Here is a 53454-nt window from a genome sequence, read left to right on the forward strand (position 1 = left end):
CTACCACGGCTGCGATTTGAATTTTCTCCTGAGCGTCTGCCTCATTCCCCTCATCTGGCTCTCCACAGCCGCCTTGCAGGCGCCGCTGCACCTCAAGCTCATGCGAGGTTTCGATGCCGACCGGTGCCGGCGATTGAATATGACCAACTGGGTTCGCACCATCGCCTGGACTGCACGCGGCGTCCTGGTCAGCCTGTCAGTGCTTCAAACACCCGCCGCCTAGCCAGCGCTGACGAAGCTGTTGAAGACAGATTGATCCTGCGGCTGTGTAGAAATTACCCATGAAAATCCATCTGGCACTCGCCCTCCAACTTTGCGGCATCCTCCACGCCGCTCCGGCACTCCAACTCGAAGCGCCCGCCATCAAACGCGATGACAAGGGCGTGGTCACACTCACCAGCGCCTCCCCGGACACCACGATTCTCTACACCCTCGACGGTGCCGATCCCATCGCGAAATCAAATCCCTACCTCGCTCCCATCGATCTCTCATCCGGTGGCACGTTGAAAACACGCACCTTCGCCAAAGACCGCAAAACGATGAGCGAGGCCGCGCAGTCCACCTTTGAGCCGCTCGCCGGCCACTCCCCGCAGCCCAGCACCGTCGTCCCCGTCACGCAGGATCGCAGCTGGCCCAGCTACGACTGGGAAAAGCGCCACGCCCTCACCAGCGCCGCTGTCAAAAAATCCAAGCCGCAGATCCTCTTCATCGGTGACTCCATCACCCACTTCTTCGGCGGCGAGCAGTTCGATGGCTACGCCCTTCGCGGCCCGCAGACCTGGGGCGAATTCTACACCCCGCGCAATCCCGGCAATCTCGGCTTCGGCTGGGACAAAACCGAAAACGTCCTCTGGCGTCTTCAACACGGCGCCATCGACGACATCGCCCCCAAACTCGTCGTCATGATGATCGGCACCAACAACACCGGCAACTGCTCCGCGCCCGACATCGCCGCCGGTATCGAAGCCATCGTGCAGGAACTCAACAAGCGTCTGCCTCAGTCAAAAATCCTCCTCCTCGGCATTTTCCCCCGTGGAGAAAAGCCCAACCCGCAGCGCGAGAAAATCGCCGAGATCAACCGCACCATCGCCAAGCTCGACGGCACGCACAGCGTCACCTACCTCGACATCGGCCCCAAGTTCCTCACCCCCGAAGGCCTGATCACCAAGGACATCATGCCCGACTTCCTCCACCCCAATGAAAAAGGCTATCGCATCTGGGCAGAGGCCATTGAGCCCACCGTGAAGAAACTCATGGGCGAAACCAAATAGCTCGCAGACAAAAAAAGCCGGGGATCAAAAATCCCCGGCTTCTTCAAACAAACAGCTTACTTCGCCGCTGGCTTCCAGTTCCGCACGAAGGTCAGGCACTCCGTGATCTCTGGCACGCTGGTCTCCCAGTGGTACTCATACTCGCAATGCAGCGGGCCGGGATACCCCTGTGCCGCGTATTCCGTCAGGATGGCCGGGATGTCGCTCTTGCCGGTGCCAAAGGGCAGGTCATGGGCCTTCACATCGCCGAACTCATTGAGGTCCTTCATGTGACTGTCAAAGATACGTCCCTTGAGAATCTTGATGCAGTCCACAGGATTCAGTCCGCTGCGCACCCAGTGGCCCACATCAGCGCAGGCGCCCATGCGCGGATCACGATCCTTCACCAAGCCGAGGACGTAGTTCGGATCCCAGAACATATACGCGCGATCCAGCGGGCGCTTCGGATGGTTGTGAATGGCCATCTTGATATCAAACTCCTTCACCAGCGCTTCGATCTTATCGAGAGCGGTCACGTCCGGCTCGGTCACCACCACGCCAATGCCCATCGTTTTGCAGAACTCAAAAATCTTGCGGTTCTCCGCATCATTTTGCCCCAGCCCTACCACTCCATACGCCACGGCAGTCAGCCCCTTGGCTTCCAGATGCTTCTTCACCTGGGCGATCATTTCCGGCGTGGCCTTGTGATCCCACTTGGCTTTGTCGTCAAACTTCTGCCCGGGATAAAACTCGATGGTCTTGCCGCCGCACTCGGCGGTCTTGTCCATGGCTTCAAACACGTTGTAGCGGTTGAAGCTGTAGGCCTGGCAGCCCGCAAAGAACTGGCCGACCTTGGCGGTTTCAGGAATCGTGGCCGCCACAGAGGCGGTCGCGAAGAGGAGTGAGAGAAGAAGATGCTTCATGATTGGGACACGAAGTCTGGCAAGTTCTTCGTGAAATGGAAGCAGCAAACAGCGTTTGGGATGCATGATGAAATGCCCGCTCCTGCTGCTGCTCTCCGCCACCGCCGCCCTGGCGCAACTTCCCTCCGCCAAGCCCATCCCGCGCCTGCAGGCCGTTCCACTTCCGCATCACATCACCTCCTTCCAGCTTGATGGCCGTGAACTCACCGCCATGCATTTCGATCCCCTGGACATGCGCCCCTTCTGCTATCCCATCCGCGCGTCCAAAGACGTCAGCCTCACCCGCATGGGCCACCCGCATGATCCTCTCACGCATTCCCACCACAACAGCGTCTGGGTCACCCACAACATGGTCAATGACCTCGACTTCTGGGGCGACTACGCAAAAAAGCAGGGCCGCATCATCAATGTGGAGGTCTCACGCGATGGCTACGAAGACACCGATGAATTCACCTCCATGCGCATGGTCAACCGTTGGATCAGCGAGGCCGACAAATCCATTCAGCTCACCGAAATCCGCCGCACGGAGATCCGCCCCATCGACGGTGCCAAAAGCTGGTTCATGATCATCGATCTCGAATTCACCCCTCCCAAAGGCAAGACCACCACCTTTGGCGCCACCGGCTTCGGCCTCGTCGCCGTGCGCATGGCCAGAAGCATCGGCGTGCACGACGGCGGCGGCCGCATCCTTAATTCTGAAGGCCAGGTCAATGAAGAAGCCATCTTCCGCAAACCCGCCCGCTGGTGCGACTACAGCGGCCGCATCACCAATGATGCCGACGGCTTCGGCGGCATCACTTTGATGAACCATCCCATGAACCCGCACAATCCCACCGCCTTCCACGTGCGCAATGACGGCTGGATGGGCTGCTGCCTCAGCCTCGACACGCCAGTGGAAGTCACCGAAGAGAAAAACCTGCGCGTCCGCTACGCCCTCTGGGTGCACGACGGTGTCGCCACCCAGGCCGAGAGCGAAGCCCAGTGGCAGAAATTCATCGCCATGCCCGTGGTGGATTTGGCGCTCAAACCGGCCAAGAAGTGAGCATGGCCCAATACCCCGCCGCCTTGGGCGAACTCATCACCTTCTTCGAATCGCTCCCCGAAGGCGAGCGCCGCGAAAACTTGATCGATCTGGCCGCGGCCTCCGCAGGCCACGCCCCCAAACCCGGCGAAACCTTCGCCCTCGAAGACGTCCGCCATGATGCCGAGTGCACCGACACCGTCGGCATCCACCTCCGGCTGGAAAACGGCGATCACGCCCACTTTGCCGTCAGTCTCGGCCCCAAGGTGCAAACCCTCACCAAAGCCCTCACCACCATCCTCTGCCGCGGCCTCAATGGCAGCACGCTCGCGGAAGTCCTCGCCGTCCCGCAGGATTTCGTGCCGCGCATCGTGGGCGCGGACCTCGTGCGTCTGCGCAGCCAGACTGTTTATTATGTCCTTGGCCGCATGAAGCAGGCGGCCCGGACCCTTCTCGAAAAGAAGGCCTGACTAGGCCAGCCGTGTGGTCTGTCCCGTGCGCAGAGCTTCCGGAATCTGGCCCACAAACCGGGGCTGCAGGTCGATTGCGTCGAAAATCTGGTGGATCTCCATCTGGCTGATGTCCCCGGGCTTGTCGATCTCGAAATAGACCAGGTCATGGCGTGCGTCCACCTTGTAGCGGACCTTCGGAAAGTGGTCCATCTGGTTGCGGAGCTGCATGACATTGGATTCGGAGCGGAGGCCGGGCGCGTAAATTTCGACTTCGATCATGATTGTGAAAAGCGTTCTATCGGAATTGCCCGGCGGAGCCAAGCAAAACCTGCCGCTTGTTCACACGCAGGATTCCAGATTGACAGATGGGAGGAGTGGTCCTATCCTCGCCGCCCTTTCCCCCCGCCCCTTTTATGGCCAACATCCGCTCCGCAGAAAAAGACATCCGCAAAACGACGGCTCGCACCGCTCACAACCAGACGGTGAAAAGCCGCATCCGCACCCTGCGCAAGAAGGTGATCGCCGCCATCGACAAGAAGGACGCCGCTGCCGCTGCCGCCAGCCTGAGCGAGTTCGCCTCCGCCACCGACAAGGCCGCCAAGACCAACGTCCTCAAGAAGAACACTTCCTCCCGCCTCAAGAGCCGCCTCGCCGTCAAGGTGAGCGCCCTGACGAAGTAAGCTCTTCCTCTGAAAATCAGTTTTCTAAACGGCATCTCGCAAGGGATGCCGTTTTTTGTTTGTCGCGCGGGGCAAGTCCGGCAAAGATCGGCCACCCACCATGATCACCCGCCACAAAATCGCTCCCAACGGCCCTGAGTTCTCCCGTCTTGTCTATGGCACCTGGCGCATTCTCGACGAGGCAGACCCGGCCAACTGCTCCCCGCAGGCGCTCCTGAGCCGTTTTAAGGCCTGTGCGGATATGGGCATCACCACCCTCGACACCGCCGAAATCTACGGTGTTTACAAGGTCGAGGAAGCCATCGGCGGCGCCCTGAAGCTTGACCCCTCGTTCCGTAGCAAGATCGAGATCGTCACCAAATGCGGCATCTACATCCCCTGCGAGTTCCACCCCGACCGCAAAGTCGCCCACTACAACGTCACCGCCGCCCGCATCATCAAAAGCGCTGAAAAATCCCTCCGCTTCATGGGCATCGATGAAATCGACCTCCTCCTCGTCCACCGCCCGGACTGGCTCACCAGCGCCGACGAAACCGCCGAAGGCCTCAACAAGCTCCTCAAAGACGGCAAAATTCGCAGCGCCGGCGTCTCCAATTACAACGTGCATCAGTTCGACCTGCTGAACTCCCGCATGGACCAGCCCCTCGTCACCAACCAGATCGAGTTCAGCCTGCTGCACATGGACCCCATTTACGACGGCACCGCCGACCAGTGCCAGCGCCAGCGCATCCTGCCCATGGCCTGGTCCCCTCTGGCCAAAGGCGCCCTGATGGACAAAACCACCCCCGCCGCCATCCGCCTCCACGCCAAGGCCGAGGAGCTTTCCGCCAAATACGGCGGCGCCACCCTCGACCAGCTCGCTTACGCCTGGATCATGGCCCACCCCTCCTGCCCGCTGCCCATCATCGGCACCAACAAGCTCGAGCGCATCCAGGCAGTGGTGAAAGCCGCCGATATCAAGCTCGATCGAGAAGACTGGTACGGCCTCTGGGAAGCCGCCAAAGGTCACGGCGTGCCGTAAGAGGCCGCCGCAGCTGTCGCGCCGCGCAGCTGGTCGTTGTGGATCAGGTTCACCTGCCACTCCCACGGCCAGCTCCCGGGGTTGTTCCAGTGGAATTCCCAGGGCTGATCCAGTCCGTTCACATACCCCAGGATCGCCTGGCTGGCGCCCACGCCATTCCCTTCCATCCGGAGCACCGTGGTCACCATCCCCTGCCCTTTCACGGCCTTGATCGTCGTCTTGTCCGTCTTCAGGCTCAGCGTGAAAAAGCCGCTCAGATACTTCCGCCCGTCTGCGATCGCCGAGTCGCGGTTGTGCCCCAGCGCATCCGTGTAGCCCGGACCCAGCAGCTTCTCCAGCGCCTTCCAGTCTCGGTCCTCCACGGCCTTGATCAGCTTTTCCTGCGCCGCGCGCACTTGGGTCTCCGGTGACCGCCCAAACACCCACCAGGCCAGGTACAAGCCCTCGACGACAGACAGCACCAGCAAGGTGCGGAGAATGATCCGTTTCATATTTAAAAGAGCGCCAGTTGCCCGGTGGAATCCGCCGAGGCCGCCACACAAAAGCTCACCGTGCCACTGCTCCGCCGCCGCACCACCTCAATGGTCGCCGTCGGCTTGTGCCGCTCGGCACACATCACCCGCGCCTCCGTGGCTCCCGCAGCATCCAGCGCCTGCCGGATGTAGCGGCACGCCGTGTCAGGGTCATTGCAGTCATCGCTCAGATGCCCCAGCACCACGTGGCTCAGCCCCGGGTGCGCCACCTCCCGCACCAGCTCCGCCGCCTGCTCATTGGACAAATGCCCATGCCTTGAGCTGATGCGCTGCTTCGTGGACCACGGCCGTTTCGTGTCGTTTTCCAGCAGCTGCGTGTCGTAATTGGCCTCAATAAACAGACTGTCCGAATTCCTCAGCCGGTCCTTGATCAGATTGGTCACAAATCCCACATCACTCAGCACACCCAGCCGGGATTCCTCATCGGCGATCACAAACCCCACTGGGTCCACCGCGTCATGCGGCACCGGAAAGGACTCGATCCGCAGGTCCTGAAACTCAAACGCCGCCCCGGTGGTCATCAGCCTCCAAGTCGGCGGCTGGCGGAAACCCAGGCTGCCGATCAGCGTCTCCTGCGTCAGCGCGGTGCAGAACAGGGGCACCTGCCGCTTGCGGCTCAGCACCTCGATCCCCCCCGTGTGGTCCTGATGCTCGTGCGTCAGCAAAATCCCGTCCAGCATGTCCAGCGAGAAGCCGCAGGCGTCCAGGCGCAGGCAGATCTGCTTGGCGCTCAGGCCGGCGTCCAGCAACAGGGTCGTGCGTTCCGTCGAAATGACGGCGCAATTCCCCGAACTGCCGCTGCCGAGAATCGTGAGACGAACCATGCCTGTTTTCTAACGGCTGCCCCCTGCGGATGCAAGGCAGATGACCACCAAGCACCCCCGATTGTGTCGGAGACGTCAAAATAAGCTCCAACTTGGCCGATGGAATGCTAGTTGCTTTCTCCCTAGCTTGGTCTTAGATGCCGCCCCCCTTTTGACGCAAAAATGAGAAATCCAGGACTCCCACCCAAACAAGGACTGTATGACCCGCAATTTGAGCACGACGCTTGCGGCGTCGGCTTCATTTGTCAGATGAAGGGAAAACGTTCTCACGACATCGTACAGCAGGGTCTCACCATCCTGATCAATCTCGACCACCGCGGCGCCGTGGGCAGCGAAAAAAACACCGGAGACGGTGCGGGCATCCTCATGCAGGTGCCGGACAAGTTCATGCGCAAGGTCACCGCCCCTCTGGGCATCACCCTGCCTGCAGAAGGCCACTACGGCGTGGCCATGTCCTACTGCTCACCTGACAAGGCTCAGCGCGAGGCCGCTGCCCGGATCTTTGAAAAAGTCGCCGAAGAAGAAGGCCAGAAAGTGCTCGGCTGGCGCGACGTGCCGGTGGACAATTCCATGATCGGTCTCTCGGCCAAGGCCAGTGAGCCCTTCATGCGCATGGGCTTCATCCAGCGTGGTGAAAACTGCCCCGATCAGCAGACCTTTGAGCGCAAGCTCTACATCATCCGCAAGCGCGCGGTGACCGCCATCCGCACGGCGGATGCGGACAGCTTCTGGTACTGCTCCAGCCTCTCCTCCCGCACACTGGTGTACAAAGGCATGCTCATGCCCGAGCAGGTGGGCCAGTACTTCAAGGATCTCAACGACCCGGACATGGAGTCCGCCCTCGCGCTGGTCCACTCCCGTTTCTCCACCAACACCTTCCCGAGTTGGGAGCGTTCCCACCCGTATCGCTATATCGCCCACAACGGCGAAATCAACACGCTGCGTGGCAACATCAGCTGGATGAAGGCCCGTCAGTCCCTGCTCGGCAGCCCACTCTTCCCGGATGTGAAGAAGCTCTTCCCCATCGTCAACGAAAGCGGCTCCGACTCCGCCATGTTTGACAACGTGCTCGAACTCCTCGTCATGGGCGGCCGCTCGCTGCCGCATGCCATGATGATGATGATCCCCGAGCCATGGAGCGGCCATGAGTCCATGGACGACCAGCGCAAGGCCTTCTATGAGTACCACTCCTGCCTCATGGAGCCCTGGGACGGCCCCGCCTCCGTGGCCTTTACGGACGGCACCATGATGGGCGCCACTCTGGACCGCAACGGCCTGCGCCCCTCCCGCTACTACGTCACCAAAGACGACCTCGTCATCATGGCTTCCGAAGCCGGCGTCCTGCCGATCGCTCCTGAAAACGTGAAGCTCAAAGGCCGCTTGCAGCCCGGCAAAATGTTCATCGTGAACATGGAAGAAGGCCGCATCGTCCCCGACGATGAGATCAAAGCCAAGATCGCCGCCGAACAGCCCTACCGCACCTGGCTCGACAAGCACCTCGTGAAGCTCGCCGACATCAAGGACGGCGAACCCACCTCCCCGCCCGACCACGAAACCATGCTGCAGCGTCAGCAGGCCTTCGGTTACAGCTTTGAAGACCTCCGCAAGCTCATGGTTCCCATGGGTCGCGAAGGCGTGGAAGCCATCGGCTCCATGGGAACAGATATTCCTCTGGCCGTTCTCTCCAACAAATCGAAGCTCCTTTACGACTACTTCAAGCAGCTCTTCGCCCAGGTCACCAATCCGCCGATCGACTGTATCCGCGAAGAAATCGTCACCTCCCCGATCACCACCATCGGTGCGGAAGGCAATCTGCTCGATCCAAAGCCCGAGAGCTGCCACCTGATCGAACTCAAGACCCCGATCCTCAGCAATGAAGATCTGGCCAAGCTCAAGAACGTGGCCCACGGCCAGTTCAAAGCCGCCACCATCAACATCCTCTTCGATCCAAAAGAAGGCGCTGTCGGCCTCGAAAAAGCCATGGCCCAAATCTGCCTCAAGGCGGACGAATTGATCACCCAGGGCTGGAACATCCTCATCCTTTCGGACCGTGGCGTCTGCGCTGACAAGGCGGCCATCCCGGCGCTGCTCGCCGTCGGCGGCCTGCATCATCACCTCATCCGCAAAGGCACCCGCACCCAGTGCGACCTCGTGCTTGAGTCCGGCGAACCGCGTGAAGTGCACCACTTCTGCACCCTCATCGGCTACGGCTGCGGCGCCATCAATCCTTACCTCGCCTTCGAAACCCTCGACGACATGATCCGCCAGGGTCTCCTCGTCAAAGTGGACCACAAGACCGCGGTGTACAATTTCATCAAGGCCGCCACCAAGGGCGTCATCAAGGTCGCTTCCAAGATCGGCATCTCCACGATGCAGAGCTATCGCGGCGCACAGATCTTTGAAGCCGTCGGTCTCAGCCAGAGCGTGGTGGACAAATACTTCACCTGGACCGCCACCCGCATTGAAGGTAGCGACATCCGCGTCATCGCCGAAGAAGCCATCCAGCGCCACCTGCGCGGCTTCCCCGAGCGCGATTCCCAAGTCCACGCCCTCGACGTCGGCGGCGACTACCAGTGGCGCAAGGAAGGTGAGGCTCACCTTTTCAATCCGCTCACCATCCACACCCTGCAGAAAGCCGTCCGCACGGGCAACTACGACACCTTCAAGCAGTACACCGCCCTGGTGAACACGCAGATCAAGCAGTTCTACACCCTGCGTGGCCTGCTTGAGTTCAAGACGCGCAAATCCGTGCCGATTGACGAAGTCGAATCCGTCGATTCCATCATGAAGCGCTTCAAGACGGGCGCCATGAGCTACGGCTCCATCTCCAAGGAGGCGCACGAATCTCTCGCCATCGCCATGAACCGCATCGGCGGCAAGTCGAACACCGGTGAAGGTGGCGAAGACCCCGAGCGTTACACCTGGACCAACGAGAAAGGCGACTCCAAAAACAGCGCCATCAAGCAGGTGGCTTCCGGTCGTTTCGGCGTCACCAGCCTTTACCTCTCCCAGGCCCGCGAAATCCAGATCAAGATGGCCCAGGGCGCCAAGCCCGGTGAAGGCGGCCAGCTTCCTGGCACGAAGGTGTATCCTTGGATCGCCAAGGTGCGTGGTTCCACGCCGGGCGTCGGCCTCATCTCCCCGCCTCCGCATCACGACATCTACTCCATTGAGGACCTTGCCCAGCTTATTCACGACCTGAAGAACGCCAACCGCGAAGCCCGCGTCAGCGTCAAGCTCGTCTCCGAAGTCGGCGTCGGCACCATCGCCGCCGGTGTGGCCAAAGCCCACTCCGACGTCGTGCTCATCTCCGGTTTCGACGGCGGCACCGGTGCCTCCCCGCAGACCTCCGTGAAGCACGCCGGCCTGCCATGGGAACTCGGCCTTGCCGAAACCCACCAGACCCTCGTTCTCAACAACCTTCGCAGCCGCATCGTCGTCGAAGCAGACGGCCAAATGAAGACCGGCCGCGACGTCGTCATCGCCGCCCTCCTCGGTGCGGAAGAGTTCGGTTTCGCCACCGCTCCTCTCGTTACCTTGGGTTGCATCATGATGCGCGTCTGCCATCTGAACACCTGCCCCGTCGGCGTCGCCACCCAGGATCCTCAGCTCCGCGCCAAGTTCAGCGGCGATCCCGAGCACGCCGCCAACTTCATGCGCTTCATCGCCCAGGAAGTGCGCGAACTCATGGCCCAGCTTGGTTTCCGCACCATTCAGGAAATGGTCGGCCGTACCGAAGTCCTCGAATCCCGCGCTGCCGTCGATCATTGGAAAGCACGCGGCATCGATCTTTCGAACCTGCTGTATCAGCCGGACGTCGGCCCAGAAGTCGGCCGCTTCTGCACCGAAGTTCAGGATCACGGCATCGACCGCTCGCTCGACATCACCACGCTCCTCGACCTGTGCAAACCGGCCATCGAGAAGGGTGAAAAAGTCGTCGCCAACGTCAAGATTCGCAACGTCAACCGCACCGTCGGCACGATCCTCGGCAACGAGATCACCAAGCGCCACTGGCACGGTCTGCCGGACGACACCGTCCACATCAACTTCAAAGGCACCGCCGGCCAGAGCTTCGGCGCCTTCGTTCCAAAGGGCGTCACGCTTGAGCTGGAAGGCGACGGCAATGACTACATTGGCAAGGGCCTCAGCGGCGGCCGCATCGTCATCTATCCGCCGGAAGGCTCCGACTTTGCCGCCGAAGAAAACATCATCGCTGGCAACACCGCGCTCTATGGTGCGACCAGCGGCGAACTCTTCCTCCGCGGCCGTGCCGGTGAACGCTTCGCCGTTCGCAACTCGGGCGTGGACACCGTCGTCGAAGGCGTGGGTGACCACGGCTGCGAATACATGACCGGTGGTCGTGTGGTCGTGCTCGGCACCACCGGACGCAACTTCGCCGCAGGCATGAGCGGTGGCGAGGCTTACATCCTGGATGAAACCGGCGATGCCGCCACCCGCTGCAACACGCAGATGGCCGGACTCGAAAAACTCGAGGACAAGGAGGAGATCGACTCCCTCTATGAACTCATCAAGAAGCACGCCGACCTCACCAAGAGCCAGAAAGCCTTCAAGGTTCTCGCCCTCTGGGAGCAGATGGTGCCCAAGTTTGTCAAAGTGATGCCCAAGGATTACAAGCGCGTGCTCCAGGCCATCAAGAAGGCCAAGGAAGACGGTCTCACCGGCGACGACGCCCTCAGCGCCGCCTTTGAAGCCAACGCCCGTGACGTCGCCCGTATCGGCGGCAGCTAGCATCGACATCCACGCAAAAATCCCAACAGACACCACCTTTTCACAGACAAGAGACCATGGGCAAACCAACCGGCTTCATCGAATTCGAACGCGAAATCCCCGCCGACCGCGATCCGCTTGAGCGCATCAAGGACTGGAAGGAATTCCACCTGCACCTGCCAGAAGACCGCCTCAAAAACCAGGGCGCCCGCTGCATGGACTGCGGCATTCCGTTCTGCCACAGCGGCACCCTCATCAGCGGCATGGCCAGCGGCTGCCCCATCAACAACATCATCCCCGAGTGGAATGATCTCGTCTTCCGCGGCCTGTGGAAGGAAGCCCTGGACCGTCTGCACAAGACCAACAACTTCCCCGAGTTTACCGGCCGCGTCTGCCCCGCCCCCTGCGAAGGCTCCTGCGTGCTCGGCATTCACGAGCCGCCGGTAACGATCAAGAACATCGAGGTCAGCATCATCGACAAAGGCTGGGAAGAAGGCTGGGTGAAACCCGACCTGCCTGAAAAGCGCACCGGCAAGAAAGTCGCCGTCATCGGCTCCGGCCCCGCCGGACTCAGCGCTGCCGCCCAGCTCAACAAAGCCGGCCACACCGTCACCGTTTTCGAACGCGCCGACCGCCCCGGCGGCCTGCTCATGTATGGCATCCCCAACATGAAGCTCGACAAGAACGAAGTCGTCCTTCGCCGCGTGAAGCTGCTCGAAGACAGCGGCGTCATCTTCAAGTGCAACGTCAACGTGGGTGCCGACATCACAGCGGAGGCCCTCATGAAGGACTTCGACGCCGTCGTCATCTGCACCGGTGCCACCAAGCCACGCGATCTCCCGATCCCCGGCCGTGAACTGAAGGGCATCCACTTCGCCATGGACTTCCTCACCGCCAACACCAAGGCCGTGCTCGATCCTTCCGGCAAATACATCACCGCAGACGGCAAGGACGTCGTCATCATCGGTGGTGGTGACACCGGCACAGACTGCGTGGGCACCAGCGTCCGCCACGGCTGCACCACCGTCACCCAGCTTGAGATCATGGCCAAGCCGCCGCTCACCCGTGCGGTGAACAATCCATGGCCCGAGTGGCCCAAGACCTACAAGATGGACTACGGCCAGGAAGAAGCCGCCGCCAAGTTCGGCGACGATCCCCGCGTCTATCTCACCACCGCCACCCACTTCGAGGGCGATGCCGACGGCAACGTCAAAGCCGTCCACGTCGTCAATGTTGAGTGGAAGAAGGACGACAAAGGCAACTTCGGCCCCCAGAAAATCCCCGGCACCGAGAAAGTCCTCCCTGCCAAGCTCGTCCTGCTGGCCATGGGCTTCCTCGGCCCTGAGCAGCCCCTCCTCGACGCTCTGAAAATCGAGCGCGATGCCCGCACCAACGTCAAAGCCGAGCACGAGAAATACACCACCAGCATCCCCGGCGTCTTCGCCGCCGGCGACTGCCGCCGTGGCCAGTCCCTCGTCGTCTGGGCCTTCAACGAAGGGCGCGGCGCCGCCCGCGAATGCGACCGCTTCCTCATGGGCGAAACCGCGCTGCCGTAATCTTACGCATCTCTCAAACCCGGGGCTCTCTGAGCCCCGGGTTTTTTTGTGCCTTTCTGTGGGAATCTGTGAAACACTTTCCTTCCCACTGCACATGCACAGGCAGCCATGAATCCCATCACCTGCCAGACTTGCGGCAAACCTTTGCCTGACGACGCACCTCAGGGCATCTGCCCGGCCTGTCTCCTCGAACGCACCCTAAAGGACCACGACGCAGCGCCACAGCCGCCGGAACTCGAACTGCAGCAGCTTGCCACTCTTTTCCCTCAGCTGGTCATTGAGGAACTCATCGGCCAGGGCGGCATGGGGAGGGTGTATCGTGCGCAGCAGCCGCACTTGAACCGCGTGGTGGCCCTCAAGGTGCTCTCTGCCGAGCGCATGAAGGACCCCGAATGGCTGGAGCGCTTCAGCCGCGAGGCTCGGGCGCTCGCACGCCTGAGCCATCCTCACATCGTGCAGGTCTATGACTTTGGGGAAACTCCCCTTCCCTACCTCCTCATGGAGCATGTGGAGGGCGTGAACCTGCGGCAGGCCATGCAGAACGGCGGCCTCACCGCCCGCGAAGCCCTGGCCATCGTACCAAAGCTCTGCGATGCGCTGCACTACGCTCACGAGCACGGCGTCCTGCATCGGGACATCAAACCCGAAAACATCCTCATCGACACCGAAGGCCGCGTGAAACTCGTCGATTTCGGTCTCGCCAAGCTGCGCGATGAAGGTGCCCTGCACTTCACGCTGACGCAAAGTGGTTCCAAACTCGGCACCCTCGCCTACATGGCGCCCGAGCAGGTGGAAAAGCCTGCCGAGGTGGATCATCGTGCCGACATCTACAGCCTCGGCGTCGTCCTCTACGAAATGCTCACCGGCGAGCTGCCGCTGGGTCGCTTCCCCGCGCCGAGCGAGGCCAGCGGGGTGGATGCGAGGCTGGACGGCGTGGTCATGCGCACGCTGGAGAAGCACAAGGACAGGCGCTTCCAGAGCGCAGAGGAGATGAAATCCGGCATTGAAGACGCAGCGAATGGCAAAGCCTTGCCTCCGGCTGCACAGCCACGCAGGAAGTGGACTCGTTATGCTCTGGCGGCAGTCATCGTGAGCATGATCGCCGTGCCATGGTACCTGTTCACAAGCCGCTGGCTCGCCGCTGCCGAGCAGGAGCGCGAGCTCCAGAGAAAACGGGTGGAAAGAGAGCAGACCATGGCCCGATACGAGCGTGAAGCGGCTGAGCGCAAAAAGGTATTCGGCATGCGCGATGACTGGGTGGCGCGGGCTTCGCAGGCGGACTCAAAGCTGAACCAGGAAGTGGTCCTTCAGGAGATAGCGCAGGCGATGAAGTCCGAAGATAAAAGCACGGTGCGCTCGGCGGCGCTGGCGGTGCAGGGTCTGTATCAGCTGGATTTTGACCGCTCCCGCTTTCGTGAACCGCTGCGTGCGCACCTGGAATCAGCGGACCCGCTGGTGCGCTACGCCGCCCTCGCGGCCTTGATGACCTGCAAGCCCGATGATTCAGACCGCCAGCGTGTTCTGAACCACATTCCCAAATGCGAGGAGATCGAACTTCAGGGAATAGCCTCTGCATTGCAGGTCATTTCCAATTCTGATTTCACCGGCGAATACTCGAAACCCATGCTCGCTGTCTTGGAACGGGGCATGGCCGCCGCACAACGGCCCGGCCCCTACGCCGACGGCCGCCCCTATGACAGCCGTGGAGTACTCGGAGCCATCTGGGGTTCCAAGGTGTCGCCGGAAATTGAAGCCCGGCTGATCGTGTGGTCGTACCCTACCAAAGCAACCGGCGGTGTGATGTCTGCGGGAAATTCAGACATCAGCTACAACACCTTCTATCACGCCCTCAGCGTGCAGGCGAACAAATCGCGCGCCGCGGTGAAGCGCATACTGGAACTGGCCTATCATCCGGACACCACCAACATCGCGGGACGCTGCCTGTGGGGCTTGCAGGGCAGTGTGCCGGACAAAAGCGACCAAGCTTACACCGCCACCGAGGTGATCAAGCTCCTGGGCCTGCGCAGTGATGACTACATGTGGCGCATGGGATTGAATGTACTCGAAAGATTCTCAGGCAGCGAGCACCTGCAGGCGCTCGAGGCACTCGCCAGCCGCGAAGCCCTGGCCAAAGCACGCAAAGACTCATTGCAGAAGATCATCGCCCAGATTCGCTCCAAGCCATGACTGCCCCCACCCACACACGCTGGTCGCTGGTGCAGGCCGCCAAAGGAGACACGCCTCAGGCACGTGCGGCGCTGGCGGAGCTGTGTGAGATCTACTACGCACCCATCTTTGGCCAGATGCGCCGCTGGCTTGGACATGAAGATGCCGCAAGGGAGATGACACAGGCCTTTTTTGCCCATGTTTTGTCCGGCGACAGGCTGAATGGTGCAGAAGTATCCAAAGGGCGCTTCCGCTCCTATTTCCATGCGACCGCGCGAAACTTCGTCTCCGCCCGACAGCGGACAGAGGCAGCACTGAAGCGCGGCGGAAACGCGGAGGCGGTTGCAACCGTTTGCGATGAGATTCCAGATGGTTCCCAACTCACCCCAGACGCCGAGTTTGACCGCGCCTGGGCCTGCGCCGTGCTGAAGCGTAGCCTGGATGTGCTGGAGGCTGAAATGACCGCCGCTGGCCGGCTTCCCGTTTTTTCCACGCTCAAGCCCTGGCTGGCGGGAGATGCCACGCACGGTCAGACCACGGCGGCAGCCCAGGCACTGGGCATCTCCGAAACCGCCGTGCGCGTCCATCTGTCCCGCCTCCGCAAGCGCATGCGTGGCATTCTGGAGCAGTCCCTCGCGGACACCCTGGCGCCGGGTGCCGACTTGCAGCAGGAGATGCTGGCGCTGAAAGCGGCCTTGGGCTGAGTGCCTGTCGGGTGGAGCGGATAAGCATTTTAGTTGGCAATCGGGCGAACTTCTGAGCATCCTTCTGGTTCGATTGTCTTCTACCCGATGCGCCTTCTAATCCCCCTTGCCGCCCTCCTTTTTAGCAGCTCGCTGCTGGGGCAGATCGTGGTCGCCGGAAAGAAGTTCGAGCGCTCCCTGACCGAGGCCGGCACCAAGGGAGAGTGGGTCATGTATGAGAAAGGGGCGCCTCAAAACGAAGGGACCCGGCGCTGGCTGACGAAGCGGGTGCTGGTGGAGCTGGCTCCGGGCACGCAGGTGGCCGCACTGGCGCAGGTGGCGGGTGTCGCCCAGGCCATTCCGAGAGGCAAATACGCCGTCGTCGAATTTGCTGGAAAGGCGGACGCCGCCCTGGCTGGAGCAGCGAACTTAAGCAAGATCCCGGGCGTGCGCTCGGCGCAGCCGATGCTCGCACATCAGCTGTTTCACCGCTTCGTGCCGAATGATCCTCTCTTTGCCTATTCCTCGGCAAGCCCGGGATACCAGTGGCACCTGAGCAATACCGGGCAGAACGGCGCAGTCACGGGCTCGGATGTGAACGTGGTGCCTGTTTGGGACAGCTATAAAGGCGCGGGCATACGCCTCGCCGTTGTAGATGACGGCCTGGAGGTCACGCATCCGGATCTGATGCCGAACGTCGATCTCGCCAACAGCTTCGACTTCAATGACAATGACAGCGACCCCTCCCCCGGGGTGAATGATTTCCATGGCACCTCCTGCGCGGGAGTGGCGGCGGCTCGTGGCAACAATGGCATTGGCATCTCCGGCGTGGCTCCCGAGGCGACGCTGGTGGGCCTGCGCCTCATCGCCGCGCCGACTACCGACCAGCAGGAGGCGGATGCCTTTGCATTCCAGAAGGATCTCATCGCGGTCAAGAGCAACAGCTGGGGGCCGTACGACAGCGCTTTCGGCTCCGGCGGACCCGATGTCCTCAGCCAGGCCGCGCTGGAAGATGCGGCAACGACCGGACGCGGTGGCAGAGGCACGATTTTTCTCTGGGCTGCCGGCAATGGCAACGGCAACGGAGACGACTCCAACTACGACGGCTGGGCAAACTCCATTCACGCCATCGCGGTGTCAGCCATGAATGACAAAGGCAGGTCCGCCTACTACAGCGAACCCGGGGCCAACATCCTGGTGTGTGCGCCTTCCAATGGAGGCAAGGAGGGCATCACCACCACGGACCGCACGGGAGCCAGCGGCTACAATACCGGAGACATTGACCCGGATTTTCCAGATTTTGCCGACACGAACTACACCAACAGCTTTGGCGGCACCTCCTCGGCCACACCTGCGGTGGCAGGCGTCGTGGCGCTTTTGCTTCAGGCCAATCCGAACCTGACCACACGAGATGTGCAGGAGATCCTGGTGCGCAGCTCGACGCAAAATGACCCCTACGACGGCGACTGGGTCACCAACGGCGCTGGATTCCACTTTAACATCAAGTATGGCGCGGGGCTGGTGAATGCCCAGGCGGCTATCACGCTGGCCAAAACGTGGACGAATGTGGTCCCCCGCCAGTCGCGTGTTTACAGCGCCACGGCGATGAACCTTGCCATTCCTGACTACGATGCGACGGGCGTTTCCAAAACCTTCACCGTCCCCATGACGGACAACCTGCGGCTGGAACACGTGACCGTGCATGTGAAAGCCAGGCACACTTACCGCGGAAACCTGGAGTGGCGTCTGGTGTCTCCGAGCGGCATTTCGGTGCGGCTGGCACGCGCGCGCTTCAATGACAATGGCGCGGATCTCGACTGGACGTTTGCAGCCACGCACTTCTGGGGCGAGCGCTCCGTGGGAGACTGGAAACTGCAGGCAATCGACGGCACGGTCGGCGATGTCGGCACTCTGGATGACGCCACCATCACGTTCTATGGCACGCCAACGAGCCCGGACCTGCCGCTGCCGGTGATCACCTCCAACTGGATCATGGTGGGCCGGGAAGGCTGGGAGATGAACTACCAGATGACGGCCTCAAATTTCACCACCTCGTTTGATGTGGGAAGGTATTTCTTCGCCGGTCTGCCTGCGGGCCTGACGCTGAACCCCACGACCGGCCTGATCACCGGCACGCCGACGGAAACCGGCGTCTTTGACGCCTACCAGGACGCGATCAACGCCACTGGAACCACCGAAACCTATGCCCTTTTTTACATCCTTGCCGCGACCCCAGCCCTCTCGACCGCCGTGGAGCAGCCGGCCAGCCTCAAGATCGTGCCGTTTGGCTTTGGCGATCCCTTCCTTCAGACCACCACTACGCATGACGGCGTGGATTCCATCCAAACCGCAGCCGTGGATGACGAGGAGTATTCCGGCCTTGAGTTCACGGTGAATGGCCCGGCAAAGATTGGATTTCAGTGGAAAGTCTCGTCAGAAAAGAACTATGACTACCTCGTGATGACGGTGGACGGCTATGTGCGCGACTACATCACAGGAGAAACCGATTGGAAACCCTCCTCGACGTATGTGGGCCCGGGGCCGCATAACATCGACATTTACTACCTCAAGGATCAAGCCGTCAAAAAAGGCCAGGACACCGGATGGGTGGACGAACTGGTCATCACCCCGACCACCGATGCGCCGGTGATTAACGCAGAGACCATACACGCGTATCAGGGAGTGTATTTCCGCCATGCGCTCAGCGCCACGAATGCGCCAGACACCTTCACAGCGGACGACCTGCCTGCGGGACTGACGCTGCATTCCAGCACCGGCTTGATTTACGGCAGCGTGGCCACGCTCGGCACCTATCCGGTAACGGTGCATGCCACGAACTCTTTTGGCAGCAGCACGCAAACCGTGACACTTGTGGTCGATACAGTCACAACCGGCCTCGCGGAGGCGCTGGACGCTCCGGGACAACCCATTGCGTCCTCAGGGGATCTGACGTGGGTGCCCAACTGGCTGTACAGCCACGACGGCGAGGACGCGGCTCGCAGTGGCGCCATTGGCAACCTGCAGCAAAGTCTCATGACCACGACGGTGTCCGGGCCGTGCAAGGTTGCCTTTTACTGGGGGGTCTCCTCCGAGCAGGACTACGACTTTCTGCGTTTTTCCATCGATGGCGTGGAGCAGGAGGCCATCAGCGGGGAAGTGGGCTGGACTCGCAAAGGCTATGTGCTCAGCGCAGGTGTGCACACCTTGAAATGGTCCTACAGCAAGGATGAGTTTACGGCAGGAGGCCTGGATTCGGGGTTTGTAGATCAGTTTGGCATCTATTTCGACAATGACGGGGACGGCTTCTACTCCGACCTGGAAGCTTGGTTTGGAACGAGCGACAGTGATCGGAACAGTTATCCGCAGGCTTCGCTCTCCCGTTCCCTTTCCGGCACTTCGCTGTCCTTTCCTTCCATTTCGGGCAATGACTACCGCATTGAGTACAGCGATGACCTGCAAAAGTGGACGCCGCTTATTTACACAGCCACGGGCAATCCCTCCACGTGGACGGACCCGAACGCAGCCACGAAGCAGCGGAGGTTCTACCGCGTCGTCATTCCCTAATTTGCGAGGCTGCGCAGGAATTTGCAGAAGAATGCCACTCCTGCCTCCAGATCGCTCACAGCGATGAATTCGTCCTTGGTATGCGCCTGCGCAATGGATCCGGGGCCGATGGCGATGGCGGGGGTGCCGGCGGCAGCGAGGAAGGCGGCATCGCAGAACCACGGGGCGCCGGTGAGGTCAGCCCCGGCGGCGATGAGTTTCTGCACGAAGGGGTTCGCAGGATCGGTATCGAGATGAAAGGCCTCGCTGGCGACGGTGACGCTGGCGGACTCGTCTGTGCGTTTCACAAATTCGGTGAGCAATGCCAGGGCGCCGCCGGCTTTTTGCAGGCCGGGGGTGGTGCGGATGTCCACGCGCAGTTTGCACGAATCTGCCACGATATTACTTCTCGTGCCGCCCTGGATCATGCCGAGGTTGATGGTGCTGACGCCGAGGAACTCGTCGGTGCCGCTGGATTCCGCCAAAAGTGCCCTGAAGCGGGTGTCGAGGGCGCTGATGAGCTTGGACATTTTGACGATGGCATTCACGCCGCGCTCGGGAGTGGCGCCATGGACGGCGATGCCGGTGGTGTGGATGTCCGCCCAGAGGCAGCCTTTGTGACGGAAAACGGTTTTGAGGCTGGTGGGCTCGCCGATGATGGCGAGGTCATAGCGACCGTGATGCTTCGCAAAGTGTTGAGAACCAAGCTGTGCGCTCTCCTCGGACATGAAGCCGACGAAGTGGACCTCCACGGGGAGGGAGGGGATTTCGTGGCGCAGTTCGTGGAGGGCCCAGAGCATGGAGGCCATGGGGCCTTTGGTATCGGAGGCGCCGCGGCCCCAGATTTTGCCATCGCGGAGTTCGCCGCCGAAGGGGTCGATGGTCATGCCGCCGACGCTGACGGTGTCGGTGTGGGGCGCGAAGATGATGCGGGGCTTGCTTCCTCCGTCTGCGCTTGGATGCGTCGGGAAGCGCCCAATGACGTTGGGGCGGCCGGGTTCCACCTCTTCAAGGGTGGCTTCAGCACCGGATGCCTGGAGGAACTCGGCCACGTAGCGGGCGCACTGTTCTTCGCCGATGCCGTCGGTACCGGGGTCGCCGTCGGGATTGACGGAGGGGATGCGGACGAGAGCCTGGGTGAGTTCGACGACGTTGGCTGGGAGAGTGGCCATGGGGCAGAAAGGCACAGGCATGGAGGGGGTGCAAGCGTGCACCTAAATTGTCGCGATGTGTGTCGGATTTGGCAAAGAACAGGGGTGCGGGGGCATTGTTGTAACGCAGGTGCAACTTACGGCGTTTTTTGCCCCATGAAGATCAAACCCGTCCAACTGCTGGCGCTCGTCCTTTTTGGTATTGGCGGAGGTTGCTGGCTGGTGGCTGAAACTCCGGCCGCACCCGCAGTGGCCTCCACCCAGTCCGTGGATGGGAAGGTGATTTTTCAGACAGTGTGCGCGCAATGCCATGGAAGCGCCGGTGAAGGAAAGCCGGAGCTGAAGTCGCCCTCCATCGCCGGGATGCCTTCTTGGTATGTGAACACGCAGTTTGCGAACCTGCGGGAGGGACGACGGGGGCACGATGCGGCGGACCCGCAGTCATTCATGATGGCGGCGGTGGCAAAGGCGCTGCAGCCGGAGCAGATCAAGGCGGTGGTGGCGCATGTGGAGCAGATGCCGATGAAGGTGCCGGTGGGGAAGGACCGGGAGATGGCGAACACGAATCCGCAGGAGGGCATGCGGCTGTTTCAGGAACGGTGCATGGAGTGCCATCGCTACAATGCGAGCGGCGAGATGGCGTTTGGCAGTCCGCCACTGATCGGGCGTCAGGGTTGGTATCTGGAGGAGCAGCTGAAGAAGTTTAAAGCCGGGAAGCGGGGTGCGGTGAAGAATGATGTGAACGGGGCAAAGATGGTGCAGATGACGACGCTGTTCATTGAGGACGAGCAGATGCTGCGGGACGTGGTGGCGTACATCATGACGCTGAATCCGGAGTCGAAGGAGCAGCAGCAGATCATCGAAGGAAGTCCGTTTGAGAGTGCCGGGAGGTGAGCGGGCGCAGACCTGATTCTGGCGGTTCCTACTTTATCCAGCGACGCAGGACGCGGAGGTAGGGATCGTTTGAAGAGGAGCTTGCAGCCACCTTGCGCAAGCGGTCCTGGAGGCCAAGCCATTCCAAGGTGCTGATCGTTTCAAACTCCCCTTCTGTGTTCACCTTCTGCCGGCCCATGTAATGGAGAAAATCGCGGAACCATCCGGGGGGCGGGCCTGCAGTGGCGGGCAGGACGTGCCATATCCTGGCGGTGCCGTCATTGGAGGCGCTTAAAATGAGGTCGTTGTCCGGGTGGTAGGAGGCTTTGATGACGAAGTTTCGGTGTCCTGCCAGGGTGGCCACGAGCTTTCCATTGGAGGCATCCCAGATCCGCACGGTCTTGTCACTCGAGGCAGTGGCGAGTCTGAACCCGTCAGGACTAAACATGGCCTCAACCATGTAGTTTTCGTGCTTGAGAAGCATCAACGGCGGGCTTTCTCGATCTACTTCGTAGATGGCGGCGTTTCCCTGGGTATTGCCCACCACGAGCCGCCTGCCGTCGGGACTGAAACGCAAACAGGAAAGCGACCCTCCAAGGAGCTTCCAAGACTTCAGCATGCGACCGGTGCCGGCATCCCAAAGGCGGGTGGTCTGATCCAGCGCGATTGTGGCCACACGGTCTCCACCGGGGCTGAAATGCGCATCCAAAACCGGTGCCAGGTGGCCTTTCAAAGCCGCCAGCATGGTGCCGTCCGCGGCGCTCCAAACACGCGCTGTTTTATCAGTGGAAGCGGTAACGATCTTTGAGCCATCGGCGCTGAAGCAGGCGTTGCGTATCTTGCCCTCATGCCCGCGCAATGCTGCGATCTGAGCGCCGGTGGAGGCGTCCCAGATGGTGGCAGTCGAATCACTGGAAGCGGTGATGACGCGGCCGCCATCCGGGCTGAAAGAGACCGAGGCAATCTTGTCGGAATGTCCGGCGAGAGTCCATTTCACCTGCCCGCTGGTTGAATCCCAGATGCGCGCGGTAGGTCCGTCCGCGGCCGTGACTACCCATTTTCCGTCGGCACTGAAATCCGCCCCCCCATTGCCACCCAGGCCCATGCCGTCTCCAACCTCCATTCGTCCGCCCACCCAGCCTGAACTGCCATCCAGCAGGGCAGTCTGCTGCAAGGTCTGCGTGTCCCATATCCGGGCTTTGCCGTTTCTTGAAGCGGTGATTATGTGACTGCCATCACGGCTGAACATTGCAGCATTGGCGCCGACTGTAGAGATGTCTGACAAGGAATTTGCAGGCATGGGCCTGGTGGCCTGCCAAATTCTCACCGACCCTCCGCCGGAGGTCACAATTTTTTCTCCATCGGAGCCGTACTCGGCAAGGGTGACGGAATCATGCCCACGCAGGACGGCCAGAGGCGCGCCTGTGGAGGATTCCCAAACCCGGGCCGTGCCATCGATGGCCCCAGTGAGAATGGAACTTCCATCAGGGCTGAAACGCACACTGGTAATGACCTTGCTGTGACCGGCGATGGTCATTGTTTCCTTGAAAGCAGGAAGCTCAAAAAATTTCAGCGCATAGGTCCCGTGTGCCATCACGAGCCTGCGGCTGTCCGGGCTGAAAGCAGCCGAGTCGCTTCCGCCATTGCCAGGTAAAGTGGCGAGCTTTTCACCGGTGAGCGTGCTCCACACGCAGGGCATGCCGGACATCGTCAACACGAAGGCACCATTCGGACTGAATTTCGCGCCGCCCACAAATGACGCATGGCCTTTAAGCTCGGTCCTCAGCTCTCCAGTCAAAGCGTCCCAAAGGCGTGCCGTCTTGTCCATGGAAACTGTGACGACCAGCTTTCCATCCGGACTGAAGCGGGCGTCCAGAACCTCTCCCTCGTGGCCTGAGAGCACGCGGAGCATGGTGCCACTGCCGGCTTCCCAAATGCGTGCGGTCTTGTCCCTCGAAGCGGAAACCAGCCGTGTGCCGTCCGGGGACCAGCGGACCGTTTTGACGTAGTCTCCATGCCCCTGAAGGGTGGCCTCCATCCTGCCGCTGGAGACATCGAAGATGCGGATGCTGCTGTCTTTGGAAGCCGCGACAAGCCGGCGGCCATCGGGGCTGAACCTTGCCTGGAAATTCAGCCCACAATTCGAGCTGAGCGTGTGCAGCAAGGCACCGTCTGAAGCTCTGCGAATGGCAATGCTTCCGTCTGCCAGAAGGGTGGAGACAAGGGTGCCGTCCGGGCTGAGCTCTGCGTTTGCGGCACCGGACAGCACCTGCAGCGGGGGCGGTTCCGCCTCAGCGTTGTTTAAAGCTGCCACTGCAAGCTCAGCCGAATAGACCGAGTCCGGCTGGTATGAGATGGCCCGCGAGAGCCGTGCAAAGCCGCGACCCATTTCGTTTTTTAAAAAATGCTCCGCCGCCATGAGCCGATCTGAACGAGCGGCCTCCTCGACCTGAGACCTGGCGCTCTTTTCGGCACGTGAGGCACGCACGGCCTGCCAGGTGCTGACGGCGATGCCTGCCAGCAGCAAAGCGAGCATGGCCGCGGCCGACGCCACGGCAAGGCGGTTGCGCTGCACCAGCTTGCGAAAGCGATAGAACGAGCTGGGAGGACCGGCTTCAACGGGTTCGTCATTGAGATGACGCTGGAGGTCATCGGCAAAGGCGGCAGCGCTGCCATAGCGGCGCTCGCGCTCTTTTTCCAAAGCCTTGAGCGTGATCCAGTCGAGGTCTCCCCGCAGGAGGCGTGTGAGTTTCAACGGCTCGGTCTGGCGGGCCGTGCAGGTCTGAGTGACGGCATTTGTGATCAAGGTCATGCGGCTGCTGGGCCGCTTTGGCTCGGCCTCACGCACGAGGCGAAGCACTTCATCCAGCGCGGCTTTGCGGAGGGACTCGCGGGAGAGCGGGGTATCGCCCGTGATGAGCTCGAAGAGGATGACGCCGAGGGTGTAGATGTCGCTGCGTGTGTCGAGATCCCGGGTGGCGCCGGCCTGCTCCGGGCTCATGTACTGCGGTGTGCCGATGACGACGCCAACCTGGGTCTGCAGCAGGCTGGCCTGCAACGCGGCCTCTGGCGAAGTGCCGAGAGCCTTGGCGACGCCAAAGTCGATGACTTTGGGAACGGCCCTGCCATCCACCTCCGAGACGAGGATGTTGGAAGGTTTCAGGTCGCGGTGCAGGATGGCTTTCTGGTGGGCGTGCTGCACGGCGCGGCATACGGGAATGAAGAGCTCCAGGCGCTGGCGAATGGTGAGCTGGCGCGCGTCACAATACACTGTGATGGGCACTCCTTTCACCAGCTCCATGGCGAAGTAGGGCCTGCCGGTGTCCGTGGTGCCGGCGTCAAGAACGGCGGCGATGTTTGGGTGATCCATCAGTGCGAGCGTCTGACGCTCGGCCTCAAAGCGGGCGATGATCTCGCGCGAGTCCATGCCAGCCTTGATGACTTTGACCGCGACTTCGCGCCGGATGGGCTGGCTCTGCTCCGCGCGCCAGACGGTGCCGAAACCGCCCTGCCCAAGAGGCTCGATGAGGCGGTAGCGCCCAATCATGTCTCCGGGCTGCTCCACACCGAAAGGCAGCAGCATGCGCATGTCCATGTGCACGGTGGGTTCCATCTCACCGGGTGTGGGGTTTTCGCTGGTGGAGTCGTGAGTCATGCGGCGGCGTGAGGGAGAACTCTAAAGCGCTGGCACGATGAAAAACCAAATTTTTCAGGCGTTTTCCGGGCGGGGGTGGCCGGGTGGAGGCTCAAGGCCGGATGAGGAGTTGAGAGGGCGGAGCATCACGCGTTTCAGGGAGGCGTTATTTGGGAGTTGTTTTTTTGCGGGAGGAAAGCTTCCGGATTCCGGCTAAAGCCGGTACTACAATACTTGGGCAGGCTCGATTCGAACCTGGGGTGGTGCGGAGCTTTCGGAGCGGGATCAAGTCGGAATTAGGTGCTCCGAAAAGCTGGGGGTTGGTGTGCGGGGGACTGGAAAATCGCAGAGGATTCTTCAAGATGTGATTCAGGAACAACCACTCGTATGGCGCAAACTCTCAGGAAGCTGGAAGATGCAGGGTATGTCCTTGCTGAAGAGATTCGCGACGGGCGATGGAAGCATGTGACTGATCTGGCGCGCAAGCCGGCGCCGGCCTGCGCGGAGCTGATTGATGAACTGAGGAGGCGTTGTCCGGGGTTTACTGCCGAGGAGTATCAGCGGGCGTTGGGAGATGGGTTGTTTGCGTCGAGATGAACGGACTGCTGACCAGCGGAGAGTGACCATGGGGATGAAGCGCAGGGGCACATTTGCGCTTGCCTGCCCGGGGCGGTCGAGGAGTTTGAGCGTGTCGGGCTTCGCCCGCATTTTGGGTGAATGAGAGCCATGAATACTTCCCGCAAGACTCGATGCATTGATACTGGAGTGATGGGCTGTCTTGTTGTTTTGATGGTTGCGTATGTGGGTTCGTATTTTGTGGTGCTGTCTCTTCCGGCTGGAATTCGTCTTCCGCAGTGGATGTCGGTGGCTCACGCCAAGGTTCGTCCGGCTTATGTGGAGATCAGCGGGGAGTGGACTTTGTACCCGGATTATCGGGGGCTGCCGGAATGGTTTTTTGGGCCGGCACATTACTGCGACCGAACTTATCTGCGGCCCGGTTTGTGGAGTGGGACGAATCCGCGAAACCGGGAGCTTTCGTTTGAGTGGCTGGCTGGCGAGGGGACGATTACGGTCACGCCGAAATCGAGATGATGGAGGTATGGACGCTGCTGTGCATTTGTGCCACCGCAGTCCAAACTGATGGCGCGTGGCCTGCACGTCAGAGGCTTTGCAGGCGGATGTGTGGCGACGGCCGTCTGAGCTGCGGGTGGTGCCGAGCATTGAGAAATCGCCAAATGTGTGAGCCCCCTTTGACCTCAGGTTTCAAGCTCGACAAAATCCCCCAGACCGTGGCATATGAAGCAATCAATCCGTGAGGCATCCGCAGCCTGAATCAGTTAACGTCAGGCATTGCTTGCGTCCGTTGTCATCGAAGCCATGAAGATCGCCAAGTTCCGAGAAATCGTCGAAGCAAACTCGCTTGATGAACTGCACGAGCATCTTCAAGCGAGGCACGACTCTTTTTTCGGTTCGTTTTGGTTCTGGCACGATGATGGCCCCGAGTTGTCGGTGATGGTCAATCGCGAGGATGCCTATCTTTTGTTTATTTCCCCCGACGGCGCGTCTCACCATTCAACTTTGGATCTGATGACCAACCCCCATGTCCCACGTACGTATATCGGAGGAGCGGGGCCTTCGCTTTATTCGTCTTATTCCAAAACCGCGGAGTTTCCCGACAAGGAAATTGAGTTTTTGGCCGACAATCATGAACCGACGCCCATGTCCAAACTCTACACCGTGCCGCTTTCTCAGGCGATCACGGCGATAGATCATTTTTTTGTTTCTGGGCAGCGTTCTGAAAACATCCAGTGGCTTCTGCTTGAACCGCCGCCTCCGCCATCACCACCCTCCAAGAAGGCGTGGTGGCGCTTGTGGTAGTCCGACGGCTGAGGGCGGCTCTGGAGCCGGTTGGAAACCGGTGTTCCCAGTGTCGATCTTTTACCAGATGCAGTCTCGTCTGGCGCTTCTGCGGGTCATCTATGAACAAAAACAAAACCATGAACAACGAAACGACGACACTACAACTTCAGTTCGTCCGCGGCATCTGGCTTGGCGGCTTTGAGTCGCCATTCGGTATTATCGAGTTAGTCCTCGAAGGGACATCTGACGCACCGAATCCTGCTCAGCTTGCCGCAATCGAAGCATTTCTCCCCACAGCGGCCGCGACGATAAAACGATTGCGACGCAAACTATTGTTTGGGTTTTTACAGTGCCCAATCCGATTCGCCGTCAACAACCAGAACCGAGTTGCCGTTCAGTTTCGCAATCGCATCAATGGTTCTCAAGGTCGTTTACTTTTCGCCGATGAATGAAGCAATCAACCCTAGGAGGCAGCGAGCGGTGGCGACGGCCGACTGTCGAAGCTTCGTCAAGTGCGCTGGACTCTTATTTGTCGGTTTGAGAGAATTGTGAGCGTTGATCGACAGACAAGAGTGTCTGTCGTACTCCAATCCATCTGCGACACAGCAGGTTTCTATGCCGAGATTGTTCAATGTATCACTGGGGAGCAGCACGGTCTTCTGGCAGGGAGATCTGGACGAGGTGGGAGCGTGAGGGATCAGGATGATCGCTCTCCTGTCTGTTGCGCAGACGAGGGACGGCGGACGTGTGGCGAGTTTGATGCAGTTCGGAATTCTTATTCCGAGCAGCGCTCTATGCGGTATCGAAATACCTCGCTACACTCCCCCAAGTTCGCGCTCGAAGTAAAGGATGGGTTATGAACCCAACGAGAGAAATAATTCGGGAGTCTGGGGGCACTCAGGGCGATCATGCAGTCTGTGCCTGTTTTTCAAGAGCATGCATCATGCCCAAGAGAGTTTCCATGCGGATGCCGTTCCGCTGATGAACGGACAGCGGATGGTCAGTTTCCTCCAAGATGATTTTGGGGCGCTGACCGTTGTCCTGAAGATGCACCATGCATTTGAGATGCATCGTCTCAGGATAGACAGAGAGGCTGGAATTAAACCACCCGAAAAACGGCCCTATGTGAGAGCGCTGAGCGACTTCGTAGTGATCCTGCCAGATAAAAAAGTTTGTTTCGCTCAATGATGTCCATACACCCCAGGTGTATGTTTCGTCTGAACCGATGATCGGTATATCCAGGCACCCGCGAATGAAGAAGAAGCGGTCTGCTATGACGCATGAATCGGACGTGAGAAAGACGTCTGATTCAATCTTATCCGCAGGGACATCGTAATATTGGCTGGGGCGGTCGAAGCCCCAGGAGGGCAGTCCATCGTGGATCTCGTTGCAATGGGGGCATTTGAATTTCATCCAAACACGACGGGTCAGGCGTGGGCCTGGAGTTCCTGGACGGGTTCGCCTTTGCTGAGGGCCATGGGGCGGCCGACGGGGGTCATGACTTCTTTGGAGTAGTCGATGCCGAGGAGGTCGTGGACGGTGGCGTGGAGGTCTTCGACGAGGACGGGGCGTTCGGGGTCTTGTTTCTCGCCCTGGGGATCGGTGGAGCCGATGACGCGGCCGCCGGCGAATCCGCCGCCGGCGACGAGCATGCTGAAGCCGTGGGGCCAGTGGTCACGGCCGCCGACGCCGTTGATCTTGGGGGTGCGGCCGAACTCGCCGCCGCAGATGACGATGGTGCTTTCGAGGAGGCCCTGCTTTTTGAGGTCGCGAATGAGGGAGGCGTAGGCGGCGTCGAGGATTTTGACCTGGGTGGCCTGGCCTTCGAGGTTGTTGGCGTGGGTGTCCCAGCCGTTGAGGGTGACTTCGACGCAGCGGACGCCGGCCTGAATGAGGCGGGTGGCGGCGAAGCAGCCGCGGCCGAAGGGGGTGTCTCCATAGGCGGCGAGTTCGGCGGCGGGGGCGTCTTTGACGTTGAAGGCCTTCAATTGATCTGAGGACATCATGCTGCGGGCGCGCTGCATGGAGATCTGATGGAGGGTTTTGTTTTGATCGAGGTTGGGCTCGCGACCGCGGGCGAAGGTTTGCTCGACGATGGAGAGGCCCTGCATGCGCTGGTCGAGGCGTTTGTCATCGACACGGGCCTTGACGTCTGGGACGGGGGATTTGGGGTCGTACATCTGGAAGGCGTCGTACTGCGCGCCGAAGAAGCCGCCGCGGGCGGGCCATTGATTGGGGAGGATGGAGACGTGGGTGGGGATTTCGATTTTTGCCTGTGGTAGTTCGTGGCAGACAATGGCACCGATGCTGGGGTGGATGAGGGTGGGGTCGGGGCGGTAGCCGGTTTTGATGTTGTAGAAGGCGCGTTCGTGGTCGCCTTCTTTGCTGACCATGGAGCGGATGAGGGAGACGTCCGACATGACGCTGGCGGTTTGCTCGAGGCCGGCAGCGAAGCTGACACCTTTGATGGCGGTGGGGATGGTTTTGACGCCGCCGCCGATCTTGGTTTCGGGGTGGGGATCGAAGGTATCGAGCTGGGAGGCGGCGCCGCCGAGCCATAGAAGGATGAGGGAACGGGCGGGCTTGCCAGTGGGGGCGGCTTTTTCGGACTCGGCAGCGAGGATGTCGGCGAGGGGGGTGAGCCAGGAGAGGCCTGCGGCGGTGGTGCCAGCGCCGACGCCGCGGAGGAGGGAGCGGCGGTTGATGTGGGAGGGGTGGTGGCAGGCGTGAAGGGTGTGCATGGCGCGCGGGCGGGGTGGTTGGTTAGGTGCCGGAGAGGGATGGCCGAAAGAGGGAAAAGAAGGGAAAAATTGAGCGGATTTGGAGGAGGTGGGGATTCCGGAGCGGGCTACGATCCCGAACTACGTACTCATGAGAGGTGTATTCGGGCATTTTGGAGGAGTCGGGGGCGCTGGGGGCATCTCGCGAAGCGAGATGGGTACTGGTCCGGAGCGGATGCGCTGGGCCTAATGATTCCAGGAGAACTCGGTGGCGTTCATGAGGGTCCAGTAGAGATCGGACATGGCGTTGCTGCGGGAGTTGCGGCTTTTGGCGGTGGCGAGGAGGGTGGTGAAGTGGGCGGATTCGGCAGGGGTGGGACGGCGGGTGAAGATGGAGAGGTAGGCGGCTTCGACGGCGGTGGCATTGTCCGGGGCGAGCATGCCGATGCGGGTGCTGGCATTGACGAGGGGATTGTTGCCGGTGTTGTCGCTGATCATGTTTCCATTCATGAGGAGGAGGCGCTGGGGGATGGTGCCGCCGGCGTCTTCAAAGGTGTCCTCGCCGGAGTCGCCGTAGCGTTTGACGAAATTGGCGACGTCGATGCTGCGCTTGATGCGGAAGAGGACGTGGGTTTCGGCATCGATGGTGCTGAGGGAGGCGGCCTGGATGACGCTGCCGGCCATCTGCTCGGGGCGGAGGCGGGTGACGGGGAACGCGGCCCAGGCGTTTTCGGCGGCGGTGGTGACGGGATGCGAGGCATCGGCGGACTGGCTGGACATCTGGAAGACCTGGGTGCTGGTGATGACGCGGATGAGGCGCTGGAGGTCGTAACCGTGGGCGGTGAAGTCGGCGGCGAGGAGTTCGAGGCCGGGGGGAAAGGGGCCTTCGAGGGGGACTTCGTCCACGGGTGAGACCAAGGGGCGATTGAAGAGGAGGGCCCACATGCGGTTTACCATGGCGCGGGAGAAGGCTTTGTTTTCTTTGGCGGTGACCCAGGTGGCGAGCTTGGCGCGCGGGGTGCCTTTGGCGGGGAGGAGTTCGGGCTTCCAAGGGACTTGGGCGGAGACTTTTTCTTCTTCGGTCTGGCCGAGGTAGCGGACTTTGTAGGTGCGCTTGGGGTCATCGCGGAGGCCGTTGAGTGCGAAGTCTGCCTGGCCAAAGAAGGCGGCGAGCTGATGGAAATCGGTCTGCTTCCAGGTGCTGCCGAGTTTGCCATCATGGCATTGGACGCAGTCGATGCGGACGCCGAGGAAGGCGCGGCTGACTTTGGCGGCGAGTTTGACTTCGTCGGGGCCTTTGTTGTCCTGACGGGTGACGGTGACGAAGTTGACTTCGGGGTTGGTGGTCCAGACGCCGCGGGAGTCGATGAGGGAGCGGGCGATCTGGTCGTAGGGACGGTTTTGCTGAATGGAGTCGCTGAGCCAGTCCACGAGGCGGCGGCGGCGATACATGAGGAAGGGGCCGTTTTCGATGCCGACGTAGACGCGGGCGAGGCGCTCGGCGAGGTAGTCGCTGGTGCGGCGGTCTGCGAGGAGCTGGGAGAGCCACCACTGGGGGACGTCCGCGCCGCCTTTGATGGACTCGAGGGTGCGAAGCTCCTGCAAGGAAGGTATGCTGCCGGTGAGTGCGAGGGAGAGGCGGCGCATCAGGGTGAGGTCGTCGGCTTTGGCGACGGGTGCGAGGCCCTGCTGGGTCCAGGCTTTGGCGAAGTCGGCATCGACAGACTGGGCGGTGCTCTGGATGTCTGCGAGCTTTGCGGTGGCGAGTGTGACGGTGCTGCGCGGGACTTCAACGGGGGGCGTGAGGAGCTGGGCGATGCCCCAGAAGGCGGCGGCGGCGAGTGCGCCGAGGATAAGGGCATTGCGGAGCCAGAGCAGCAATCGGCCGGAGGAGGTGGGGGCGGGGGCGGAGTTCATGACGAGTGGCTGTGGGGGAGACTGCCTGGCTGGACTTGCTTTAACCAACTTAACACAGGAGGAGGCGGAGGGTTTGCAGTTGTTTGCGATTGTTTGCGATTGTTTGCGGGGGTTGAGAGGGGGTTGAGAGGGGGTGCGGAGGGAGGGGATGTGGCGGTGCTGGGGGGGGGCCGGAGGATTGACGATTGAAGAGCTATCGATTTTTGATTTTTGATTTCAGAGGGGCTGAGTACGGAGTGCTGTGAGGGGATGTTTTGGCGATGAAATGAAGAGGGGCCTTTGGGACGTCGCCGGTGGTCGGGTGATTTGCCAGAATTTCGCTGCTTGGTTTGTTTTTGTGGAAAGGCTGCAACTATCGATTCATTGCTGGCTTTTACTGGCTCTCCTGAATGTCTGAACCGCCACCACTGCCGAGTCTGATGCCGCCGCCTTTGCCTGTGATGGGGAAGGGAGAGCGGGGTGACTTTGAAACGGTGCGGAGTGGCGAGAACCGGCTGAAGGTGGAAGCGCCCTACGTGCCTTCGACTGCGGATGGCGCCGGGTTGATTGGGCCGCCTCCACTGAAGATGGATGAGAGCACGGGGGAGAAGAAAGGTTTTCTGCAGAAGATGGCGTCAGGGATGGACTGGCTGTTTGGGTTTGCGGCGCTGCTGGTGCTGGTGGCGGGGTGCTCGGTGGTGCCAGTGCTGAATTTTCTGAGCCTGGGGTATCTGCTGCATGTGAGCGGGACGATCGCGCGGACGGGACGGTTTCGTGATGGGTTCGTGGGGGTGCGGAAGGCGAGCGTGCTGGGGAGCATCGCGGTAGGGATGTGGCTGGTGGTGTGGCCTGCGAGGCTGATCTCGAAGACTTGGAAGGATGCAGAACTGATCGCGCCTGGCAGCGGGATTGCGAAGGCGTGGCATGCGGGGCTGGTGGTGGTGATCGTGATAACGCTGGCGCATGTGCTGTGGGCCTGTGTGCGGGGCGGAAAGCTGAGGCATTTTTTGTGGCCGCAACCACTGCGCTTTGTGCGCTGGCTGCGGGCGCCGCAGAAGTTTGGGAATCTGCAGAGCGGGGTGACGGACTATGTGGTGAGCCTGCGGCTGCCGTTTTATTTCTGGCTGGGGCTGCGGGGCTTTGTGGGGGCGCTGGCGTGGCTGATCGTGCCGGTGGGGATTTTGCTGGCGGCGACGCGGCTGCCTGTGGGGGGCTCGGTGCTGCTGTCTTTGTTTGGCGGGCTGCTGCTGCTGCTGGTGGCGATTCATCTGCCGTTTCTGCAGGCGCGCTTTGCGCAGACGGACCGATTTGGGGCGCTGTTCGAACTGGGGGAGGTGCGGCGGCTGTTTGTGCGGGCGCCGCTGGCGTTTTGGTTTTCGCTCCTGATTACGCTGCTGTTTGCGGTGCCGCTGTATCTGCTGAAGATTGAACTGACACCGCGGGAGCTGGCGTGGCTGCCGAGCCTGCTGTTTGTGATCTTCATTTTTCCGGCGCGGGTGCTGACGGGCTGGGCGATGAGCCGGGCGACGCGGCGTGAGGCGCCGAGGCACTGGTTTCCACGATGGGTGGCTCGCCTGGGGATCGTGCCGGTGGCGCTGGCGTACACGCTGGTGGTGTATTTTACGCCGTATCTGTCATGGAACGGGGCGTGGAGTCTGCTGGAGCAGCATGCGTTTCTGGTGCCGGCGCCGCTGATGGCGCTGTGAGGGGCGAAGGGGAGTTTGCGGTGGGTGGCTATGGTTTGCTGTGGTTTGCAGTTGTTGTCCTGAGTTCCAGAGGGGGGATGGCCGCAAAGAAACGCAGGAGGCGCAAAAAGGAGGGAGAAGGAGTAGTACGGGGGGGGAGTGAAAACTGGGAACTGAAAATGGGTCGGAGGCAGATCGCGGGAGGTTGGGTTATGGGAAGAGCGAGGCTTCGGCTTCGGGATTGCGCGGAGCGATAGGGAGTGGCGGAGCACCGCTCAGAGGACTGAGCGGACTACTATGCTGGCGCTGGTCGCAACGGAGTGTGGAGGCTGCGGAGATGGAAGGCTCAGAAGAGAATGATTTGACTATCGAGATTCCGACCCAATGGCTTTTCAATAATGATGAACTGGCTTACTGAACATACGCTGCTGCCTGCTGATGGGTGGCTGCTGGTGCTGGCGGGGATTGGGGCGATGTGCATCGGGATGTCGAAGGCGGGGCTGGCGGGAACTTCGACGCTGAATGTGGTGCTGATGGCGCGGATCTTTGGCGCGAAGGAGTCGGTGGGGGTGATTTTGCCGATGCTGATCGCGGCGGATTTCATGGGCTACATCATCAACCGCAAGGGAGGGAGCTGGAGGCGCATTGTGCCGATGGTGCCGCCGGCGATCGCGGGGGTGGTGGTGGGGTGGTTTCTGCTGGGCAAGTTTGACAACACAGTGGCGCGGGTGGTGATCGGGTGGACGATCATCGTGCTGCTGGTTTTCAACTGGGTGCTGAACAAGCGGAGGCAGGATTTTGTGAAGCTGACCGAGCACCAAGTTTTTACCTGGACGATGGGATTTCTGGCGGGGGTGGTGACGATGCTGGCAAATGCGGCGGGACCGGTGATGACGGTGTATCTTTTGGCGCAGCACCTGGAGAAGAAGGAGCACCTGGGGGTGTTCAGCCGGTTCTTTTTGTTTATCAATCTTTTCAAGGTGCCGTTCAGCGCGGATCTGGGGATCATCAATCCGAGGTCGCTGATGACGAATGTGGCGCTGATGCCGTGGGTGGTGCTGGGGGTGCTGCTGGGGTGGTGGATTCTGAAGCGACTGCCGCAGAAGGTGTTTGAGAATGTGCTGTTCTGGCTGACGGCGTTTGCGGCGGTGTGGCTGATACGGGGGTGAGGGGCGGAGGGGGGAGCTGACGGTGGTTTACGATTGTTGACGGTGGTTTACGATTGTTGACGGTGGTTGACAGTTGTTGGCCGGAAGGTGGTGGGTGTGGAGAGGGTGGTGGGGCGAATGGGGGCGGTGAGGGGACTGAAAACTGGGAACTGAAAAATGGGCATTGTAAATTGGCCGGAGGCGGGGCGAGGCAGCGCCGGGGGATGGGTGATGGAGCATGCTGAGGCGCAAGCGTGGGGCGGAGAGCGGATAGCAGACGCTGCTGGTGGACGGTGGGTGCGGCGATGTGATGGGTTTGCTTCACCGGATTCTGTGTGGGTGAACCCAGGGCTTGCTCGTTCCTCGCGGCGCCCTGGGCTGAGTCCGGCGCCCCTTTGGGGCTGAGAGGTGTTTGAGATTTACGCCGCGTTTTAAGGATCACTTTTTTGACCATCGTTTCAGTGCCATCAGCGTGCCCACGGAGAGGGCAGGCGACAACAAGAGCAGGGCGATTGCCCCCGCGGCATCGCTGCCGAGCATGGTGGGCAGGAAGGGAACGACCACCAGCACGGGCAAGGCCATGACGAGGGCTGTGAGGGCGAACCCTTTGGCAAGCGAGCGCCACCCGGGCAATGCAAGCAACACGACAGAAGCCAAGGCCAAAGGAACCGACAGCAGATGCGCTTTACCGAGCAACATCATGAGCTGAGAGGGCGCATGGGCAAGTAATTGCATTTCCGGATCGACAGCGTGTGAATGGGGGGCGGGTGAGGCTGGGGCCATACAGATAGTGGCTGCCACATTTGCCGCATTAATAATTTGTGGAGGGTCTTGTCAGGGGAGGAGTCCGCAATAGGCTTTGGGTTCCATGAAGCCTGTCTTGTTTGCCCTGCTTGTTACGTCCTTTGTTTCTGCTGCTGATTTTCCGGCGCTGTATAACAGTGAGCCGGGGAATCCGACGCCGATGGCGGCGGGGGATGCGCTGAAGGCGCTGCATTTGCCGGAGGGGTTTAAGGCGACGCTGTTTGCGGCGGAGCCGGAGGTGCAGAATCCAATCGGGATGAGCTGGGATGCGAAGGGGCGGATGTGGGTGGCGGAGAATTATACGTATGCGGAGAGGTCGAAGCGGTTTGAGCTGGGGCTGAAGGACCGGGTGATTATTCTCGAAGACAAGGACTGGGATGGGGTGGCGGAGACGCGGAAGGTTTTCACTGAGGATGTGCAGATGCTGACGAGTGTGGAAGTCGGACGTGGCGGTGTGTGGCTGATGTGTCCGCCGCAGGTGTTGTTTATCCCGGACCGCAACGGGGATGATGTGCCGGATGGTGAGCCGGAGGTGGTGCTGGATGGGTTTACGGTGGCGAGGGACAACTACCATAACTTTGCCAACGGGCTGCGCTTTGGACCTGATGGCTGGCTGTATGGGCGCTGCGGGCACTCGTGCCCGGGGAGGCTGGGGGTGCCGGGAACGCCGGAGGAGAAGCGGGTGCCGATGAAGGGGGGGATCTGGCGGTTTCATCCCGAGAAGAAAATCGTGGAGGTGCTGACGCATGGGACGACGAATCCGTGGGGGCATGACTGGGATGCGAACGGGGAGATGTTTTTCATCAACACGGTGACGGGGCATCTGTGGCACCTGATGCACGGGGCGCACCTGATGGACTCGAGCAAGGAGAACCCCTTTGTGTATGAGAAGCTGGATACCATTGCGGATCATTATCACTATGACCGGAGCGGAAGCTGGACGGCTTCGCGAGATGGGAAGGCGAACAACCTGGGGGGCGGACATGCGCACATCGGGATGATGATTTATCAGGCGGAGCAGTGGCCGGAGAAATATCGGGGCAAGCTTTTCACGCTGAACATGCATGGACGGCGGGCGAACGTGGAGAGGCTGGAGCGGAACGGGAGCGGGTATGTGGGCAGGCATGAGCCGGATGTGTTTCTGAGTGATGATCCGTGGTTCCGGGGGATCGAGATCAGCACGGGGCCGGATGGGAGCGGGTTTATTTTGGACTGGAGCGACACGGGTGAGTGCCATGAGTCCACGGGGGTGCACCGGACGAGCGGGAGGATTTTCCGGGTGAGCTATGGCGAGGCGAAGAAGGCGGAGGTGCCGTTTGCGTGGAGGAAGGCCTGGCCGAAGGGGGATCTGAAATCCGCGGATGAGCATGGGCGTGCGCTGGCGATCCGGGAGCTGACGCAGTTCTCGCCGCTGGATGCGATCTACGGGCCGATGGCGGGTGCGGTGTATCCGGAGCTGGGATTTGATGCGGTGAAGATGGCGCAAGAGGACAAGTCGAGCTTTGTAAGGCTGACGCTGGCCAGCACGCTGCAACGCATGCCGGTGAGCAAGCGGGCGGAGCTGGGTGCGGCGCTGCTGGCGCATGCGGAGGATGCGAATGATGCCTTCCTGCCTTATCTGGTATGGTATGGTATTTCGCCGCTGGCGAAGGAGGACCCGATGGCGCTGGTGAAGCTGGCGAAGGATTGCACGTGGCCGAAGACGCTGAAGTGGATGGTGCGCAGCCTGGCGTCCAAGCCGGAGGCGCTGAATGCGGTGCTGGCGCAGGCGAAGGCGGAGCAGAGCGGGGTGATCCTGGAAGGGATGGCGGAGGCGTTCAAGGGGATCCGCAAGGTGGTGAAGCCGGAGAGCTGGGATGGGTTTGTGGCGAAGGCTTCGAAGGGTGCGGAGTCGGAGACCACCAAGGAGATGATTCAGGAGCTGAGCGTTTTGTTTGGGGATGGGAAAGCGCTGGATGATGTGAAGAAGATCGCGCTGGATGAAAAGGCGGATGTGGGGGCGCGGGAGGCGGCGCTGCAGACGCTGATCGAGAACAAGCCGGATGATCTGCGGGAGATCTGCACGAAGCTGCTGGATGTGCGACTGCTGAACATTGTGGCGGTGCGCGGGCTGGCGCTGTTCAATGATCCGGAGATCGGGGAGAAGCTGGCGGGGAGTTATCGGAAGTTTGGGGTGACGGAGCGGCCGGCGGTGATTGACACACTGGTTTCCAGGCCGGCGTTTGCGAAGGCGCTGCTGAAGGACATGAAGGCCAACAAGATCCCGAGGGCGGATTTGACGGCGTTTCATGCACGGCAGATTGCGGCATTCAAAGATGAGGCACTGAGCAAGGAGCTGGTGGAGGCGTGGGGTGAGCTGCGCGAGTCCGCGGCGGACAAGAAGGAACTCATGGAGAAAGTGAAAAAGCAGCTGACGCCGGCGGTGCTGGCGAAGGCGAACCTGAGCCAGGGGCGAATGCTCTTCACGGCGATCTGCGGCTCGTGCCACACGATGTATGGGCAGGGAGGAAAGATCGGGCCGGACCTCACGGGCTCGGGACGGGCGAATCTGGACTACCTGCTGGAGAATATTGCGGACCCGAGCGGGGTGGTGAGCGCGGACTTCCGCATGAGCCTGCTGACACACAAGGACGGGCGGGTGCTGAGCGGGGTGGTGACGGAGTCGAACGAGCGGACGATCACGCTGCGGACGATGACGGAGACGATGACGCTGGATAAAGCGGACATCGTGAAGCAGGAGACGTCTCCGCTTTCCATGATGCCGGAGGGGCTGCTGCTGGCGTTCGGGCCGGACCAGGTGAGAGATCTGATTGCCTACCTGATGCATCCGGTGCAGGTTCCGCTGCCCAAAGCGCCATGAGCAACTCCGCCCCCAACCGCAAATTTCAGTTTGGCCATGGCTGGCTGCTGTTCTTTGGGATGGTGGCGCTGCTGCTGTTCAGCAAGAACAGCCGGGTGGTGGTGAAGACGATGATGGAGCGGGTGAAGGAGCAGACGACACGGATGAACACGGCGTACGAGGGACTGAAATCGACCCTAGCCAAGCAGCAGCAGGGAGAGAAATGACCGGCAGGGGCCTTTTACTCAGGGAATTTTAAGACAATCTTTGTTTGGCAGCGGCGGTTTCGACTGCTGTATTTCTGGAATGTCACAAGGAACACTTCTCATCACCGGCGGCGCAGGATACATCGGCTCACACACGGTTCGGCATCTGCTGGAGCAGAACGAAAAGGTGGTGGTGCTGGACAACCTTGTCTTCGGACATCGTGAAGCCCTGCCGATGGACCGGGTGACCTTTGTGGAAGGTGAGATGGCGGATGCGGAACTGGTGGAAAAGCTTTTCACCGAGCACAAGCCGGAGGCGGTGCTGCATTTTGCGGCTTTTGCGTATGTGGGAGAGTCGGTGACGGACCCGCTGAAGTATTACCGGAACAATCTGGCGGCGCCGCTGACGCTGCTGGAAACGATGCAGCGGCATGGCTGCAAGCGATTCATTTTTTCCTCCACCTGCGCGAGCTATGGGGACCCGGTGCGGATCCCGATCGACGAGTCACACCCCCAGGCGCCCGTGAACCCCTATGGGGCGAGCAAATGGATGCTGGAACGCGTGCTGCGGGACTGCGGAAATGCCTGGGGGCTGAAGTCCGTGTTTCTGCGCTACTTCAATGCGAGCGGGTGCCACCCGAGCGGAGAAATCGGTGAAGATCACAATCCGGAGACGCATCTCATTCCGCGGATCCTGATGGCCGCGACGGGTGAGGCCGAAAGCATCACGGTTTTTGGCACCGACTATCCGACCCCAGATGGCACGTGCATTCGTGACTACATTCACGTGTGTGATCTCGCTTCAGCCCATGCGCAGGCACTGAATTACCTGCGCAAGGGTGGGGAAACGATCGCGGTGAATCTGGGAACCGGCCGTGGGTTCAGCGTGAAGGAAATCATCTCCACGGCGGAGGCTGTAACAGGGAAGAAGATCCCGGTCAACTATGGCCCGCGACGGGCGGGCGACCCTTCCGAGCTGGTGGCAGAGCCTAAACTAGCTAAGGAAATTCTTCATTGGGAAGCTGTGCACACCAACCCCCGGGACCACATTGAATCGGCCTGGAGATGGATGAATGGGGAGCGGCGCGGACGTTATTCGGCATGATCTTTCCGTAGGAGAACGCGGCTCTTTCGAGTCCACGTTCGAGTTGTGCGAATCCTCTGAAAATGCCCTTTACAAGCCCCAGCGTACTAAATAAATGCTTTACCAAAAAACGTGAAAACGCCGTGCATGGTGTTCATTGACTCGTCCGCCTAGGCGATGAAGAATGTCGCCTGCGGGCTCTGGTTTGAACGCTCTTCACTTAAGATTGTCACACCATAGCCACAGTTGGTTTTTTACAGCGTTCATGAGCGTTTCCAGCCATTGGGTTATTTGCGTTATTGCGTTCCTATGCAACACGCTGACCTATGCTGTGGAACTGGTGGGACAGCCGCAGGCGACGGCCACGGCAAGCAGCGCCTCCATCCAATGGCGGACGGATGTGGAGTGCGGTACGCGGCTGCAATATGGCCTGAGCCCAGCGGTGCTGGATCGGAAAGCTGAGGGAGCCGTGAGCCGGGAGCATAGGATTCAGCTGGATGGGCTGACTCCAGGGACCCTCTATTACTTCAGTGTAGGGAGCGCGCGCGCTCGACTGGGCGAGGGGACTTTCACTACAACGGGCGCGGCGGCGGCGGCAGCCGGGCCGCAACCTTCGCTGATCCGGCGGATGCTGAACGTCATCACGCCAGACAAGAAATCGGCGGGAGCCGCTACGGTGGGCAAGCAGGCCCCGCCCGCGAGGGAGACCTGGGCTCATCTTGACTCGCTGCAGGATCATTTCGAACGCCACGGGCGAGATTTCTCCAGCCGGTCCCCGGATGACTATGCGGCGAAGGCCTGGCTCTTTTTGCAGAGGGCGCTGGCAGAAAGCCTGCCCATGAAGCTGGACGATACAGACAGAACACTGCGCATCTTCGATCCCAAGACAGGAGCGTTCGCCGCGTACACCGGGGCGGGCAAGACGAAGACATTCTTTAAGCCCGACAGTCCCACCTACTGGCAGCGGCAGCCTGGCCGCGGGGTGAAGCCTGCTGAAATATCCATTACCTCCCGCCAACCGTAATGAATCGAAAATCTTGCAACAAACCAACCATGAAACTGACCTCTAATTTCTGCCCCGTATGCGGGTATGACAAGCTGGCTGAACCGCCACGGAACCGCACCGGCGGGGCCTCGATGGAAATCTGCGCGTGCTGCGGATTCCAGTTTGGCGTGACCGATGATGATAAAGGAATCACCATAGACGACTACCGCCAAAAGTGGATCGCCGACGGCATGCCATGGACCAGCACCGCAAAGAAAGCGCCGAAAGGCTGGAACCCGCAGACACAGCTGGGATCGCTGGCATTGCGTGCCACGCTCAGCCGTGTGAAGGGCCGCCCGCCGCGCATGAGCCTGGGCGACCCGCATCTGATCGAGCATAACTAAGCCGCCGCATTTTTGAGGAGGCTGAGCGCATGAACACGCGCGCTCTCGGCGCTACCGCCGAGCATGCGTGCGAGTTCATCGACGCGCTGCGTGGCGCTGACTTCCTGAATCTGGGAGCGGGTGGTGTTTCCGGTGATCTCCTTGGTGACGACGAAGTGGCTCCTGGCCAAGGAAGCGACCTGCGGGAAGTGGGTGATGGCGATGACCTGATGGGTGGCGCCGAGGGCGGCCATTTTGCGGCCTACGGCTTCGGCGATGTTGCCGCCGACATTGGCGTCGATTTCGTCGAAGACGAGGAGGGGGACGGCGTCTTGTTTGGCGAGGGCACTCTTGACGGCGAGGAGGACGCGGGACATTTCGCCACTGGAGGCGGTGAGGCGGAGGGGCTTGGAGGGTTCGCCGGGATTGGGGGCGAAATGGAAGTCCACTTCCTCAAGGCCATGGTTTCCGGGTGAAGGAAGGACGGCGAGCTGGGCTTCGAAGACGCTGCGCTTGAAGCCGAGATCAGTGAGATGGGTGGCGACTTCCTTGGCGAGCTTTGGGGCAGCGTCGGCGCGCTTTTTGGAGATTTGTTTGCCGAGCTTGAGAACATCCGCCTCGCGGTCTTTGACGAGCTTCTGGAGGCGGGCGATTTCCTCGCCGCGGTTTTCCATCTTGGCTAGCTTGCGCTCGGTTTCGGCGAGGAACTCCAAAATTTCGGCGATGGTGCGGCCGTATTTGCGCTTGAGGGTCTGGATGGTGTGGATGCGGCTTTCGAGCTTGTCGAGTTCCGCGCCGTCGATTTCGAGATCGTCGGCGTAGTCCTGCACGCTGCTTTCGAGTTCGGTGAGCTCGATCTGGGCGGACTTGAAGCCTTCGAACAGGGAGGCGGTGGAGGGGTCGATTTTTTCGAGTTCGTGGATGCTGCGGCTGAGCTCGCGGAGGCCATCGATGATGCTCCCCTCCCCTTCGCTGAGGCGGCTGGTGATGCTGCCGCAGAGTTCGGCGAGGCGCGCGCCATTGGCGGCGATGCGGTGGCGGGATTCGATTTCCTCCTCTTCGCCCGGCTTGAGGTGGGCGGCGGCGATTTCGTTGGCCTGGAACTTGAGCATGTCGATCTGCTGGCTGCTGGCGCGCTCGGAGTTTTCGAGGTCATCGAGCTCGGTGACGGCGGCGCGCCAGAGCTTCCAGGCTTCCTGGTATTTGGCGAGGGGGTCTTCGGTGCCGGCGTATTTGTCGAGCATTTCGAGCTGGCGGTCCTTGGAATTGAGGGACTGGTGGTCGTGGGGGCCGTGGAGATCGACGAGGAATTCGCCGAGGCTTTTGAGGACCTGGATGGTGACGGGGGAGCAATTGACGAACTGCTTGTTGGCACCGGAGGCGCTGATGGTGCGCTTGATGAGAAGCTCACCGTCCTGGCAGGGGTCGAGTCCGGCGTCTTCAAGGACCGAGTCGATGGCGCGGGTGTCTTTGAGATGGAAGCCGGCCTCGACGGTGCAGGCGTCCTGGCCATTGCGGATGAGGGCGCGGTCGGCACGCTCGCCGAGGATGAGTTTGAGAGCGCCGACGATGATGGATTTGCCGGCACCGGTCTCGCCCGTGACGCCGATGAGACCGGCGGCCAAGTCCCAGGTCACGTCTTCAACGAGGGCGAGATTGCGGATTTTGAGGAAGGAAAGCATGGGGTGGGAGATGGTGGGCAAACGAACATGTACCATGCTTGGAGCATTTCAACTGGGAGGAGGCAGATGATTTACAACACAAAGTTTTGGGAGGCTGCGGAGCACCGGAACTTGAGGCGGGTGGATTGTGGAACGGAGGGTAACTGGAGGAGTTTATTGGGAGCTGTTTGCACGAAGAAAGCTCCCAGATTCCGGCTAAAGCCGGTACTACAATACCTGCGCTGGCTGGTGTCGAATTTGGGACGATGAGGGGCTTCCAGAACGGGCTGCTGCGAAGCCGCGGAGCGAACCCCGAACTACGTACACAGAGGAGCTGTGAAGATTTGGAAGAACGCAGATGACATCGACAAGTGAATGGGAGAGCGATGGGACGTTCGCAGAGCGGCATCGGAGTGCCGCGCTCCCAGGCTTGAGTCAGGAGCGGGGGGATCTGCCGCTCCAGGCTTTGAAGGCGCGGGAGAAGTGGGCGGCGGATTTGTAGCCGAGTTCGGCGGCGACGGCTTTGACGAGGGCCTCCGGGTGGCGGAGTTTGATGGCGGCCTGGGAGAGTTTTAGGCGGGTGAGGCAGGCGAGCGGGGTCTCGGTATCGTAGCGCTGGAAGAGGCGGGTGAAGTAGGCGGCGGAGACGTGGCAGGCTTTGGCGGCCTGCTCGATGCTGGTGAGGACGGGGTAATTGCGGAGGAGATGCCCCCGACAACGGAGGTAGGTGGCGTGGGCGGGGTCGATCTTGGTGGTGGCTGGCTGGCGTGAGTCGGCACAGAGGACGAGGGCGTGGTCGAGCGCAGCGCAGGCGGCGCGCAGGCCGAAGCGACCGCCACGCAGGGCGTGGTCGATGACTTCCTCCAGCAGTGAGACGACGCGAGAGGCGTCCATCACCCGCAGGACGGTGCCGGGCGGGAGGTCAAGATCGCGCATCAGCTCGGCGGCGCGGAGGCCGGTGAAATTGAAGAAGTATTTCACCATGGGCTCCTCGGCGGAACTGCGTATGACCTGAGGTGTGGTGGAGTCGAAGACAAAAGCATGGCCGGCTTCGATGGGGTGAGTTTGATCCGCGAGGGTGACGGTGCCGTTTCCTTTGGAGACAAACTCGAAGGCGAGGAAGGGAAAGGACTGACGATCCACGATGAAGTCGGGCGCGCACCACTCGCAGCCGCCTCCCACGAGGCAGAGGGTGGAGGCATTGTGCTGGCGCTGCTCCCATTCGGGCAGGAAGAAGCGGCGGGTGCGGACGACTTGGGTGGAGAAGTAGTCTGCCTGGTCGGTGGCTGGCATGGTTTGGCAAAGGGATCAACGGCACAGATGAGGCTGAATCTTGCGATGGAGGGTCAAGAATCGTCATTTGAGCGGCAAACATTGGCCGCACTGCCGGGTTGCTATTTGGAGAGCGCCGAAGTCAGTGGTGGGTATGTCCCAACCACTCTCTGGAATTATTCCGCCTCTTGTCACTCCGCTGCGTGATCGCGATTTGCTCGACTGCGAAGGGCTGGAGCGGCTGATCGAGCATTTGATCGGCGGCGGGGTGTCGGGTTTGTTTGTGCTGGGGACGACGGGAGAGGGACCGAGCCTGAGCTATCGGCTGCGGCGGGAACTGATCGAGCGGACGTGCAAGCAGACGGCGGGGCGTGTGCCGGTGCTGGTGGGGATCACTGACACGTCCTTTACGGAGAGTGTGAATCTGGCGAGGCATAGCGCGGAAGCGGGTGCGACGCATGTGGTGACGGCACCGCCGTATTACTTCCCTGCGGCGCCGCCGGAGATGCTGGAGTACATCCAGGATCTGGTGGCGGAGATGCCGCTGCCGATGTTTCTCTACAACATGCCGGGGCTGACGAAGGTGAGCTTTGAGATCGACCTGGTGAAGCGTGCGCTGGAGATGCCGGGAGTGTGCGGGGTAAAGGACAGCTCGTGTGACATGATCTACTTTCATCGTTTGATGGAAGTGGCGAAGCAGCGTGCGGACTGGAGCGTGCTGGTGGGGCCGGAGGAGCTGACGGCGGAGGCGGTGCTGCTAGGCGGGCATGGGGGGATCAACGGGGGGGCGAATCTGCACCCGAAACTTTATGTGGAGATGTATCAGGCGGCAGCGGCGCAGGATCTGCAACGGACGCGGGAACTGCATGCGCAGGTGATGCGGCTGGCGGGGAGCATTTACACGGTGGGCAGGCACAAGTCTGCGATCATCAAGGGGATCAAGTGCGGGCTTTCGCTGCTGGGAATTTGTGAGGACCACATGGCAGAGCCGTTTCACCGGTTTCGTGAGGCGGAGCGGGCAATCATTCGGGAGAGGCTGGTGGGGCTGGGGTTGATCAAGAACTGAATGATGGCCTACGGAATACACGGAATACACGGAAGCCGGAATGTTTGAGCGGCGTTGTTTAATCTGAGCTTTGTTTTTTGAACTCTTCTTTTTTACTTATGAAATCTGTTTCGCTGATTTGTTTTGTGACTGTCTTGATGTCTGTGTGCGGTGTATGTGCGCAGCAGATTGCAGGTGGGTATGGTGCGGTGTCTTCGGGTGACAAGGAGGTGAAGGCGGCGGCGGAGTTTGCGGTGAAGGCGAAGGATGCGAAGCTGGTGCTGCAGAGCATCGAGAGTGCTGAGAGGCAGGTGGTGGCGGGGATGAACTACAAGATGGTGCTGCATGTGACGGAGGGTGCGACGGCGCAGAAGGCGGCGGTGGTGGTGTGGCAGAAGATCGACAACAGCCGGGAGCTGACCTCATGGGAATGGGTGAAGCCAAAGGATGCGCAGACGGGGATTTTGAAGTCGGAGTATATTTATAACACGGGGCCTTATCCTTCGATCCATGCGACGACGATCGTGGAAACGCCGACGGGGATGGTGACGGCGTGGTTTGGCGGCACGGCGGAGAGGAATCCGGATGTGTGCATCTGGGTGTCGCGACTGGTGGACGGGAAGTGGACGGAGAGCGTGGAAGTGGCCAATGGGGTGCAGGCGGATGGGAAGCGGCACCCGACGTGGAACCCAGTGCTGTTTCAGCCGAAGGGTGCGCCGCTGATGCTGTTTTATAAGGTGGGGCCTTCGCCGAGCACGTGGTGGGGTGAGCTGAAAACTTCGACGGACGGCGGCAAGACGTGGTCTGCGGCACAGAAGCTGCCGGAGGGGATCTTTGGGCCGATCAAGAACAAGCCGGTGCAGCTGCCCAATGGTGACATTCTGTGCCCGACGAGCAATGAGACGAACAAGAGCCCGAGCGCGTGGGCGATCTATTTTGAGCGGACGAGCGACCTGGGCAAGACGTGGCAGCGGACGGAGCTGCTGCATGACGGGCTGAAGGTGAGCGCGATCCAGCCGAGCATTCTTTTCCTGGGTGGTGACAAGCTGGAGGCGGTGGGGCGCACACGGCAGGGGAAAGTGTTTCGAATTGAGTCTGCGGATGCGGGAAAAACGTGGGGTGAGATTTCACTGACGGAGCTGCCGAATCCGAACTCGGGGACGGATGCGGTGACGCTGAAGGACGGGCGGCATCTGCTGATCTATAATCACACGGCGAAGGGACGCAGTCCGCTGAATCTGGCGCTGAGCAAGGATGGGAAGGTGTGGGAGGCGGCGCTGGTGCTGGAGGATGAGCCGAAGAAGGAGTTCAGCTATCCGGCGATCATTCAGACGAGCGACGGACTGGTGCACATCACCTACACATGGAAGCGGCAGAAGGTGAAGCACGTGGTGGTGGATCCGGAGAAGCTGGTGCTGAAGCCGATGGCGGGCGGGGAGTGGCCTAAGTGAGAATGAGGAAACCAGTATGAGGAATGACGACTGAGGTTTTTGGCAGTGCGCATGTTTTCACGAGTCTTTATCTTGTTCGTCATTGGGGCGGTGTTCTCGGGGCCGTTGGTGGCCGATGATGCCGGGGTGGATGGACGGATAGGGCAGGCGTGGGAGGTGGTGTGGGGGAGGTTTTATCTGCCGGAGGTGAACACGTTTGGGGATTACCTGAGCAGTTATGAAAAGGGCAAGGAGCAGGCGCATCTGCCGACGGCGGAGGAGGTGAAGAGGCAGTATCCGAATCCGTGTGGGTACAGCACGGGGATGGAGGATGGGGCGATTTTGGGCGGGGCGATGCTGAGTGTGCTGTGTGACCGGTTTGCGGTGACGAAGGAGGAGGCGCTGCGCGAGAAGGCGGCGAGTGTGTTTGCAGGGCTGAAGCTGTGCGCGACGGTGCATGGGGTGCGGGGCTTTGTGGCGCGCAATGTGTGCCGGGAGGATGCGAAGAGTGTGTACATCAATTCTTCGCGGGATCAGGTGACGCACTTTGTGCATGGGCTGTGGCAGTATTACCGGAGTCCGCTGGCGGATGAGGGGACGAAGAAGGAGATCCGCGGGGTGGTGGCGGATGTGGCGGAGCGAATGATCGCCTTTGTGACGCCGGAGAATGATTTTGATTTCTGCCGCGCGGATGGGACTCGCTGCCCGCTGGGGATCTGCCGGATGTGGAATGTGCAGGCGCATGAGGCGGCGCGGCTGCCGATGATCTATGCGGCGGCTTGGGATGCGACGCGTGAGGAGCGCTACCGTGAAGCATGGCGGCGCTATGCGGCGGAGGCGATCGCGCAGTCGGCGAGCCCGGGTGAGAACAAGCCGGCGTATGCGCTGCTGCAGATGCAATGCTCGCTGGAGGTGCTGCATGAGCTGGAGCCGGATGCGGCGCTGAAGGCAACGATCCATGAGCGGATGAGGCATGTGCGGGACCTGGCGGCGAAGCGTTTTGGCAGCGTGGTGCAGCAGATTTCCAAGAAGAGCGCGGAGGAAATGCGGATGGTGGGACCGGACTGGCGGCATGTGCCGGTGTGGAAGAACCAGAAGGGATACCCGAATCCGCAGTGGGGGCCGTACCGGGAGGTGTGGCACCTGACACGTGAGGCGGGGGAGTCGGCGATGGTGATGCTGATGAGTGATCCGGACGCGGTTTCACCGGAACAGCGGAATGCTTTGGGGAAGATGATCCGGGACTTTGACTACATGCACAATTCCAGCTGTGGCATCATCTACCATCTAGCGGCCTACTGGAAGGCGCGGCGTCATCACTTGCTTCCATGAGAACTTTTTTATTCATCTCGGTTGTGTTTGGAATCTCCTCGGGTTTTGCCGCCGATGCGAAACTTGAGATCGCTGGTGAAAAAGCGAAGGCGAATGCGCCGAAGCTGAAGCCGGCGACTGCGGAGAATGTGATCGTGTACAAGGAGCCGGGGCGATATGGCGGCTGGCCGGCGAATCATGGGTTGTGGCAGTGGGGAGATGAGATCGTGGCGGGGTTCACCGCGACGTGGTACAAGCAGACGACGACGGATCACCGGATCGACCGGACGAAGCCGAGCTATGAGATCCAGGCGCGGAGTGTGGACGGCGGAAAGACGTGGAAGACGGAGGAGGATGTGCCTTTCAAAGATCCGAAGAATGAGGCGAAGCCGGTGGCACTCACGACGCAGCTGGATTTCACGGCGGCGGATTTTGCGCTGATGTTTCGCTTTGGCAGCCTGCATGCGGGGCCTTCGTGGTTTTACACGACGGTGGACCGCTGCAAGACGTGGCAGGGACCGTATTCGTTTGCGGTGGAGGGTGTGGAGCGGATCTGCACACGGACGGATTTGATCGTGCTGGGGAAGCATGACTGCCTGATGTTTGGGAGCTGCGCGAAGAAGAGCGATGGGAAAGAGGGGCGCGTTTTTTGTGCGCGGACGACGGATGGTGGAATGAACTGGAAGCTGGTATCGCTGATCGGGCCGGAGCCGGTGGAGGGCGGGTATGCGATCATGCCTTCGTCGCTGCGGTTGAAGGATGGGACGATTTTGACGATGATCCGGAGATCGGATCCGAAGGTGTCGGGGTTTATCGAGGCGTGGCGCAGTGCGGACCTGGGGAAGACGTGGACGTTTGCGGGCAATGCGGTGACGAAGATCGGGGGGAATCCGCCGGCGCTGGTGCAACTGCAGGATGGGCGCGTGGCGGTGACGTATGGATTTCGGCACAAGCCTTCGGGAATGCGCGCGTGCCTGAGCGCGGATGGCGGGGTGACGTGGGGGCCGGAGATCGTGCTGCGGGAGGATGGGTTTGACGGGGATCTGGGATATCCGCGGAGTATTGTGCGGCCGGATGGGAGGGTGCTGACGATTTACTATTTTAATGGGCCGAAGGAGGATGACCGGGCGATTGAGGGGACGTTTTGGAGGGCGCCGGTGGGAGAATGAGGGAGGTTTGCAGTTGTTTGCGATGGTTTGCAGTCGTTGATGGGAAGCTGTGGCGAGGAATGGGCGGTGAAAGGCATGGTGGGGGCTGAAGCCGCACTCGGAGAGTGCGGACCACTACGCGAGGGGGGCTCGCGGAGAGGGAGGGAGATTTGGTGGGTTTTGAGCTAGGAAGGGCGGTGGGGAGCGTTTGAGGTAGCGCATGAAATCTTGTTTTATCTTTCGGTTCTCTTTGATCGTGGGCGTGGCTTTGATGGCTGGGGGCGAAGTCTTTGCGCAGGCGAAAACGGCGCAGCTGCCGCCAGGGATCAAGATGGAGAAGGACATCGCATACATCGCGGATGGGGATGAGGCGCAGAGGCTGGACTTGTATCTGCCGGAGAAGGCGGCGGAGAAGCCACTGCCGCTGATTGTGCACATTCATGGCGGTGGATGGATGGGCGGGAGCAAGTTCCCCTGCCCTGTGGCGCTGATGGTGCTGAGAGGCTATGCGGTGGCGAGTGTGGAGTATCGCTTCAGCCAAAAAGCAAAATTTCCGGCGCAGATCCAGGACTGCCAGGCGGCGCTGCGCTGGCTGCGGGCGCATGCGAAGCAGTACAACTTCGACACCGAGCATGTGGGTGCGGTGGGCGGATCCGCGGGCGGGCATCTGTCCGCACTGGTGGGAACAGCGGGCGGGAAGAAAGCATTCCCAATGATCGGCGGGAATGAGGAGATGTCTGATCGCGTGCAGGCAGTGTGCGACATCTTTGGGCCGACGGATTTTAGCACGGTGGTGCAGCAGGCAGCAGAAGACAAAAACGTGAAGAACATCTTCGAGTTTAACACGCCGAAGGATCCGTACTCGGAGCTGATCGGAACAAAGCTGGATGATAAGGCGAAAGCGGATGCGGTGAGCCCGGTGCATTATGTGAGCAAGGACAATCCTCCGATTTTGATTCTGCACGGGACGCATGACACGCTAGTGCCGTATGCGCAAAGCGAGGAATTTGCGGCGGTGCTGAAGGAAAAGGGCGTGGAGGTGTGGCTGCAAAAGCTGCCGGGCTCGGGGCATGGCAACGGAGGCTTTGGCAAACCGGGAATCATCAAACTGATGCAGGACTTCTTTGACAAGCATCTGCAGGGGAAAGATGTGAAGATCGAACTGGTGCCCGAAGCGGAGGTGGCGGTGGAGCCGAAGAAGTGAAGGTAGAGCGGGAGGGCTTGTGTTTGAAGGAGGAGCGGTAACGCCGCCTCTTTTTCGCAAGAGTCTTGAACCCGCGCCCTTGAAAGCGGGGCTTTTCTTTAGCTTTGATGCGATGGCTTGTGGGATAAGACTGGCCGACGCTGCGAAGCGTGGAGGGACCAGGATGGTCCCACTCCGCCGGAAACGGTGCTACGGAGCAGTGCCGGGGTGGCATGGTGTGGTCTAGACTTGAGGAGATGTCTTGCAAGGTGGGATGAGTGCGTGATTGAATGGAGGGATGAAAATCATGCGCCTTGCCGTTGTTGTTCTTGGGCTGACCGTGGCTGCGGCCATCGCTGAAGATGCGAAGAAGACGGTTTATGACAAAAAAGTGCCGTTAAAGGTGCTCTCTTATGAGGAGCAGGCGAGGCTGCTGGGGAAGAGGCTGGAGGGCGGCCTGGGGGATTCATTCGGGGCGTTTGCGAACATGTTCATGGTACGGAGCCAGATGGACCTCAGGGTCTGCGTTGGCCTGAAGGGGATGAGCAAGGAGATCACCGAGGCGGAGCTGCAGCCAGTGTTTCCTGAATTTTACAAACCGACGCTGAAAGAGCTGATGGACACTATCGCGCTGCAGACATTCTCCGCCTGGAGCTACCGGAAAGAGGACCAGTATGCGAACTCGAGCAAGGCTGAGACAACCGAGAATGATCATCTGGTGATTTTTTCATTCACATCCGTCGTGGCGGAGGCGAAACCAACGAAACCGTACAACGTGGAGCTGGCAAAGGGGTGGCAGGCGGAGGACCGGGGCCACTGGCAGGCATGCAGACCGAAGACGTTTCCGGTGGGCATGGACATCTATGAGATGGGGGCATACTCGACAGCGAAAAAGGAGGATGAGGCGGCGCTGTTTGAGAAAGTGCGCAAGGAGGTAGCGCTGGAGTGGGCGAAGCGGGTGAAGCAGGATGCCAGCGCGGACGACCTGAAACCTGCGAAGGTGGGCGAGTTTGAAGCGCTGCATTTTGAGGCGATGATCCCTGCGCGGACGGGCGGGGATGTTCACTGGAGGCACTGGGTCTTCATGGTGGAGAACAAGTGCTACTTCATCGTGAGCACGATCTTCCCGAAGATGGAAAAGGAGCTGCTTCCTGATGTCGAAAAGATGCTGGGGAGCTTCAAGGTGGCGAAGAAGTGATGACGCACTGCGCCAGCGCACAAACACGGCCTGGTAATGCACAGTGCGTGCACGCTGGCTGATGCGTCAGCCATGAGAGGGGTGCAGATTAACGATATTAGAGGGAATGAACGCGTGAGGATTTGCGTTTCATTTTCTCTTCCCCCCCCTTCTCTCATGATTTCTCACGTTGCTCTCCGCCGCTGCCTACTGGCCGCCACTTTTGGATTTGCCACCCAGCTTCCCGCCGAAGACTGGGGGGCGTATGTGATCGTGCCGGTGAGTGCACCGGCGATGGTGCTGGAGGCGGTGGATGGGGGGACGGCAGAGGGAACGAAGGTTTCGATTGGGAATCCGGCGGGGAAGGCGGAGCAGAAGTGGGTGATCGTGGACAAGGGCAACGGTTTTTATGCGATCAGGCCTTCATACAGCACGACGCTGACGCTGGCGGCGGACAAGGGTGGAGTGAAGAATGGCACGGGAATCGTGCTGGAGACAGACAGCGGGAAGGACTGGCAGATGTGGAAGATTCAGAAGAATGAGTCGGGCTCGTACTCGATCATTCCGAAGCATGCGCCGACGCAGGGGATCGATGATCTGGGCGGCAAGAAGGAGCCGGGATCGAAGATTGATCTGTGGCAGCACAATGCGAATGACCAGCATCTGCAGTGGCAGATCAAGCCGCTGGCGGGGACGGCTATCGCGGGTGCTGCGGCAGAGGCGGCGGCTGCGCCGACGTATGTGCCGGTGGCGATCAAGCCGGAGGAGATTCTGCCGGGGACGATCAAGCAGACGCAGTTTAACCAGAGCAAGGTTTTCCCGGGGACGGTGCGGGATGTGACGGTGTTCATCCCGGCGCAGTATGATGGGAGCAAGCCGGCGTGTGTGTATGTGAAGACGGATGGCTATAATGCGCGGGAGAAGGCTTTCATGGAGACGCTGATCGCTACGAAGGAGATGCCGGTGACGATTGGTGTGTTTGTGAAACCTGGGACGCTGCCTGCGGCGATGAAGGGGACGATGGACCGGCGGAATCGCGACCTGGAGTATGATGGCGTGGGCGATGAGAATGTGCGCTTTCTGCACGATGAGCTGCTGCCGTTTGTGGCGAAGGAGTTTGATTTGAAGATGTCCACGGATGGGAATGACCGGTGCATTTCGGGTGGGAGCAGCGGGGGGATCGCGGCCTTCACGGCGGCGTGGCACAGGCCTGATGCCTTCAGCCGGGTGTATGCGGCGAGCGGGAGCTGGGTGGCGTTCCGTGGCGGGCATGAGTTTCCGACAATGGTGCGGAAGTTTGAAGCGAAGCCAATCCGCGCGTACCTGACGACGGCGACGCATGACATGGAGAACTGCGCGGGGGACTGGTATCTGCTGGACCTGGAGATGGACAAGGCGCTGAAGTTCTCAGGCTATGACTATCAGTTCCGCAGCATCGAGGGACGGCATGTGGCGGGCTATGGAGAGAACTACTTGGAGGCGATGGCGTTTCTGTGGAAGGACTGGCCAGAGCGTGTGAAGGCGGGGCCGAGTGCGCCGCGGGCGCAGGAGGTGATCGTGCCTAACGAGGGATGGGAGCTACTGGCGGAGGGCTTCAAGAGCACGCGCGGGCCTTCGTGCAATGAGAAGGGAGAGGTGTACTTTGCGGATACTTCAAACAACAAGATTCATCGCATTGAGCTGGATGGGAAGGTGAGCGAATTTGCAAAGGATGTGAATGCGCACTGCGTGAGCGTGGGCGCGGATGGGAAGGTGTACGCGATCTCGGAGAAGTCGGGGAAGCTGATGGCTTTTGATGCAACGGGCGCGGGCAGCGTGGTGATGGAGGACATCCTGGGGCATTCGATTCTGGCGATGCCGACGGGGGCGCTGTATGTGACGACGAATGGCGACAAGCCGAAGGAAGAGGGAACGGTGTGGCTGATCAAGGATGGGAAGAAGACGCAGGTGGATAAGGGGATCAAGTTTGCGACGGGGATGGCGTATCGGCCGGACCAGTGGCTGCTGTCCGTGGCGGAGGGGCACTCGAAGTGGGCGTACAGCTATCAGATTGATGAGGATGGGATGCTCAAGAACAAGGAGCGCTTTTTCCACCTGCATGTGGCGGACTGGGATGATGATGCGGGGCCGGAGTGCCTGTGCTACTCGATCGAGGGACGGCAGTTCATCGCGACGAAGAGCGGGGTGCAGATCAGCGCGGATGACGGGCCGACTCAAATTATTCTGCCGGTGCCGGATCGGAGCCGGGTGACGGCGGTGGCGATTGGCGGGAAGGACAAGGATACGTTGTATGCGTTTTGCATGAACAAGATCTGGAAGCGGAAGATTTTGCAGCATGCGATGGGGGCGTGGAGTCCGTGGACGAAGATGAACGGCACGAAGCTGTAGGGTGCGGAGTAGAGGCAGTTCTTCCTCTCCGGAAACAGAAAGGGAGGAAGAGTATGAGTAAGAGGAGGAGGAAGAAGTTGGCGCACCAAAAAGGGCTGAGGAACGTGCGGCGGAGGCTGGGGACCAGCCTCCCTACCTGGCTGCGATGGAAGAAAAAAGAATGAGGGGGCTTGCTAAGGTTTGTGGGGGCT

Annotated in this window: 42 protein-coding genes (1 of these 42 cut by a window edge); 30 read left to right on the top strand and 12 right to left on the bottom strand. The window is 60.6% G+C overall.

Annotated features, from left to right (window positions below):
• Both ACILSO_RS10395 and ACILSO_RS10400 read left to right on the top strand, forming a co-directional pair.
• Positions 1-223, top strand: partial view of a hypothetical protein gene (locus ACILSO_RS10395; protein WP_395737329.1) — the 3' portion only. The gene continues 203 nt to the left of window position 1, outside the view; only the last 223 of its 426 coding nucleotides appear in the window; its start codon lies beyond the left edge, outside the window; it ends in the stop codon at positions 221-223.
• 58 nt (positions 224-281) lie between these two features.
• On the top strand, positions 282-1271 hold the full coding sequence (locus tag ACILSO_RS10400) for a GDSL-type esterase/lipase family protein (protein ID WP_395737330.1): 990 nt from the start codon (positions 282-284) through the stop codon (positions 1269-1271).
• Positions 1272-1327: 56 nt separating this feature from the next.
• Here the strand turns inward: ACILSO_RS10400 and ACILSO_RS10405 are convergent, their stop codons facing one another.
• Positions 1328-2173, bottom strand: a complete 846-nt coding sequence (locus tag ACILSO_RS10405; RefSeq protein ID WP_395737331.1) for a sugar phosphate isomerase/epimerase family protein — start codon at positions 2171-2173, stop codon at positions 1328-1330.
• Positions 2174-2237: 64 nt separating this feature from the next.
• Between ACILSO_RS10405 and ACILSO_RS10410 the strand changes: the two genes are divergently transcribed.
• A complete protein-coding gene (locus ACILSO_RS10410; RefSeq protein ID WP_395737332.1) occupies positions 2238-3215 on the top strand; it encodes a PmoA family protein in 978 nt (325 codons plus the stop codon).
• A 2-nt stretch (positions 3216-3217) separates the two neighbouring features.
• On the top strand, positions 3218-3664 hold the full coding sequence (locus tag ACILSO_RS10415; RefSeq protein WP_395737333.1) for a SufE family protein: 447 nt from the start codon (positions 3218-3220) through the stop codon (positions 3662-3664).
• Here the strand turns inward: ACILSO_RS10415 and ACILSO_RS10420 are convergent, their stop codons facing one another.
• On the bottom strand, positions 3665-3925 hold the full coding sequence (locus ACILSO_RS10420) for a hypothetical protein (protein WP_395737334.1): 261 nt from the start codon (positions 3923-3925) through the stop codon (positions 3665-3667).
• Between the two features lie 134 nt (positions 3926-4059).
• Between ACILSO_RS10420 and rpsT the strand changes: the two genes are divergently transcribed.
• Both rpsT and ACILSO_RS10430 read left to right on the top strand, forming a co-directional pair.
• A complete protein-coding gene (gene rpsT / locus ACILSO_RS10425; RefSeq protein WP_377170904.1) occupies positions 4060-4326 on the top strand; it encodes a 30S ribosomal protein S20 in 267 nt (88 codons plus the stop codon).
• 100 nt (positions 4327-4426) lie between these two features.
• Entirely contained in the window at positions 4427-5347 is a 921-nt protein-coding gene (locus tag ACILSO_RS10430) for an aldo/keto reductase family oxidoreductase (protein WP_395737335.1), read from the top strand.
• On the opposite strand, the gene ACILSO_RS10435 is transcribed toward ACILSO_RS10430, so the two are convergent.
• Complete coding sequence (locus ACILSO_RS10435; protein WP_395737336.1) at positions 5332-5838, bottom strand: hypothetical protein; 507 nt, start codon at positions 5836-5838, stop codon at positions 5332-5334. The genes ACILSO_RS10430 and ACILSO_RS10435 overlap by 16 nt on opposite strands.
• A gap of 2 nt (positions 5839-5840) precedes the next feature.
• On the bottom strand, positions 5841-6704 hold the full coding sequence (locus ACILSO_RS10440) for an MBL fold metallo-hydrolase (protein ID WP_395737337.1): 864 nt from the start codon (positions 6702-6704) through the stop codon (positions 5841-5843).
• Positions 6705-6866: 162 nt separating this feature from the next.
• On the opposite strand from ACILSO_RS10440, the gene gltB reads away from it, so the two are divergent.
• The 5 genes from gltB (at position 6867) to ACILSO_RS10465 (ending at position 19401) form a co-directional block, all read left to right on the top strand.
• Positions 6867-11453 carry a glutamate synthase large subunit gene (gltB, locus tag ACILSO_RS10445; RefSeq protein ID WP_395737338.1) on the top strand — a complete coding sequence of 1529 codons (4587 nt, stop codon included), beginning with the start codon at positions 6867-6869 and terminating at the stop codon, positions 11451-11453.
• A gap of 56 nt (positions 11454-11509) precedes the next feature.
• Positions 11510-12988 carry a glutamate synthase subunit beta gene (locus ACILSO_RS10450; RefSeq protein WP_395737339.1) on the top strand — a complete coding sequence of 493 codons (1479 nt, stop codon included), beginning with the start codon at positions 11510-11512 and terminating at the stop codon, positions 12986-12988.
• Between the two features lie 108 nt (positions 12989-13096).
• A complete protein-coding gene (locus ACILSO_RS10455; protein ID WP_395737340.1) occupies positions 13097-15175 on the top strand; it encodes a serine/threonine-protein kinase in 2079 nt (692 codons plus the stop codon).
• Positions 15172-15858: an RNA polymerase sigma factor gene (locus ACILSO_RS10460; protein ID WP_395737341.1), complete on the top strand. Its 687-nt coding sequence runs from the start codon at positions 15172-15174 to the stop codon at positions 15856-15858. The genes ACILSO_RS10455 and ACILSO_RS10460 overlap by 4 nt, the downstream gene beginning before the upstream one ends.
• A gap of 87 nt (positions 15859-15945) precedes the next feature.
• Positions 15946-19401, top strand: a complete 3456-nt coding sequence (locus ACILSO_RS10465) for a S8 family serine peptidase (RefSeq protein ID WP_395737342.1) — start codon at positions 15946-15948, stop codon at positions 19399-19401.
• Here the strand turns inward: ACILSO_RS10465 and ACILSO_RS10470 are convergent.
• On the bottom strand, positions 19398-20552 hold the full coding sequence (locus ACILSO_RS10470; RefSeq protein ID WP_395737343.1) for a M20 family metallopeptidase: 1155 nt from the start codon (positions 20550-20552) through the stop codon (positions 19398-19400). The genes ACILSO_RS10465 and ACILSO_RS10470 overlap by 4 nt on opposite strands.
• Before the next feature lie 135 nt (positions 20553-20687).
• On the opposite strand from ACILSO_RS10470, the gene ACILSO_RS10475 reads away from it, so the two are divergent.
• Entirely contained in the window at positions 20688-21425 is a 738-nt protein-coding gene (locus ACILSO_RS10475; protein ID WP_395737344.1) for a c-type cytochrome, read from the top strand.
• 28 nt (positions 21426-21453) lie between these two features.
• Here ACILSO_RS10475 and ACILSO_RS10480 read toward each other — a convergent pair whose 3' ends face one another.
• A complete protein-coding gene (locus ACILSO_RS10480; protein WP_395737345.1) occupies positions 21454-25059 on the bottom strand; it encodes a protein kinase domain-containing protein in 3606 nt (1201 codons plus the stop codon).
• 366 nt (positions 25060-25425) lie between these two features.
• Here ACILSO_RS10480 and ACILSO_RS10485 point away from each other — a divergent pair, with 366 nt between their 5' ends.
• From ACILSO_RS10485 to ACILSO_RS10500, 4 genes are all read left to right on the top strand, one after another.
• The gene (locus tag ACILSO_RS10485) at positions 25426-25635 is read left to right on the top strand and encodes a hypothetical protein (protein ID WP_395737346.1); all 210 of its coding nucleotides are present in this window, start codon (positions 25426-25428) and stop codon (positions 25633-25635) included.
• A gap of 129 nt (positions 25636-25764) precedes the next feature.
• Complete coding sequence (locus ACILSO_RS10490) at positions 25765-26130, top strand: hypothetical protein (RefSeq protein WP_395737347.1); 366 nt, start codon at positions 25765-25767, stop codon at positions 26128-26130.
• Between the two features lie 285 nt (positions 26131-26415).
• The gene (locus ACILSO_RS10495; protein ID WP_395737348.1) at positions 26416-26916 is read left to right on the top strand and encodes a hypothetical protein; all 501 of its coding nucleotides are present in this window, start codon (positions 26416-26418) and stop codon (positions 26914-26916) included.
• Positions 26917-27035: 119 nt separating this feature from the next.
• Positions 27036-27350 (top strand): hypothetical protein, encoded by a 315-nt coding sequence (locus ACILSO_RS10500; RefSeq protein ID WP_395737349.1) that lies wholly within the window; start codon positions 27036-27038, stop codon positions 27348-27350.
• A gap of 454 nt (positions 27351-27804) precedes the next feature.
• On the opposite strand, the gene ACILSO_RS10505 is transcribed toward ACILSO_RS10500, so the two are convergent.
• From ACILSO_RS10505 to ACILSO_RS10515, 3 genes are all read right to left on the bottom strand, one after another.
• On the bottom strand, positions 27805-28311 hold the full coding sequence (locus tag ACILSO_RS10505; RefSeq protein WP_395737350.1) for a DUF2199 domain-containing protein: 507 nt from the start codon (positions 28309-28311) through the stop codon (positions 27805-27807).
• Between the two features lie 14 nt (positions 28312-28325).
• Positions 28326-29639: a DUF1501 domain-containing protein gene (locus ACILSO_RS10510; protein WP_395737351.1), complete on the bottom strand. Its 1314-nt coding sequence runs from the start codon at positions 29637-29639 to the stop codon at positions 28326-28328.
• A 225-nt stretch (positions 29640-29864) separates the two neighbouring features.
• Positions 29865-31535 carry a DUF1549 domain-containing protein gene (locus tag ACILSO_RS10515; protein WP_395737352.1) on the bottom strand — a complete coding sequence of 557 codons (1671 nt, stop codon included), beginning with the start codon at positions 31533-31535 and terminating at the stop codon, positions 29865-29867.
• Between the two features lie 389 nt (positions 31536-31924).
• Between ACILSO_RS10515 and ACILSO_RS10520 the strand changes: the two genes are divergently transcribed.
• Together ACILSO_RS10520 and ACILSO_RS10525 are read left to right on the top strand one after the other, a co-directional pair.
• Positions 31925-33220 carry a hypothetical protein gene (locus tag ACILSO_RS10520; RefSeq protein WP_395737353.1) on the top strand — a complete coding sequence of 432 codons (1296 nt, stop codon included), beginning with the start codon at positions 31925-31927 and terminating at the stop codon, positions 33218-33220.
• 377 nt (positions 33221-33597) lie between these two features.
• Positions 33598-34368: a sulfite exporter TauE/SafE family protein gene (locus ACILSO_RS10525; RefSeq protein WP_395737354.1), complete on the top strand. Its 771-nt coding sequence runs from the start codon at positions 33598-33600 to the stop codon at positions 34366-34368.
• 417 nt (positions 34369-34785) lie between these two features.
• On the opposite strand, the gene ACILSO_RS10530 is transcribed toward ACILSO_RS10525, so the two are convergent.
• The gene (locus ACILSO_RS10530) at positions 34786-35082 is read right to left on the bottom strand and encodes a hypothetical protein (protein WP_395737355.1); all 297 of its coding nucleotides are present in this window, start codon (positions 35080-35082) and stop codon (positions 34786-34788) included.
• Between the two features lie 133 nt (positions 35083-35215).
• On the opposite strand from ACILSO_RS10530, the gene ACILSO_RS10535 reads away from it, so the two are divergent.
• The 5 genes from ACILSO_RS10535 (at position 35216) to ACILSO_RS10555 (ending at position 40669) form a co-directional block, all read left to right on the top strand.
• Entirely contained in the window at positions 35216-38011 is a 2796-nt protein-coding gene (locus tag ACILSO_RS10535; protein ID WP_395737356.1) for a PVC-type heme-binding CxxCH protein, read from the top strand.
• Positions 38008-38217 carry a hypothetical protein gene (locus ACILSO_RS10540; RefSeq protein WP_395737357.1) on the top strand — a complete coding sequence of 70 codons (210 nt, stop codon included), beginning with the start codon at positions 38008-38010 and terminating at the stop codon, positions 38215-38217. The genes ACILSO_RS10535 and ACILSO_RS10540 overlap by 4 nt, the downstream gene beginning before the upstream one ends.
• A gap of 79 nt (positions 38218-38296) precedes the next feature.
• Positions 38297-39301: a UDP-glucose 4-epimerase GalE gene (galE, locus tag ACILSO_RS10545; RefSeq protein WP_395737358.1), complete on the top strand. Its 1005-nt coding sequence runs from the start codon at positions 38297-38299 to the stop codon at positions 39299-39301.
• Positions 39302-39545: 244 nt separating this feature from the next.
• Positions 39546-40304 (top strand): fibronectin type III domain-containing protein, encoded by a 759-nt coding sequence (locus ACILSO_RS10550; protein WP_395737359.1) that lies wholly within the window; start codon positions 39546-39548, stop codon positions 40302-40304.
• 29 nt (positions 40305-40333) lie between these two features.
• Positions 40334-40669, top strand: a complete 336-nt coding sequence (locus ACILSO_RS10555) for a hypothetical protein (RefSeq protein WP_395737360.1) — start codon at positions 40334-40336, stop codon at positions 40667-40669.
• Here the strand turns inward: ACILSO_RS10555 and recN are convergent.
• Positions 40666-42330, bottom strand: a complete 1665-nt coding sequence (gene recN / locus ACILSO_RS10560) for a DNA repair protein RecN (protein WP_395737361.1) — start codon at positions 42328-42330, stop codon at positions 40666-40668. The two genes, ACILSO_RS10555 and recN, sit on opposite strands and share 4 nt — an antisense overlap.
• A gap of 414 nt (positions 42331-42744) precedes the next feature.
• Entirely contained in the window at positions 42745-43602 is an 858-nt protein-coding gene (locus tag ACILSO_RS10565; RefSeq protein WP_395737362.1) for an AraC family transcriptional regulator, read from the bottom strand.
• A 133-nt stretch (positions 43603-43735) separates the two neighbouring features.
• Here ACILSO_RS10565 and ACILSO_RS10570 point away from each other — a divergent pair, with 133 nt between their 5' ends.
• The 7 genes from ACILSO_RS10570 to ACILSO_RS10600 all read left to right on the top strand — a co-directional run bounded on the left by ACILSO_RS10570 (position 43736) and on the right by ACILSO_RS10600 (position 53263).
• On the top strand, positions 43736-44647 hold the full coding sequence (locus tag ACILSO_RS10570; RefSeq protein WP_395737363.1) for a dihydrodipicolinate synthase family protein: 912 nt from the start codon (positions 43736-43738) through the stop codon (positions 44645-44647).
• A gap of 98 nt (positions 44648-44745) precedes the next feature.
• Positions 44746-46077: an exo-alpha-sialidase gene (locus ACILSO_RS10575; protein WP_395737364.1), complete on the top strand. Its 1332-nt coding sequence runs from the start codon at positions 44746-44748 to the stop codon at positions 46075-46077.
• A gap of 51 nt (positions 46078-46128) precedes the next feature.
• Positions 46129-47388, top strand: coding sequence for a hypothetical protein (locus tag ACILSO_RS10580; protein ID WP_395737365.1), 1260 nt, complete (start codon positions 46129-46131; stop codon positions 47386-47388).
• Positions 47385-48536, top strand: coding sequence for an exo-alpha-sialidase (locus ACILSO_RS10585; protein ID WP_395737366.1), 1152 nt, complete (start codon positions 47385-47387; stop codon positions 48534-48536). The genes ACILSO_RS10580 and ACILSO_RS10585 overlap by 4 nt, the downstream gene beginning before the upstream one ends.
• Positions 48537-48735: 199 nt before the next feature.
• Entirely contained in the window at positions 48736-49719 is a 984-nt protein-coding gene (locus ACILSO_RS10590; RefSeq protein ID WP_395737367.1) for an alpha/beta hydrolase fold domain-containing protein, read from the top strand.
• A 286-nt stretch (positions 49720-50005) separates the two neighbouring features.
• Complete coding sequence (locus ACILSO_RS10595) at positions 50006-50896, top strand: hypothetical protein (protein ID WP_395737368.1); 891 nt, start codon at positions 50006-50008, stop codon at positions 50894-50896.
• A 156-nt stretch (positions 50897-51052) separates the two neighbouring features.
• Positions 51053-53263 carry an RICIN domain-containing protein gene (locus ACILSO_RS10600; RefSeq protein ID WP_395737369.1) on the top strand — a complete coding sequence of 737 codons (2211 nt, stop codon included), beginning with the start codon at positions 51053-51055 and terminating at the stop codon, positions 53261-53263.
• Positions 53264-53454: the final 191 nt, after the last annotated feature.

This window comes from Prosthecobacter sp., from assembly GCF_044226605.1.
Taxonomy (GTDB): domain Bacteria; phylum Verrucomicrobiota; class Verrucomicrobiia; order Verrucomicrobiales; family Verrucomicrobiaceae; genus Prosthecobacter.

Excerpts from the sequence above, each read along its gene's own strand:
- ACILSO_RS10400 (WP_395737330.1), top strand. The coding sequence starts at position 282 with ATGAAAATCCATCTGGCACTCGCCCTCCAACTTTGCGGCATCCTCCAC.
- ACILSO_RS10405 (WP_395737331.1), bottom strand. The coding sequence starts at position 2,173 with ATGAAGCATCTTCTTCTCTCACTCCTCTTCGCGACCGCCTCTGTGGCG.
- ACILSO_RS10410 (WP_395737332.1), top strand. The coding sequence starts at position 2,238 with ATGATGAAATGCCCGCTCCTGCTGCTGCTCTCCGCCACCGCCGCCCTG.
- ACILSO_RS10415 (WP_395737333.1), top strand. The coding sequence starts at position 3,218 with ATGGCCCAATACCCCGCCGCCTTGGGCGAACTCATCACCTTCTTCGAA.
- ACILSO_RS10420 (WP_395737334.1), bottom strand. The coding sequence starts at position 3,925 with ATGATCGAAGTCGAAATTTACGCGCCCGGCCTCCGCTCCGAATCCAAT.
- rpsT (WP_377170904.1), top strand. The coding sequence starts at position 4,060 with ATGGCCAACATCCGCTCCGCAGAAAAAGACATCCGCAAAACGACGGCT.
- ACILSO_RS10430 (WP_395737335.1), top strand. The coding sequence starts at position 4,427 with ATGATCACCCGCCACAAAATCGCTCCCAACGGCCCTGAGTTCTCCCGT.
- ACILSO_RS10435 (WP_395737336.1), bottom strand. The coding sequence starts at position 5,838 with ATGAAACGGATCATTCTCCGCACCTTGCTGGTGCTGTCTGTCGTCGAG.
- ACILSO_RS10440 (WP_395737337.1), bottom strand. The coding sequence starts at position 6,704 with ATGGTTCGTCTCACGATTCTCGGCAGCGGCAGTTCGGGGAATTGCGCC.
- gltB (WP_395737338.1), top strand. The coding sequence starts at position 6,867 with ATGAGAAATCCAGGACTCCCACCCAAACAAGGACTGTATGACCCGCAA.
- ACILSO_RS10450 (WP_395737339.1), top strand. The coding sequence starts at position 11,510 with ATGGGCAAACCAACCGGCTTCATCGAATTCGAACGCGAAATCCCCGCC.
- ACILSO_RS10455 (WP_395737340.1), top strand. The coding sequence starts at position 13,097 with ATGAATCCCATCACCTGCCAGACTTGCGGCAAACCTTTGCCTGACGAC.
- ACILSO_RS10460 (WP_395737341.1), top strand. The coding sequence starts at position 15,172 with ATGACTGCCCCCACCCACACACGCTGGTCGCTGGTGCAGGCCGCCAAA.
- ACILSO_RS10465 (WP_395737342.1), top strand. The coding sequence starts at position 15,946 with ATGCGCCTTCTAATCCCCCTTGCCGCCCTCCTTTTTAGCAGCTCGCTG.
- ACILSO_RS10470 (WP_395737343.1), bottom strand. The coding sequence starts at position 20,552 with ATGGCCACTCTCCCAGCCAACGTCGTCGAACTCACCCAGGCTCTCGTC.
- ACILSO_RS10475 (WP_395737344.1), top strand. The coding sequence starts at position 20,688 with ATGAAGATCAAACCCGTCCAACTGCTGGCGCTCGTCCTTTTTGGTATT.
- ACILSO_RS10480 (WP_395737345.1), bottom strand. The coding sequence starts at position 25,059 with ATGACTCACGACTCCACCAGCGAAAACCCCACACCCGGTGAGATGGAA.
- ACILSO_RS10485 (WP_395737346.1), top strand. The coding sequence starts at position 25,426 with ATGGCGCAAACTCTCAGGAAGCTGGAAGATGCAGGGTATGTCCTTGCT.
- ACILSO_RS10490 (WP_395737347.1), top strand. The coding sequence starts at position 25,765 with ATGAATACTTCCCGCAAGACTCGATGCATTGATACTGGAGTGATGGGC.
- ACILSO_RS10495 (WP_395737348.1), top strand. The coding sequence starts at position 26,416 with ATGAAGATCGCCAAGTTCCGAGAAATCGTCGAAGCAAACTCGCTTGAT.
- ACILSO_RS10500 (WP_395737349.1), top strand. The coding sequence starts at position 27,036 with ATGAACAACGAAACGACGACACTACAACTTCAGTTCGTCCGCGGCATC.
- ACILSO_RS10505 (WP_395737350.1), bottom strand. The coding sequence starts at position 28,311 with ATGAAATTCAAATGCCCCCATTGCAACGAGATCCACGATGGACTGCCC.
- ACILSO_RS10510 (WP_395737351.1), bottom strand. The coding sequence starts at position 29,639 with ATGCACACCCTTCACGCCTGCCACCACCCCTCCCACATCAACCGCCGC.
- ACILSO_RS10515 (WP_395737352.1), bottom strand. The coding sequence starts at position 31,535 with ATGAACTCCGCCCCCGCCCCCACCTCCTCCGGCCGATTGCTGCTCTGG.
- ACILSO_RS10520 (WP_395737353.1), top strand. The coding sequence starts at position 31,925 with ATGTCTGAACCGCCACCACTGCCGAGTCTGATGCCGCCGCCTTTGCCT.
- ACILSO_RS10525 (WP_395737354.1), top strand. The coding sequence starts at position 33,598 with ATGATGAACTGGCTTACTGAACATACGCTGCTGCCTGCTGATGGGTGG.
- ACILSO_RS10530 (WP_395737355.1), bottom strand. The coding sequence starts at position 35,082 with ATGCAATTACTTGCCCATGCGCCCTCTCAGCTCATGATGTTGCTCGGT.
- ACILSO_RS10535 (WP_395737356.1), top strand. The coding sequence starts at position 35,216 with ATGAAGCCTGTCTTGTTTGCCCTGCTTGTTACGTCCTTTGTTTCTGCT.
- ACILSO_RS10540 (WP_395737357.1), top strand. The coding sequence starts at position 38,008 with ATGAGCAACTCCGCCCCCAACCGCAAATTTCAGTTTGGCCATGGCTGG.
- galE (WP_395737358.1), top strand. The coding sequence starts at position 38,297 with ATGTCACAAGGAACACTTCTCATCACCGGCGGCGCAGGATACATCGGC.
- ACILSO_RS10550 (WP_395737359.1), top strand. The coding sequence starts at position 39,546 with ATGAGCGTTTCCAGCCATTGGGTTATTTGCGTTATTGCGTTCCTATGC.
- ACILSO_RS10555 (WP_395737360.1), top strand. The coding sequence starts at position 40,334 with ATGAAACTGACCTCTAATTTCTGCCCCGTATGCGGGTATGACAAGCTG.
- recN (WP_395737361.1), bottom strand. The coding sequence starts at position 42,330 with ATGCTTTCCTTCCTCAAAATCCGCAATCTCGCCCTCGTTGAAGACGTG.
- ACILSO_RS10565 (WP_395737362.1), bottom strand. The coding sequence starts at position 43,602 with ATGCCAGCCACCGACCAGGCAGACTACTTCTCCACCCAAGTCGTCCGC.
- ACILSO_RS10570 (WP_395737363.1), top strand. The coding sequence starts at position 43,736 with ATGTCCCAACCACTCTCTGGAATTATTCCGCCTCTTGTCACTCCGCTG.
- ACILSO_RS10575 (WP_395737364.1), top strand. The coding sequence starts at position 44,746 with ATGAAATCTGTTTCGCTGATTTGTTTTGTGACTGTCTTGATGTCTGTG.
- ACILSO_RS10580 (WP_395737365.1), top strand. The coding sequence starts at position 46,129 with ATGTTTTCACGAGTCTTTATCTTGTTCGTCATTGGGGCGGTGTTCTCG.
- ACILSO_RS10585 (WP_395737366.1), top strand. The coding sequence starts at position 47,385 with ATGAGAACTTTTTTATTCATCTCGGTTGTGTTTGGAATCTCCTCGGGT.
- ACILSO_RS10590 (WP_395737367.1), top strand. The coding sequence starts at position 48,736 with ATGAAATCTTGTTTTATCTTTCGGTTCTCTTTGATCGTGGGCGTGGCT.
- ACILSO_RS10595 (WP_395737368.1), top strand. The coding sequence starts at position 50,006 with ATGCGCCTTGCCGTTGTTGTTCTTGGGCTGACCGTGGCTGCGGCCATC.
- ACILSO_RS10600 (WP_395737369.1), top strand. The coding sequence starts at position 51,053 with ATGATTTCTCACGTTGCTCTCCGCCGCTGCCTACTGGCCGCCACTTTT.